The organism is Campylobacter sp. CFSAN093229 (genome assembly GCF_011068225.1).
Taxonomy (GTDB): Bacteria; Campylobacterota; Campylobacteria; order Campylobacterales; family Campylobacteraceae; genus Campylobacter_D; species Campylobacter_D jejuni.
The window spans coordinates 113,422-168,400 of the sequence record NZ_JAAMXB010000008.1 but is presented as its reverse complement, the minus strand read 5'-3'; the positions used below and the strand labels follow the sequence as shown (position 1 = coordinate 168,400).

Genomic DNA, 54,979 nt, shown 5'->3' with positions numbered 1-54,979 from the left:
TGTGGCAAGGTGCAGTTTTTGGATTTTTTGTTTATCTTTTTGCCCATGTTATTGTAATGCCTTTAATTGCAGAAGTTCCACCACTTTCTGAAATTCCTTTTGATGAACACCTGTCTGAAATTTTTGGCCATATTGTTTGGCTGTGGGGTATGGAAATAGTTCGTAGAGATATAAGAAATCGTATAACTAAAGAAATAGAAGAATGAAAGGTTTCCTTTCATTCCATATCCAAAACTGCACCTTTACTAGCATTGTTAACAAGTTTTTGATACATTCTAAGCCATCTTGAAGGCACTTCTTTTTGAGGCAATACAAATTCTTTTTTGCGTTTGGCGATTTCTTCTTCGCTTAAATTTGCATAGATAGTATAAGCATCTACATCAATTTCTATTTCATCTCCATCTTTTAAAAGTCCTATAAGACCACCTTCAGCTGCTTCAGGGGAAATATGACCCACGCTTAAACCCCTTGTAGCCCCACTAAAACGACCATCGGTGATTAAAGCTACATCAGCACCCAAACCCATACCCATTAAAAGTGAAGTAGGACTTAACATTTCTTGCATACCAGGACCACCTTTTGGACCTTCATAGCGTATCACACAAACATTTCCTTTTTGCACCTTGCCTTTGATAATGCCTTTTATAGCTTCATCTTGAGAGTTAAAACAAACAGCTTTGCCTTTAAATTTTCTTTCTCCGATTATTCCTGCGGTTTTTATAACACAACCTTGCTCAGCTAAATTTCCAAACAAAATAGCAAGCCCACCTACTTTTGAGTAAGCATTATCTACTTTACGAATGATATTTTCATCTTTGATTTTGGCATTTTTTAAGCGTTCTTTGAGACTTTCTCCTGTGATAGTCAGTGCATCAAGTTCTAAAATATGTCCTTGTCTGCTTGAAATTTCAGCCATAACTGCACTCACACCGCCTGCTTTGTGGATATCATCCATATAAACACTATTTAGCGATGGGGCTATTTTTGCTATGTGTGCAACTTTGCTTGAGATGAAATTTAAATCTTTAATGTCTAGTGCCACCCCTGCTTCACGCGAAATGGCAAGCATGTGTAAAACTGTATTGCTACTTCCACCCATTGCCATATCTACTACTATGGCATTACGCACGGCTTTTTGAGTGATGATATTGCGAATTTTAAAACGCTCATCTAAGGCAATTTCACAAATACGACGCGCTGCTTTTCTTAAAAGCTCTTCTCTTTCTTTGCTTAAGGCTAAGATGGTTCCATTACCTTCTAATGCTATACCCATAGCTTCGCATAAGGTATTCATAGAATTTGCTGTAAACATTCCCGAGCAAGATCCACCACTTGGACAGGCTGAACATTCTATGTCTTTAAATTCTTCTTCGCTAATTTTTTTGGCTTCATAAGCCCCTACAGCTTCAAAAACAGAGCTAAGGCTGATCTTTTCTCCTTTTTTAGTTACCCCTGAAGCCATAGGTCCACCACTTACAAAAATGGTTGGAACATTTACTCTTAAAGCTCCCATTAACATACCAGGAGTGATTTTATCGCAGTTTGGGATACAGATTAAAGCATCAAGTTGATGAGCATTCATTACTGTTTCAATGGAATTTGCGATGATTTCACGACTTGGTAAAGAATAAAGCATACCTTCATGCCCCATAGCTATACCATCATCTACGCCTATGGTGTTAAACTCAAGAGGTACGCAACCATTTTTGCGTATCTCATCTTTAATGATTTTAGCATAATCATTTAAAAAATAATGTCCTGGGATTATGTCTATATAGCTATTTGCTACACCTATAAAAGGTTTGTCAAAATCTTCATCTTTCAAACCACAAGCACGAAGTAAAGAACGATTAGGTGCTTTTAAATGTCCTTTTTTTATCGCATTGCTTCTCATTGTAACTCCTGATAATAATTTTTTAAAATTATATTTAGCAAAGCTTAATTTTTATGAAATTTATTTTGATATACATTTTCATAAATAATAAAAATTATTAATTGACAAAAATATTTTTTTATAATACAATACTTTTTGATAATCAAAAAAGGAGTCAAAATGAGACAATATGAAACCTATAAATGCCAAAAATGTGGTAATGAAGTAGAAGTTCAAAATGTAGGTGGCGGTAAGCTTAGTTGTTGTGGCGAAGAAATGAAATGTATCACTACAGATTTAACTGCGGTAAATTTGATGAAAGCTTTTGCGGGCGAATCTATGGCAAGAAACAAATACGATTTGTTTGCTGATGTAGCCGAAGAAGAAGGTTGGCATGCGGTTGCTAGACATTTTAGAGAAGCAGCTGAAAATGAAAAATGGCATGCAAGAGCAGAATTTAAAGCTTATCATGAAATCGTTGATGGCAAACCTTTAGAAGTAACTACTAAAAACCTAGTAAGTGCTGCAGAAGGTGAAAACTATGAACACACAACTATGTATCCAAATTTTGCAAAAATCGCTGAAGATGAAGGCAAAAAGGCTATAGCGAGATTATTTACAGCTATTGGTAAAGTAGAAATCGAACACGAAAGAGAATATCTAGCGCTTAAAAAAATGCTTGAAGAAGAAGAATTTTTTAATAGTGAAGTAGAAGAATTATGGGTTTGTGAAGTATGCGGACATATACATCGTGGCAAAAAAGCTCCAGCAGCTTGTCCTTTATGTAAAGCACCAAAAGAGTATTTTAAACGCGAATTTTTGGGTTAAGTTAAGAAATTCTTATCCTTTTTAAGATAATATTATAATTATTTTTTAATAAAAGGATAAGAAAATGAAAAAATTACTATTTTTATTTTTTGCTTTAACGGCTTTTCTCTTTGGTGCTGTAAATATCAACACTGCAACACTAAAAGAATTAAAAAGTTTAAATGGTATTGGCGAAGCTAAGGCTAAAGCGATTTTAGAATACCGCAAAGAAGCAAATTTTACAAGTATTGATGATCTTAAAAAAGTTAAAGGCATAGGTGATAAGCTTTTTGAAAAAATCAAAAATGATATCACAGTAGAATAAAAAGGCATTTTTGCCCTTCTTTTTAGAAAAATTTTGAAAACTTTATTTGACGCAAAAGAACTTTTAAACGAATTTGATATAAATTTAATCGGTATTGATGAAGCAGGACGCGGTGCTTTAGCAGGTCCTATGATGATGGCAGCTTGCAAACTGAACAAAAAACTTGATGGGTTGTGCGATTCTAAAAAACTAAGCGAAAAAAAACGCGAAGAACTTTATGAAATCATCATCAAAAATTCAAATTATCTCATACTTGCTTTTTCTTCAGAACAAATCGACGCACTAGGCTTAAGCACTTGTTTAAAAACAGGCTTAAAGCTTATAAAAAAGCATTTTAAAACAGAAAATAACTTCTTATATGATGGAAACACCAACCTAGGTATAAACGGGATAAAAACACAAATCAAAGCCGATGCTAGCATTTTGCAAGTAAGTGCAGCTAGCATACTTGCAAAAGTTAGTAAAGATAGGGTGATGAATTTCTTAGCTAAAGACTTTCCTTGTTATGAATTTGAAAAAAACAAAGCCTATGGCACAAAAGCTCATAAAGAACTTATAGCTAAATTTGGAATTTGCAAACTCCACCGAAAAAGTTTTAAACTTTTATGATTATTTTGCTAAATTTTGATGCAAACTCAAAGCACATTCTATACCATCTTTTATAGCCCAAACAACTAAAGATTGTCCTTTTCTAGCATCTCCACAAGCAAAGATTTTTTTATGAGTGGTTTGGAATTTTTCTGTGCTTATGTTGTTTTTCTCATCTAATTTCACTCCAAAATTTTTAGCGATAGCTTCTTCGCACCCGCTAAAACCCATAGCTAAAAGCACTAAATCCGCTTTATAAGTTTTTTTAGAATTTGAAATTTCGACATTTATAGCTTTGCCTTCTTTAAACTCGCGTTTTAAATCATTTGCTTCAACACCTTCTACATGAGTTTTTCCTAAAAATTTCTTTGTCATTTTTTGATATTCCCTAGGATCTTTGCCATATACAGCAATGGCTTCTTCTAAACCATAATCAGTAGTAAAAATGTCAGCTTTTAAAGGCCAAGGATTGTTTTGGCTTCTTTGCAAAGGTCTTTTTGGACTTCTTTCAAAACGCACTATAGATTTAGCCCCTTGTCTTGTCGCTACAGCGATACAATCCACACTTGTATCCCCACTTCCTATAACTAAGACATTTTTACCTTTGGCTGCATCTGCACCCTTGCCTGTTTTTAACAAAGTTTTGGTATTTTGCGTTAAAAAATCAAGGGCAAATTCAACCCCTTTTAGCTTTCTACCTTCTATATCAAGATCTATAGGCTTGCTTGCTCCTGTGCAAAGCACCAAAGCATCAAATTCTTTTAGAAGTTTTGAAACCTTATCTTTGTTGTCTATATTTTCATTCACTTTAAATTCAATCCCGCTTTTTTTAAGCAAATCCACCCGTCTTTGAACTATACTTTTATCAAGCTTCATATCAGGGATACCATACATCAAAAGTCCGCCTATTTTATCGCTTCTTTCAAAAACACTTACTTTATAACCTAGTGAATTTAAAGTGTTAGCACAAGCAAGCCCAGCAGGCCCACTTCCTATGATAGCGATTTTTTTGCCATTGTATTGCTTAGGTTTATTTACTCTTACTAAATTTTCTTTAAAAGCATTTTCTATGATGGATAATTCATTATTTTTGATACTCACACTTGTGCCATTTATCGCACACACACAAGAATCCTCACAAGGAGCAGGGCAAACACGACCGGTAAATTCAGGAAAAGGATTGGTAAGATCAAGTCTTTCATAAGCTTCTTCCCATAAAGAACGATAAATAAGATCGTTCCATTCAGGAATGAGATTGTTTAAAGGACAGCCTATATCTTTTCCTTCGCTCATCACGCCCATATGACAAAAGGCCACACCACAATCCATACATCGTCCGCCCTGAATTTCTTGTTCTTTCTTGTCTAAAAGCGTTGTAAATTCTTTGTAATTTAAAACCCTTTCCTTAGGAGCAATTTTTTTAAAATCCATTCTTTTAAAGTCTAAAAAACCTCTTGCATTTCCCATTTTTACTCCTTATTTTTGTGTGATTTTCAAAAATGCTGCTAAATTTGGATCTTTTTCATTTTTACAAAGATCAAGCATTTTTAACATCTTTTCATAATCTCTTGGCATGACTTTAAAAAAGTCTTTTTTATCGAATTTTTCTAAGATATCTTTAGCCTTTTTAGAATCTGTATAAGCGATATGTTTTTCTATCACAGCTTTTAATTCTTTTTCATCCTTAGCATTAAGATCTTTAATATCCACAAGCTCGGTATTTACATGAGCTTCATTGTGCCTTCCAAAGATATAAACAACGCCACCACTCATACCAGCAGCGAAATTCGCACCCACATCTCCAAGAACTACAACTTGCCCACCTGTCATATATTCACAACCATGCACGCCTGTTCCTAAAACCACAGCCAAAGCTCCTGAATTTCTTACACAGAATCTTTCCCCTGCTATACCATCTAAATACACTTCACCCTCAGTTGCTCCATATAAACAAGCATTTCCTGCGATGATATTTTCTTCAGGCGAAAAAGTAGCTTCATTTGAAATTTTTGCTATGATTTTGCCACCACTTAAACCCTTGCCTAAATAATCATTGCTATCGCCTATAATCTCAAGTTTAATGCCCTTTAACAAAAACGCTCCAAAGCTATTGCCTGCATTGCCTATAGCTTTGATATGGATACTATCTTCATCTAAAGCACCTTTTCCATAAGTTTTTAAAATTTCACTTGAAAGCATAGTCGCAAAAGTACGGCTTTGATTTCCTACTTCTAAAGAAAGTTTGATAGGTTCTTTTTTCTCCACAGCATTTTTACAAAGTGGTAGTAAAATTCTATAATCAATCGTTTTTTCAAGTTTATTGTCTTTATAATCTTTAAAATGCACAGCGGTTCTATTATAAGTAGGCAAGGATTTTAAAATTTTATCCAAATTTAGCTTTCCTGCTTTACCTTGCACACTTTTTTGGCGGAGTTTATCCACGCGACCTATCATATCATCTAGGCGTTCAAAACCAAGCCTTGCCATGTATTCTCTAAGCTCCTCGGCTATAAAATACATGAAATTAATCACATCATCTACTTTGCCTTTGAAACGATCTCTAAGTTCTGTATCTTGAGTGGCTATACCAAAAGGACAGGTATTTAGATGACAAACTCTCATCATCGTACAACCTAAAACAATCAAAGGCGCGGTTGCAAAACCAAATTCTTCAGCTCCTAAAAGTGCTGCTATGGCTAAATCACGCCCATTCATAAGCTTTCCATCAGTTTCTAATCTTACCCTATCTCTAAGCTTGTTTAAAATCAAAGTTTGATGTGTTTCAGCCAAACCTAACTCCCAAGGAATTCCTGCATGCGGTATAGAAGTTCTAGGGCTTGCACCCGTACCTCCATCATAACCTGAAACAAGGATTAAATTCGCTCCTGCCTTAGCCACACCTGCAGCAACCGTTCCTATGCCATTTTCGCTTACAAGTTTTACTGAAATTTTAGCGTCTTTGTTAGCATTTTTTAGGTCATAAATAAGTTGAGCTAAATCTTCTATAGAATAAATATCATGATGAGGAGGCGGGGAAATAAGCGTCACACCTGCAGTAGAATGTCTAGCCTTGGCTATCCAAGGATAGACTTTAAAGCCCATTAATTGTCCGCCTTCACCTGGTTTTGCGCCTTGAGCGACTTTGATTTGAATTTCTTTTGCATGACTTAAGTAGTTTAAATCCACGCCAAAACGCCCACTTGCTACTTGCTTAATGGCTGAGTTTTTATCCATACCCTCTTTGATTTCATAGCGTTCTTCATCCTCTCCACCTTCACCTGAATTTGATTTAGCACCTATTTTATTCATAGCCTGCGCTAAACACTCGTGTGCTTCTTTAGAAATAGAACCATAACTCATCGCCCCTGTTCTAAAGCGTTTAACTATACTTTCTACACTTTCAACCTTATCTATACTGATAGCTTCACTAAAATCAAATTCCATCAAAGAACGCAAATTAACTTGTTTTTCATCTACTAAAGCCGAGTATTTTTTAAAGCTTTTATAGTCTTTGTTGCGACAGGCTTGCTGAAGATTAAAAATCACAAGCGGATCGATTAAATGTTCTTCTTTAGCACTTCTAAAACCATGAATTCCTTTAGAATCTAAAGCCTTATGTGTATCGTTAAAAGCATATTTGTGTAAAGCAATGAGCTCTTTTTCAAAATCTTCTAAATCCATACCTTCAATGCGTGAAGTTGTAGAAGTGAAGTATTTATCAATCACCTTAGAGCTTAAGCCCAGACATTCAAAAAGTGCAGAGCCATTATAACTTTGCAAGGTAGAAACTCCCATTTTAGAAGCAATTTTGACTATGCCACTTGAACTTGCCTTGATGAAATTTTCTACCGCCTTTTCATAACTTAAATTTAAATCTTTATTGGCAATGAGTTTTTGTATGCTCTCATAAACCAAATAAGGATTAATAACAGTCGCACCATAGCCTAAAAGACATGCAAAATGATGAATTTCTCTAGGTTCACCACTTTCGATGATAAGACTTGTGTGTGTTCTTAAATTTTTTCTTACTAGATGATTATGCACTCCAGAAACAGCAAGCAAAGCGGGGATATAAGCGTTTTTTTCATCCACTCCTTTATCGCTTAAAATGATAATAGAAACACCTTTTTTAACCTCATCTTCTATCTTAACACAAAGTTCATCTAAAGCCTTTTCTAAAGTTTTTTTAGAATAATCATAAAGTATAGAAAATTCTTTAACTTGAAATTTATTTAAAGCCTTAACTTCAAAAAGTTCTTCATTGCTTATCACAGGCAAGGCTATTTTTACGCGTTTTGCATTGTTTTCATCAGGTTTTAATAAATTGCCTTCACTTCCTAGATAAATCCTTGTAGAAGTAACGATCTCTTCTCTTATGGCATCAAGAGGAGGATTAGTTACTTGTGCAAAAAGTTGTTTAAAATAATTATACAAAGGTTGATAAGTTTTAGAAAGTATAGCCAAAGGAGTATCTACACCCATAGCTGCTATAGCTTCTTTACCATTTTGAGCCATAGCAGCCACACTCATTTTAAGCTCATCATAACTCCAACCAAAAGCTTTTTGGAGTTTTAAAACCTCATCTTCTTTTAAAAACTGATGTTTATAAACTCCGCTTTTTTGTTTTTCAAGTTCAACTAAATTTTTAAGCCATTTTTTATAAGGCTTAGCATTAGCATAATGCTCTTTGATTTCATTATCAGCTATAACCCTACCTCTTGCTGTATCAACGAGTAAAAGTTTTCCAGGTTCTAAGCGTTTTTTAGCTTTGATATTTTTTTCATCAAGTTTTAAAGCCCCTGTTTCACTTGAAAGTATGAGCATATCATCTTTTGTAAGATAATACCTTGAAGGACGAAAACCATTTCTATCCAAACTCGCCCCCATAATCACTCCATCAGTAAAAACTATAGCAGCAGGTCCATCCCAAGGCTCCATCAATAAAGAATGATATTCATAAAAAGCACGCTTTTTGCTTTCCATATTTTCATTTTTATGCCAAGGTTCTGGCACCATCATCATAAAAGCTTCTTCTAAAGTGCGACCATTTAGAGCTAAAAATTCTAAAGTATTATCAAACATTGCAGAATCACTGCTAGGTTTAGCTATAATGGGAAAAATTTCATCTAAATTTTCAAAATACTCACTTTGCATCAAGCCTTCTCTAGCTCTTATGCTATCAACATTTCCGCGTATGGTATTAATCTCTCCATTATGCACCATATAGCGGTTTGGATGTGCTCTTTCCCAACTTGGAAAGGTATTAGTCGAAAAGCGAGAATGCACCAAAGCGATGGCTGATTTCATATTGACATCTTTAAAATCAAGATAAAAATCGCTCAATTGAGTTGAAAGAAGCATTCCTTTATAAACTATGGTGCGTGAAGAAAAACTTGAAAAATAAAATTTTGGCACATTAATAGCTCTTTTTTCTATAAGGCGACGCGTACTATAAACCACTCTTTCAAACTCAAGTCCTGCACTTATTTTACTTGGTTTTTTCACAAAGGCTTGTAAAAAATAAGGCATAGCTTTTAAAGCACTTGCACCTATATCGCTAGGATTAAAAGGCACTTCTCTAAAACCTAAAAATTCAAGTTTTTTATCCTTTAAACCTTGTAAAAATATCTCTTTTGCTTCTTCTTTTGCATCAGTATTGGGTGATAAAAACATCTGTGCTACGGCATAATCACCCTTTTTAGGAAGTTCAAAACCCAATTCTTGAGTTTTAAAAAAATCATGTGGAATTTGGATCAAAATCCCCGCCCCATCACCTGAATTTTCTTCAGCTCCTGCACTACCTCGGTGCTCAAGATTCATCAAAATTTCTAAAGCATCACAAATAACCTTATAAGAAGCAATACCGCGTATATTAGCAACTGCAGCGATACCACAGGCATCGTGTTCGTTCTTTGGGTGATATAAACCTATGCTTTGATTATTTTCTAGGATATTTTCTAAATCCATTTTGCTCTCCTTATAAGACTGATTTAAATTTTGTTAGCTTTATAAGGATTATAGCATATATTTTTTTAAAATCGATATAATTTTTATCTTAAAAATAAATAAATTAAAAAATATTTTAATAGATTTGCAAAAATTATAAAAACTTGGCGATAATACTACCTAAAATCAATAATGGGCCATTATAAAAAATAAAAGTTGGTATGCAAGTATCTTTAATGTGATCGTGTTGTTTATCAGCATTTAATCCTACAGTAGTTCCCATGGTTGTTTCACTGGCTGGACTTCCTGCATCTCCTAAAGCTCCTGCTACCCCTAAGATAAATATAATAAGTGCTGTACTAAAACCAAGTTCCAAACAAATAGGACAAAAAAGCGTAGCTATGATAGGTATAGTTCCAAAAGAAGTACCTATACCCATAGTGATGATAAGTCCTATTAAAAGCATGAAAAATACTGCTAAAAATTTACTTTGCTCCATCCAAGGAACGACTGAATTTACAAGATCTACTACTGATCCACTTTCTTTTAAAACTTCTCCATATCCTGCAGCAACAAGGATAACAAAAGCTATAAAACCCATCATTTTAAGCCCATCATCAAAAACTTCATTGACTTTTGAAAATTCAACTCCACCCAAAATAACCATTAAAACAAAACCCAAAAGCCCTGATAAAGGTAAATTCATAGTCAAAATTTGCAAAATTAAAGTTAAAACAAGCCCAACTAAAACGCCCCATTCCTTACGCGTCATTTCAAGATTTTCTAAATCCACTTTAGCAATTTCTACTTCTTGATACTCTCTTGGCTTACGATAAAACACAAAAAGCGCTAGAAAAAGTCCTGCTATCATACAAATAGCAGCAAAATACATAGTATTTGTAACATCATTTAAAGATACACTTACATTATTTGCATTTAAATTATCTTTTAAAAGATCTTGAAAAGTAAGCCCAAAACCTACTGGCAAAACCATATAAGGCGTAGTAAGGCCAAAAGTTAAAGCACAAGCAACCGCTCTACGATCAATTTTAAGTTTATTAAAAAGACTTAAAAGAGGTGGAATCAACAAAGGTATAAAAGCCACATGAATAGGAATTAAATTTTGAGAAAAACAAGAAATCAAAGCTATAGACAAAAGCAATAAATATTTTTTATGAGATATAAAATGACTTACTATCTTGATCAAATATGCAGTTAAATTTGTCTTTGAAATCGCTGCAGCAATGGCCCCTAAGAGTATATAGCTAAGAGCTGTTTTTAAATTTTCTTTCATTCCGCTTATAAGTATATTCATAGTATCTACGAGTTCAAGATGAGAAAATACACCTGCAACAAGAGCTGAGATCAAAAGACTCAAAAGCACATTAAAACGAAACAAACAAAGTAAAGTCATCAAAACAACACTGATAATGATAGGATTAGTAAGTAAAGTCAAAATCATTCCTTAAATAATTTTAAAAATTTAATTGTAGAAAAAACTTAGTTAAAATGTAATAAAACTCGAACATATAATGATTTTATTTTAATATGCAAAATTATAAAAATAATTAATTTTTTTAATCAAAAAGATTAATATAATCAATTATTTAAATTCCTAAAATTTATAATAAAATAAAAAAATCATAAAAATATAAGGATATTTCAATGAAACAAAACAATCAAAAAGAAGATCGCAGAGATTTCTTAAAAAATATAGGATTTGGTTTGCTTGGTATCAGCGTATTGTCAAATTTTTCTTTTGAGAATTTTTTAGGAAGTAAGGCTTTGGCAAAAGAATTGCCTGATTTTAAAATAGAAGGTAAAAAAGATCTTATCTACCATGGCGAAAAACCATTAACAGCAGAAACTGAAATTTATGCTCTTGATTCTGATTTTACCAAACCTGAAAATTTCTTTGTTAGAAATAATGGCTTACCACCAAGCCTAGAAACGATAAAGGAAAGACTTCATAAAGGTTGGACTTTAGAAATCGATGGAGAAAGCATTATCAATAAAAAATCTTATACCATAGAAGATTTAAAAAAGAAATTTAAAACCTATACTTATGCCTTAACAGTTGAATGCGGTGGAAATGGTAGATCCGAAGTTATACCTAGCACAAAAGGAACTCAATGGGGTTATGGTGCAGTAGCTTGCGGTAGATGGACAGGAGTGCGTTTAAAAGATATTTTAAAAGATTGTGGCATCAAAAATGATGCGGTTTATATCGGATATTATGGTATAGATACAAAATTAAATGGTGAAGAAACTTCACCTATTAGTAGAGGAGTTCCTATTTCTAAAGCTTTACAAGATGAAACTCTAATAGCTTGGGCTTATGAAGGCAAAGATATTCCTTTAGTCAATGGCTATCCACTTAGACTTGTTTGTGGTGGTTACCCTGCAAGTACAAGCGGTAAATGGCTTTATAAAATTTCAGTAAGAAATAAAATTCACGATGGTGAAAAAATGGAAGGTTCTTATAAAGTTCCTGTAAATCCGGTAAAACCAGGAGATTTTAACTATAAAGGCGAGATGAAAATCATAGAATCAATGCCTATAAGATCTGTAATTACTAATATCAAAAATGGTTCTGAAATAAAAGCAAATAAAAAATTTGAAGTTAGAGGTAAAGCTTGGGCTGGAGAACTTGAAGTTAGTGAAGTTTATGTAAGCAATGATTATGGCGTAACATGGACTAAAGCAAAGGTAGAAAAACCATTAAATAGATTAGCATGGCAAAAATGGAGTGCTCAAATATCAATACTAACAAAAGGATATTATGAAATTTGGGCAAGAGCTATCGATAGTCAAGGTAACAGTCAACCTATGGTTTTAGCACAGTGGAATCCAGGAGGATATATCAATAATGCATGCCATAGAGTTAATGTTTATGGAGTTTAAGTATGAAAAAAATTATATTGATCTTAGCATTGTTTTTGAGTGCAAGTTGGGCTCAAAATCTTGAAATTAACCCTGATACAGGATTGATTATCGATCCTGATTCACCTTTAGTGGAAGCAAATTGTTTAGCTTGTCATGGATCTAATCTCATTACCAATATGCATGCAAGTAGAAAAGCTTGGTTAGCAGCTATAAGATGGATGCAAGATAGTGAAGGACTTTGGGAAATAGAACCTGAAGATGAAGAAAAAATTTTAAATTATCTTGAAAAATATTATGGAGAAAAATACGATACAAGAAGAAGAATTCCTCTAGCTATATTCTTACAAAACAAAACTCATTGAAGAAATCATTTCTTCAATGATAAATTTTACACATCTAAATGCTTTACATCTTTAGCGTGTGCTTGGATATAATCGCGTCTTGGTTCAACCTCATCACCCATAAAGAGATTAAAGGTATCATTTGCACTTTGTGCATCTTCAATAGTGATTTTTAAAAGTCTTCTTACGCTTGGATCCATTGTAGTTTCCCAAAGTTGCTCAGGATTCATTTCCCCTAAACCTTTATAGCGTTGTATAGTAGCACCTTTTTTAGCATTGGTTTCAACATCTTCAAGAACTTCTAAAATATCTTTATCAAATTCCAAGCCTCTATCTTTAATCTTATCAAAAATATAACTTGCTTCTTCATATAGTGGATGAGTGAAAAGTTCTTCATTGATCACAAGTTCTTCTAAGCCATTTTGAGTTTGAACGAAAGCTCGAATTTCATTTTCATTGATATAATGATTTAAGATATTGTGTCCTTGTGTTTCTAAAAATTGTTTAATTACACTAAATAATTCTTCATTATTTCCTTTAACTAAATTTGAATTTTCTATCATATAGCGTATCACAGAAATCACATTAAAACGCTTTTCAAGATCTTTTAAAATCGCACGATAAGCTGCGACGATTTTTAAATAATCTTTTAAATCATTCATTCCTATACCTTCATAGTTTAAACCTTCTATTCCTGTTTCTATCAGGTATTCGCTCAAAGCTTTTTCATCTTTTAAATAAATTTGCTTTTTAGCTTTTTTATAAAGATATAAAGGTGGTTGTGCTAGATAAATATGTCCATTTGCCACAAGTTCATTCATAAAACGGAAGAAGAAAGTTAAAAGCAAGGTTTGTATATGAGATCCATCAACATCCGCATCTGTCATGATGATGATTTTATGATATCTAAGTTTTGAAAGATCAAAATCTTCACCTATACCACAGCCAAAAGCGGTAATCATATTTTGAATTTGCTCAGATTTTAAAATTTTATCTAATCTTGCTTTTTCAACATTTAAAATTTTACCACGCAAAGGCAGTATAGCTTGGAAAGATCTTTCCCTACCTTGTTTTGCAGAACCTCCTGCAGAATCCCCTTCCACAAGATAAATTTCACTTTCACTTGGATCTTTACTTTGACAATCAGCCAATTTCCCTGGTAAAGTTCCTACGCTTAAACTTTCTTTTTTACGCGTTAATTCTCTAGCTTTTTTCGCTGCTTCTCTTCCTCTAGCTGCCATTAAGGCTTTGTTCATTATAGCTTTAGCTTCGATAGGATTTTCTTCAAAATATTTAGTCAAATACTCAAAACTTGCTTTTGAAACTATAGGACGCACATAAGTTGAACCAAGTTTTCCTTTGGTCTGTCCTTCAAATTGTGGTTCAGGCACCTTTACACTTACAACAGCGATCAAACCTTCACGCACATCTTCACCCGTGATTTTATTATCCTTTTCTCTAGCACTTGCATTTGCTTCTATATAGTTACTTATCACACGAGTTAAACCCATTCTAAAACCAGCTTCGTGTGTTCCACCATCTGGGGTTTTGATATTATTTACAAAAGAGAGTAAATTTTCACTATAAGTATCATTGTAAAGCAAAGCTACTTCAACATTCACATCTTCTTCATCTACACTAAAAAAAATTGCTTTAGTTAAAGCTTCTTTTTTATTTAAGTCTGTAACAAACTGAGAAATTCCACCTTCAAAGTGAAAACTTTCATGTTTGCCTACGCGGTTATCTTTAAAATTTATAGTGATTTTTGGATTTAAGTATGCAAGTTCACGAAATCTTTTAGCCAAAATTTCATAATCAAATTCAGTCACTTCAAAAATTTGATCATCAGGCCAAAATTCTATAGTTGTTCCTGTTTTTTTACTTTTTCCTATCACACCAAATTCACTGATAACTTTACCTTCTGAAAATTCTTGACGATAAATTTCTCCATTTCTTTCAACTGTAGCTACAAGTTTTTTAGAGAGTGCATTTACAACCGAAACCCCAACACCGTGCAAACCACCTGAAACTTTGTAAGTATCTTTATCGAATTTTCCCCCTGCATGAAGGACAGTTAAAACAACAGTTAAAGTTGGCATATTTTCAGTTGGGTGCATATCAACAGGAATACCACGACCATTATCACTAACTATACAGCTTCCTTCAGTAGTGATTTCTACATCTATAGTATCACAATGTCCTGCCATAGCTTCATCGATAGAATTATCCACAACTTCATAAATCATATGATGAAGTCCGCCTATGTTTGTATCTCCTATATACATACCTGGGCGTTTTCTAACAGCTTCTAAGCCTTTTAGGACTTTAATATTACTCGCACCGTAATTTTCTTGCATATTTTTCCTTTATCTTTTACTTGTTTTATTACAAAATCATAGGCATAATAATCATTGATAGTCCTTGGGATTTGACTATAAATGCTGAATTAGGTTCATTTACACTTAAAGTGAATCTTTCTTCTTCTATAGAAGTTAAGAAATCAAGTAAATATTTGATTTTTATAGTAAGATTAAATTCTTCACTTACTCCTGTTTGAATTTCAAGCTCTGTTTTTGCTTCCATATTGTCTAAACTTATACCTTCAAAGATGATTTTATCTTTGTTAAAATGAAGTTTCATTTTTTCAGTTACAACGCTAATTTTTTTAAGACTATCTATAAAATCTTCAGTTGAAAAGCTGAGTTCTTGTTTGAAAGTTTTTGGTATAACTTTTTCATAATCTGGAAATTTATCATTGATAAGTTTTGTAAAGAATTCAAAATTTTCATTTTTAGCAATAAGCATATTTTGATCATAAAAAATTTCTATTTTTTCATAGAAAAGTTTTTGCATTTCCATAATAGCTTTTTTAGGGATACTAAAACTAAATTCTTGATTATTTGCTTTTTCTAAAGTATAGATTGCAAGGCGTTTTGTATCGGTTCCTACGAAGTTAATTTTATCTGTTTTTATATCTAAAAATGCACCATTTAAGGAGTATTTTGGGTTGTTTGTATCAATACTTGGTAATATTTTTTTAAGAGAACGGCTTAAATCACTTGAATCAATGTCAAACTGGTTTTTTCCTTCTGTATTTGGAAAATTTGGAAAATCTTCATGATTAAACATAGGAAGTTTGTATTTTGTGCTTTTTTGTCTTATAAATAAGAAATTATCAATGGTTTCTAAAACAACTTCTTCATTGTTTAAGCTTTTAATAACATCTGCAATACTTTTTGCGTTTGCAGTAGCAAAGCCACTTGATTCTACGCGGATTTTTTTTATCTTATAGTTGATACCTATTTCATAATCACTAGCTCTAATAAGAAGTTTATCTTCATCAGCATGAAAAAAAAGATGAGAAGTAATGGTGCTTGAATCTTTTTTTTCTACATAAGCATTACATAAAATCACTGCAGATTCTAAAGTATTTTTATTGATACTTAACTTCATTTTTTCTCCTTGGTTTATTTTAATTTTAAAATTCGTTGTAATAATAAGCTTGTTGAAATTGTGAAATTCTTCAAAGCAAAATAATCAAATTTGTATTTTATCATACTTTGCTTAATTTCTTTTTTTCACACTTTAGAATTTATTTTTCACATCCTTTCACTTAACTTTGACTTTTAACAAGAATTTTGTTTTTAAGTTCTTCGATTTTTGCTTTTAAAGAAGCATCATTTTCTATCATTTCTGTGATTTTTTTAACATTATGTGAAATAGCTGTATGATCTTTCATTTCAAAATAATTCGCAAGTTGTGGCATAGTCAAAGCCGTGAGTGTCCTAGCTAGGTAAATCACAATGCGTCTTGCTGTGACTATATTTTGAGTTTTTTTATTGGATTTCACATCGCTTGGTTTGATGTTAAATTCCTTACATACCAAAGATAAAATGTCATCTATAGTGATATTTTCTTTCTTTTCTTTGATATGATCTTTCATCACACTTTTGGCAAGTTCGAGTGTGATTTCTTGTCCTAGTATGGTTGCATAAGCATTTAAACTTATAATGATACCTTCTATTTCTCTTATATTATCCCCTAAAGAAGTGGCGATATAGTTTATGATATCATTAGAAAGATTGATATCATTAAATTCACATTTTTTTCTTATGATGGCTATTTTTGTATCTAGTTGAGGTGGAGTTATATCAGCTATAATCCCATGTGCAAAACGACTTTTTAAGCGTTCGGTTATACCTTTTAGCATGTTGGGTGGATTGTCTGAAGTCATGATGATTTGTCCATCGTTGTTTTTGATTTCATTAAATATAAAGAAAAATTCTTCTTGAATTTTATCGGTTTTTCCTAAAAACTGCACATCATCTATAAGCAAAACATCGCAGTTTCTATACTTTTCATGAAATTTATCTAAAGAGCCATTTTTTAAATTTGAAGTAAAATCATTGATAAAATTTTCACTTGTAGCGTAAATGACTTTTTTTCCCATTTCTAAGCTCGCATTTCCAACTGCTTGAAGTAAATGTGTTTTTCCAAGTCCTGTAGGCCCATAAACAAAGATAGGATTATAAAGTTTTCCAAGCTTGTCTTTATGTGTTATAGCTTTACATGCTCCATAAGCGTATTTGTTAGAATCCCCCACAACAAAACTTTCAAAAGTAAAAGAAGGATTTAAAATCGTGCTTTGTGCCTTTATATGAGCTATGTCGATTTTTGTGCTTTTGTTACTTTGTTTAGCACTTTGTGCTTGTATATTTATGATGGCTTTATTTCCGCTTTGCACTTCATAAAAATGTGCGATTTTTTTGCCGTATTTTGTTTGTATGAATTTAGCCATGAGTTCATTTGGAGCGTTAAAAACCAAAAGATCTGCTTTGCTTTGCTTTTCGTTGAATTTTAAATTTGATAGATAATTTTCGTATTCGTTTTCGCTTAATTCTTTTTTTAAATTTTCAAGTATTTGGCTTGGATTCATAATCTCTCTTTAAATTTTGCATAATGTATAAATTTTATCTTAAATTTCATAAAAAAAGGTTAAAATCCGCTTTTGTATTTTATTTTCAAAAGGTATGAATTTGAAAATTTTAGGTATAGATCCAGGTTCGAGAAATTGCGGTTATGCTATCATAGAAGCCAACAAAGGAAAAAACATTCTCATAGAAGCAGGACTTATAAAAATAAAGCCAAGTACTTTACAGTATCAAATCACAGAGCTTTGCGAGGGTTTGGACTTGATTTTTAAAAACCATTCTTTCGATGAGATAGCCATAGAAGATATCTTTTTTGCTTACAATCCAAAAACCGTTTTAAAACTCGCACAATTTCGTGGAGCTCTATCTTTAAAAATCCTTCAAATTCATGGAGACTTTGCAGAATACACTCCCTTACAAGTGAAAAAAGCCGTCACAGGAAAAGCCAAAGCAACCAAAGAACAAGTTGCTTTTATGGTAAAAAGACTTTTAGGACTTAGCAAAGATATCAAGCCTTTAGATATCACAGATGCTATAGCAGTGGCTTTAACCCATGCGGCAAATTTAAGAGTTAGGGTGTGATTTTGGTAATTTTCATTACATAAAAGTCCAAAGCTCCATAAACTCCCAAAATACTTTTAAATTTTTTTTATAAATTTTTAAAAAATTCATAAAAAATTTCAAAAGTTGGAACAGAACTTGCTTGTAAAACTTCACATAAACGCAAAAGTTTTTTAAAGCCAAAGCGTTAAATTTTTAAAGCAATATTTTATAAAGGATTTAAGATGATGAGATCACTTTGGTCTGGCGTAAGCGGACTACAAGCACATCAAGTTGCGATGGATGTTGAAGGTAATAATATTTCAAATGTTAATACCACTGGTTTTAAATACTCTCGTGCAGATTTTGGAACTATGTTTAGCCAAACAGTAAAAATCGCTACAACTCCAACTGATGGAAGAGGTGGACAAAACCCACTTCAAATTGGTCTTGGCGTTTCAGTAAGTTCTACTACAAGAATTCACTCTCAAGGTTCAGTTCAAACTACAGATAAAAACACTGACGTTGCTATCAATGGTGATGGTTTTTTCATGGTAAGTGATGATGGCGGTCTTACAAACTATCTTACAAGAAGTGGGGATTTTAAACTTGATGCTTATGGAAATTTCGTTAATAACTCTGGTTTTGTTGTTCAAGGATGGAATATCAACTGGGATGATCAAACCATAGATAGTTCAAGAACTCCACAAAACATTTTCATCGATCCAGGTATGCATATCCCTGCAGCAAAATCAACCGAAGTGGCTATAAAAGCAAACTTAAATAGTGGTTTAAATATAGGAACTTCAAGCACAAATTTATATGGACTTGACTCAGTTCATGGCTGGAATACTAAAACTAACAAAGCTGAAGATGAAAATGATACAGGAACTACTCAGTTTTATACTACTTCTAAAAACTCAGTAGAAGTAACTGAAAAAGGTGTGGATGCAGGAGCTTTGTTTAATGCAAAAGGAACAGGGCTAAATTTAAGAGATGGGCAAGGAATTTGGGTTTCATACGCAGATGCAACATATACTATTAATACCACAGGAACTGCCTTTGATGAAAATAATAAACAAACACAAAATAATGTAATTTTCTGGGGTAACAAAGATCATAAAGTAACTCTTGATATCACTATAAATGGGGTTAAAATTCAAAACTCAGACATACAAAGTCTTGATGATGCTATAGCTTATATCAACACTTTCACTGCACCAACTGATACTAGAGATGGAACGGGAGTAAAAGCGGTTAAAAAGTCTGATGGAACAGGTTTTGAACTTGTCAATGATAATGCTGATGGCACCACAGACAATATGAAAAATATTGATTTAACCGTAAATCAAGCCAATACAGCAGGGGAATTGCATAACTTAACTTATACTGCAGGTACAGATACATTTACTGCAAAATCACAAAAAAATAATGGAAATTCTAATTGGATTGCCGGTGATAAAGCAAATGGTACAACAAGTGAAAGAGTTCAAGTTATTACTGCACACAAGTATATTTATAGTTCAAATCCTGTAGATTTAGCTCCTATGTATAATCCTGATGGAGGTCCTGGTTTTGATACTACAGGAGGAGCTACTTTAACCGATCCTGCTTCTAAAAACTATAGAGATGCTCTTAATGGTGGACTTTTAAATACTACTGCAAGACAGTTTAGAACCACAGAAGATTTAAGAGAGCTTTTGCAAAGAGATGCTAGATATGGAGTGGATTATGATGGAAGTGGAGATTTTAGTGTGGCCAATGATGTAAATCAAGCTGTAAAAGTTGTGGTAAATGATACAGGGCATTTTGCTATCTCAAATGCTAAAGAAAATTCAAGTATACCAGCAGGTGGAACAGCTAATAATAGTAATGCTACAGCTGGTACACCAAAAAATATGAGTTTTAATATCACTGCTTATTCTAACAAAGAAGGCACAGTGAGCACAAACGATGCTTTTACAGCTATCTTTAAAGCTTGGGATGGTCCTTTGGTAACAGGTGGATCGATCAAAGAAAGTGAACAACTTAAGATGAGTTCTTTCTCAGCGGGGCTTGAAATTTATGATTCTTTAGGATCAAAACATACTTTAGAAGTGCAATTTGTAAAACAAAGTACCACTCAAGATGGGGGTAATGAATGGCAAATGATCATCCGTGTACCAGAACCTGCAGAGATCAACACTACAGGCGAAGGCCCTACGAATATCATCGTGGGTAGTGCAAGATTTAACAATGATGGATCTTTAGCAAGCTATACGCCAAAAACTATAAGCTTTTCACCAAACAATGGTGCTGCGCCAAATCAACAAATCAAACTTTCCTTTGGAACAAGCGGAAGCAATGACGGCCTTGTAAGCTCAAACTCTGCTTCAACTCTAACAGGACAAGCAACCGATGGTTATACTTCGGGTAACTTAAAACCTGATGCTATCCGCGTTGATGATAAAGGAAATATCTTAGGCGAATTTACCAATGGTAAAACCTTTGCAGTGGCAAAAATCGCTATGGCTTCAGTGGCTAATAACTCAGGTCTTGAGGAAATCGGCGGAAACCTTTTCAAAGTTACTGCAAATAGTGGTAATATCGTAGTAGGTGAAGCAGGAACAGGGGGTCGTGGTGAGATGAAAACCTCAGCTCTTGAAATGTCAAATGTGGATTTGAGCCGTTCTTTAACAGAACTTATCATTATCCAAAGGGGTTATCAAGCAAACTCAAAAACCATTTCAACCAGTGATCAAATGCTTCAAACCTTGATCCAGCTTAAACAATAATTTAAGCTTAGCATTCTATAAAATATTGTTTTTTGCTCCCTTAAAGGGAGCAAGCCTTGCTTTACAAGCCTATCTTGGTAGTCTTGTAATACTAGGCTTAGGCTTGAACTGCCTTCAATTTATTGCTAACTCACTCTTGCTAGGGGTGAGTTGCAATAAAATTGCATTTTCTTATCTGTATCATAATCGTTTTAAAAACTTATTTTGTTATAATTTTTGCTTGAATTTAAATTTAAGGAAAATCTATGCGTTATGGTGAAAAAGAAATCAAAGAATTTGATGTAGAAAATATGGAAATTTGGCCAAATGATGCGAAAAATGACTATATCATTAAAATCACTTTACCTGAATTTATGTGTACTTGTCCGCGTTCGGGCTATCCTGACTTTGCAACGATTTATCTTGAGTATATACCTGATAAATTTGTGGTTGAGCTTAAGGCGATAAAGCTTTATATCAATACTTTTATGCATAGAAATGTTTCACATGAAGCAAGTATCAATGAAATTTACAATACTTTAAAAGATAAACTAAAACCAAAATGGATTAAAGTTGTGGGGGATTTTAACCCGCGTGGAAATGTGCATACGGTAATAGAATGTCGTAGTGATATGGTAGTGCCAAAGTGAAATTTAACGATCTTGATTTGAACAACTGGAAAAGTTGTGATATAAATACAGATTCTTTATGGCTTATTGCTAGTCGTGATAAAAGTGGAAAGCATAGAAATATTTATCATGGTAATTTTATACCACAAATTCCTAATCAGCTCATCCGTCGTTATACAAAAAAAGATGATTTAATTATAGATCCTTTTTTAGGAAGTGGAACAACGCTTTATGAATGTGAAAAATTAAATAGAAAATGCATAGGATTTGATATTAATGAGAGCATTTTGGAATTTGTACTAGACAACTTTGGGATAAATTTTGATAATAAGCGCTATTTTTTAGGAAATTGTGATAATACTGATATAAAAAAAGTTGATGAGTTGTTAGAAAATGCTTTGAATAAACTTGAAAGTAAAAAATCTCAGTTTATTATTTTACATCCACCTTATATGGATATAGTTAAATTTAGTGAGAAAAAAGAGGATTTAAGTCAAATTTCAGATTTGAAAGAATTTAAAGATAAAATTTTACTTACTTGTCAAAATTTGTTAAAATACTTAGAAAAAAATCGTTATTTTGCTTTAGTGATAGCAGATTTATATAGAAATAGTGAAATTGTCCCTTTGGGTTTTGAGCTTATGAATTTAATAAAACAAAATTTTAAAGTTAAACTAAAGGGAATTGTTATTAAAAATATAGAAGGAAATCGTGGAAAACTAGGTATTAATGCTATATGGAGATATAGAGCATTAAGGAGTGATTATTATATTTTTAAGCATGAGTATATTTTTGTATTTAAAAAGGAGTTTTAATGACAGAAGATGAAAAAAATTGTTGAAATTAGCAAATTTAAATGAAAATGGTTGTTCCAAGTGGATAACTAGAGAACAAATTAATAAAGCAGATAAATGGATTTCCATCTACTAGAAAGACCAGTTATTTAAGTAAAACATATATAATAACAAAAGATACGAATATAACAAAAGGAAATTCTGTTGATAGGATAAAATTTGAAGGATTCAAAAATGAAAGTAACTAAAATGGAGTTATTTTTAGAAATTGCTTTGCCGAATGAAAACGGTTTTTCTCGTTGGGTAGATGTAAAAGAATTTGTTAATAAATACAAAAATTTACAACTTGGAAATGGTGGAAGTTGGTGTCGTACTAGTAGTGCTTTAGCAAAAAAATATAAGATAGAATTTGATAAGACCAAGAGTAATGGAAATTCTATTGATAGAATAAGACTCGCAGGTTTTAATACACAAACGCAATTTAATCAAAATATAAGTAAAGATATTAAAGATTTTTATAAAAATAAAAATTGTGTTATGCTTGGAATTAATGGAAAATCTGAAAATACGAAAATAGAAATCGACCATAAAGATGGAAGAAAACAAGATTTAAGAGTATCTAATATTAACTTGCAAAAATTAGAAGATTTTCAACCTTTATGTAAAGCCGCTAATGATATTAAAAGACAAATTTGTAAAAGATGTAAAGAAACAAATATAAGATGGGATGCTAGAAATATTTTAGGAAATCCTTATAATTTTTATAAAGGAGATGAAAATTATACCAAAGAATTAGGCTGTATCGGTTGTTATCAATATGATCCTGTCGCTTATAGAAAAGAAAGTATTAAAAGAATTTCCAAAGAAGTAGAAGAGTTTATATTAAATAAATTTAATATGAAATGAATTTAAGGATAAAATATGAATAATAAAGAAAAAATATTGGATATTGTAAAAGATAAAGAATGGCATTGTTCTATTTGTGATTTTGGAAAATTATCTTCTCAATCTGCTGCTATTATTAGAGATTTAAGAAAAGACGGATATGAGTTTGAAAGTGATCCAAATAATCCTAATAGGTTTTGTCAGATAAAATTTTGCAATAAATGTGATAAAAATACTATTCATAGAAAGTTGAAATAATATGACAACTCATGTTTTTATAGTAGATGTTAATACTTTTAAATATCATTTAGAATATGGGTTTGTTGGCACTGGAAATAAAGACTATTATGTGGACTTTAATAATAACTACAATACATCTTTGCATCCAACAAGTGAAAATTCCATTTTATGTTTAATTGCAGATTTTTCAAGAGTGCAAATTGGTGATTTAGTAATTTTTTATTTACAGCGAAATTGCGAGAATGGTATTTATGAAGGAAAATTTTATGGTTTTTTTAAGATTAGTTCATTGGTGTTTTTAGATAATAATGATGATAAACAATTTTTAAAAGATGAGTTGAAAAAATCTTTAACTTTTCGTTGTTTTATTGAACCTTGTGAAGTTTATGCAGAAGGTGTTACAGAATGGGAAGCTTTAGATGAAATTAAAGATATTATTTCACCAAATCAGATGCTATGGAGTTTAATTTATAGAAAATTAAAAGGTAATCGTGGAAATACTATGATTACTATGTATGAAAGTGATAGATTAATAAATTTAATAAGAAAAAAAAATAATTTTGTTAATTTATCTTATAATAGATATAGTTTTGATGTATATTTACAGAAAATAATAAATACTAATTTTAGTTTGAATTATAGTGGCAGAATGGAAAAAATTAATATATTGCCTAGATTATTTCAAAAATATTATGATGGTAAACAATTTGAAATGCATCTACAGGTTTATATTTTACAAGAATTTTATAAAACACATTTTTTTGGACTTTTATCAAATGAGCATATAGAATGGTTGGGTAATGAAGTAGGTTGTGGAGTTGGTATGCAAAGTATTGATATAATGGCTTCTAGCTCTATAAATACAAATGGACTTATACGCAAAAAAGTTATTCCCGTAGAATTAAAATCTTGTGAAGTTTATCCTGAAATAATACTGCAAATGCAAAGATATATTAATTGGCTAAATCAATATTATGTCCCTAATCATCAATCCTCTATATTACCGGTAATTATATGTAGAAAAACTAATAAAAATTCTACAAATTATAAAATTTTTTATGAAGAAGTGCAGAAATTTAGTATTAATAATACTTTACCTTTGATTTATATAGAGTTTTTTATATCTGAAAATCAAATTCAATTTGAAAGAATATTTTAATGAACTATATTGGCTCTAAAGTAAAACTTTTAGATTTTTTATTTGAGAGTATTAATGATATTTTAGCAAAAAGCGATATTAATTTAGAACAATGTACTTTTATAGATTTATTTGCTGGAACTTCAGCTGTTGGGAAAAAATTTAAAAATAAAGTTGAAAAAGTGATTTCTAATGATAAAGAATTTTATAGTTTTGTTTTAGCTAAGAATTATATAGAAAACACTGTAAAAATAAAGCGTAGCAAAGAATTAATTAAGGAATTAAATAATATTGCAAAAATTAATCCTATAAAAGGAAAAATATATAAACATTATTCTTTAGGTGGTGGCGAAAATAGGCAGTATTTTAGCGATTTTAATGCAATGAAAATTGATAGTATGCGTATTAAAATATCAGAGTGGAAATACGATAATTTTATTAACGAAAAAGAATGTTATTTTTTGTTAGCCTCTTTGTTGGAAAGTGCTGATAAAGTAGCCAATACAGCATCTGTTTATGGGGCTTTTTTAAAACATCTTAAACCATCAGCACAAAAAGAACTTATATTATTGCCTGCAGAATTTGAATGCACCCATACAAAACACTTGGTTTTTAATGAAAATGCAAATGATTTAATCAAAAAAATCAAAGGTGATATTCTTTATCTTGATCCGCCTTACAATTCTAGAGAATATGGAGCAAATTATCATGTGCTTAATTCCATTGCAATGTATGATGATTTTATCCCACAAGGAAAAACGGGCTTAAGAGCCTATGAAAAATCTGCTTGGTGTAAGAAAAATTTGGTTTTTGATGCTTTAGAAGATTTAATTAAAAATGCTGATTTTAAATTCATTTTTTTAAGTTATAACGATGAAGGTTTGCTTTCTTTAGAGCAAATTAGACAAATCTTTGAAAAATATGGAAAATATGATTTTAAAAGCCAAATTTATCAGCGTTTTAAAGCAGATTCTAAGCGTATTTGTCAACAAAATAAAACTATAGAATATTTACATATTTTAGAAAAATTTTAAGGAAATAAATGAGAAGAAATGTCGCTTTTTTAGGTGCAGGAGCCATAGCTTCTAAAGTCGCACCCATGCTAAAACAAGCCGGTTTTACTCCTTATGCGGTAGGATCTTTAAGTAATGCTAAGGAATTTGCTAGTGCTTATGGTTTTTCTAAATTTTATACAAATTATGAAGAGCTTGTAAAAGATGAAAATATCGATCTTGTTTATATCAATACCCCGCATTCTTTACATTACTCTCACATAAAACTTTGCCTTCAAAATGCTAAAAATGTGCTTTGTGAAAAGTCTTTTACACTAAATTCCAAAGAGGCTAAAGAGCTTATAGAATTAGCAAGAGCTAAAAATTTGCTTTTGGCTGAAGGCATTTGGACGCGTTATATGCCTTATATAAGTATGGTTAAAGAACTTATAGAACAAGGTTTTATAGGCGAGTTAGTAAGTATAGAAGCAAATCTAGCTTATAATGTTAAGGATATATACCGCATACAAAGCTTAGAGCTTGGGGTGGGGCTTTACTTGATGTGGGAGTTTATACTTTAAATTTTGCCCTTAGTTTTATACAAGATGAGATTAAAAATATAATGGCAACTTGTAAAAAAATGCCTAGCGGTGTAGATGAGAGTAATGGGGTGATTTTAGAGTTTAGTAAAGGAACTTTTGCTTTTTTAAATTCGAGTGTGGTTATGATAAATGATCGCAAAGGAACTATCAATGGGACAAAAGGTTATATAAGCGTGGGGATAATATCAACAACCCTACTCTTATAGAGCTTTACGATCAAGATAGAAAATGTATCAAAAGCTTAGCTGTGCCAAACAAATCAATGGTTTTGAGTATGAATTTAAAGCTTGTTTTGAGGCCTTAGAACAAGGTAAGATAGAATGCGATGCAATGAAGCATGATGAGATTTTAAAAGTGATGTCTTTGATGGATGAGTTGTGTAAGATTATGGGGGTAAAATTTATCGGTGAGTGATTAACCTCCACCGATAAAGTATTTTTCAACATCATCAAGTAATTTTTCACAAATTTGAGAATCTGTGCTTTTTTCTACTATAAGATTTATATAAGTTTTAGTATCTCTAAAGCTTCCTGCTGATTTTGAATTTTCGCGAGTGAGTTTTTGAGTATCTCTAGTGTATTCTATATTGATGTTAAATTTTAGTGCAGCACTTGCTTCACCTAAATTCGTTTTTACTACTACATTCATTTTAGAAGCTTTAGCGAGTGTAGCTTGGGTTTTATTTATGATTTCTTTAAAGCGTTGGCAAGATCGTATGAGTGTAGCAATAAATTTGTTATCAAGTCCCTCATAAGCTACTTTGAGTTTGTTTTTGATATCTTTTGTACTTTCCTTTTCAGGGGCGACAAAAACCATGTAAAAACCGTTTTTTATAGCTACATTGTCTGTTTTCACATCGCGTCCACTTGACATAACTTTAACATAAATGGCATTATCAAGATAAACACGATCTATCATAGGGCCATAAATTTCGTATTCTTTTTTTCGGACTATGACTTCACGGGCTAGCATATTTAATTTTACATTGGCTTCGTGAATAACAGGTTCCATTTCTTTTTTAATCTCTAAGAGTTCTTTTAACATCAACATCCTTTTTGTTACTTAAAATTACAATTATATCAATAATTTTCTTAATTTAAGAATTTTACAAACACATTTACTAAAAATATGATACATTAAGGATCGATTTTAAACAAAGGAGGAAAAGATGAAACAAATTTTTGAAATTTCAAATTCAATCCAACAAAAAAGTAAAGACAATACTTTTAATCTGCTACTGCAACTCTCGCTCTAAAACTCAATTTTATTTTTAATCATTTTTTACATTTTTAATTTTTTTATCATTGTTGTTAAGTTTTTGAATTTTTTAATTCATTTAGTCTGTTTGGTTTTAAAGGATTAAATCATGAAAGATAATAAAATCATAATCTTTGATACCACTTTGCGTGATGGAGAACAAGCTTTAGGCAGTTCTTTGGGTATCAATCAAAAATTACAAATCGCTTTAGCGCTTGAAAATTTAGGTGTAGATGTTATAGAAGCAGGTTTTCCGGTATCTTCACAAGGGGATTTTAAAGCGGTGCAAAAGATCGCTTCTAAGGTTAAAAACTCAACCGTTTGTGCACTTTCTAGGGCATTGGATAAAGATATAGATATGGCTTATGAAGCTTTAAAAGTGGCAAAGCATTTTAGAATTCATACTTTTATAGCCACTTCGACTTTGCATATACAAGATAAATTAAAAAAAGATTTTGATGAAATTTTGTCTATGGCAAAAAGAGCGATTATAAGAGCAAGATCTTATACTGATGATATAGAATTCTCATGCGAAGATGCAGGAAGAACTCCTATAGATAATCTTTGTTTTATGGTGGAAAATGCGATAAAAGCAGGCGCTAAAACTATAAATATCCCAGATACTGTGGGCTATACCTTGCCAAGTGAATTTGCTAATATCATCAAAATTTTATTTAACAAAGTGCCAAATATAGACAAAGCTATCATTTCTGTGCATTGTCACAATGACTTAGGTATGGCAACGGGCAATAGCTTAAGTGCTATTTTACAAGGTGCAAGACAGATAGAGTGTACTATAAATGGACTTGGCGAAAGGGCGGGTAATTGTGCTTTAGAAGAAGTGGTTATGGCGATAAAAACTAGAAAAGATTATTTAAAAGGTTTTTATACTGATATTAAATGTGAAAATATCTCTAAAACTTCAAAATTAGTTTCAGCTATCACTAATGAAAGCATACCTTCGCATAAAGCTATAGTGGGCAACAATGCGTTTTCTCATAGTTCAGGCATTCATCAAGATGGAGTGCTTAAAAATAGGCAAACTTACGAGATCATAAGCCCTAGTGTCATAGGAATTCATGACAATCGTATGTTAATGACAGCAAGAAGTGGAAGGGCTATGATAAAAACTTGCCTTGAAAATTTAGGCTATGATGAAAATACTTATAATTTAGATGATGTTTATGAGCGTTTTTTACGCCTTGCGGATAAAAAGGGTCAAGTGTATGATTATGATTTGGAAGCGTTGATGTTTTTAAGCTATGAGAATGAAGAAGAAAATGAATTTATACTTGAAAAATTAAGCGTGATTAGTGGCAATATCCCAACCGCTTGTGTTTGTATGCGTATCAAAGAAGAGCTAAAAACTGAAGCTTGCACAGGAAATGGTCCTGTTGAAGCAGTTTTTAACTGCATTGCTAGGATAACGAATTTAAAGCCTGTGTTAAAAGCTTATAGTATCAATGCAAAAAGTTCAGGAGTAGATGCTCAAGGACAAGTGGATGTGGATTTGGAATTTAAAGGGAGAAAATTCCATGGAAAAGGACTTTCAACAGATGTTATAGAAGCTTCAGCACAAGCTTTTGTGAGTGCTTACAATGCGATTTATCGCTCTTTAAAAGTAGAAGAAAGGAAAATGGCATGAAAACTTATAAAGTAGCTGTTTTAGCAGGAGATGGCATAGGGCCTTTGGTGATGAAAGAGGCTTTAAAAATTTTAACTTTTATCGCGCAAAAATACAATTTTAGTTTTGAATTTAATGAAGCTAAAATAGGTGGTGCAAGTATAGATGCTTATGGAGTGGCTTTAAGTGATGAAACTTTAAAGCTTTGTGAGCAAAGTGATGCGATTTTATTTGGTTCTGTGGGTGGGCCTAAGTGGGATAATTTGCCAATAGATCAAAGACCTGAAAGAGCCTCGCTTTTGCCTTTAAGAAAGCATTTTAATTTGTTTGCAAATTTACGTCCTTGTAAAATTTATGAAAGTTTAACTCATGCTTCACCTTTAAAAAATGAGATTATCCAAAAAGGAGTGGATATTTTATGTGTTAGAGAACTTACAGGTGGGATTTATTTTGGTAAGCAAGATTTAGGTAAAGAAAGTGCGTATGATACTGAAATTTACACTAAAAAAGAGATAGAAAGGATAGCTCATATCGCTTTTGAAAGTGCAAGAATAAGAAAGAAAAAAGTCCATTTAATCGACAAGGCGAATGTTTTAGCAAGTTCTATTTTGTGGCGAGAAGTGGTGGCAAATGTTGCAAAAGATTATCAAGATATAAACTTAGAGTACATGTATGTGGATAATGCTGCGATGCAGATTGTAAAAAATCCTAGCATTTTTGATGTTATGCTTTGTTCAAATCTTTTCGGTGATATTTTGAGTGATGAGTTAGCTGCCATTAATGGATCTTTGGGTTTGTTAAGTTCAGCAAGTTTAAATGATAAAGGTTTTGGACTTTATGAGCCAGCAGGTGGAAGTGCGCCTGATATAGCTCATTTAAATATAGCCAATCCCATAGCTCAAATTTTAAGTGCGGCTTTGATGTTAAAGTATAGTTTCAAAGAAGAACAAGCCGCACAGGATATAGAAAATGCTATATCTTTAGCATTAGCACAAGGAAAAATGACTAAGGATTTAAATGCTAAGTCGTATTTAAATACCGATGAAATGGGGGATTGTATTTTAGAAATTTTAAAGGAGAATAACAATGGCTAAAACTTTATATGAGAAAGTCTTTGATGCTCATGTGGTTTATGAAGGCAAAAACGAACTTCCTATACTTTATATCGATAGACATTTAATCCATGAAGTAACAAGCCCTCAAGCATTTTCAGGGCTTAAAATGGCTAAGCGTAGAATGGCAAGAGCGGATTTAACTTTGGCTACTATAGATCATGATGTTTCAACTAAAAGTGTGGATTTAAATGCTTGTTCTGATATGGCAAAAGAGCAAATTACAACTTTGATGCAAAATACTAAGGAATTTGGAGTAAGGCTTTTAGGACTTGCAGATAAAAATCAAGGCATAGTTCATATAGTAGGTCCTGAGCTTGGCTTTACTTTACCTGGGGTTACTTTAGTTTGTGGGGATTCTCATACGGCAACACATGGGGCTTTTGGAGCTTTAGCCTTTGGTATAGGCACGAGTGAAGTAGAGCATGTCATGGCAACGCAAACTTTAAAACAAGCCAAACTTAAAACTATGAAAATCGAATGTAAAGGGCAGTTTCAAAAAGGCGTTTATGCTAAGGATTTGATTTTGTATTTGATCGCACAATACGGCACGGCAAAAGGCACAGGCTATGCTATAGAATTTTGCGGAGAACTTATAAGAAATTTAAGTATGGAAGCTAGAATGACTCTTTGTAATATGGCTATAGAATTTGGAGCTAAAGTAGGTATGATAGCTCCTGATGAGATCACTTTTGAGTATATTAAGGGAAAGGAATTTGCACCTAAAGGAGAAGAATTTCAAAAGTATTGTGAGTATTGGAAGAGTTTAAGAAGTGATGAAGGAGTAAAATATGATGAGAGTATTACTCTAGATGTAAGCAAGATACAACCACAAATTAGCTATGGAACAAATCCTTCGCAAGTGATTGGTATAGATGAAAAAATTCCAAAAATAAGTGATTTTAAAAATCAAAGTGAGCAAAAATCTTTGCTTGATGCTTTATCTTATGTAAATTTAGAGCAAGATCAAGTTATAGAAGGGGTAAAAATCGACATTGTATTTATAGGATCTTGCACAAATGGGCGTTTAGAAGATCTTAAAATAGCCGCTGATATCTTAAAAGGGCGCAAAATTCATAAAAATGTTAAAGCTTTAATCGTGCCTGGTTCAATGCAAGTAAGAAAAGAAGCTGAAAATTTAGGACTTGATAAGATTTTTATCGAGGCAGGGTGTGAGTGGAGATATGCAGGGTGTTCTATGTGTCTTGGTATGAATGATGACAAGGCAAATTCAGGTCAAAGAGTTGCTTCAACTTCAAATCGTAACTTTGTAGGCAGACAAGGTAAAGGTTCTATCACTCATTTGATGAGTCCTGCAAGTGCAGCAGCTTGTGCCATAGAAGGTGTTATTTGTGATAATAGAAAGTATTTAGGAGTTTAATATGCAAAAATTTATTATACATAAAGGTATAGCTTGTCCTTTAGAATATGCCAATATAGACACAGATCAAATTATACCTAAGCAATTTTTACTTGCAGTGTCTAAGCAAGGTTTTGGCAAGCATTTGTTCCATGATTTGCGTTATTTAGATGATAAAGAAAGTGTTTTAAATATGGATTTTAATCTTAACAAAGAAGAATATCAAAATAGCTCTATTTTGGTAAGTTTTGAAAATTTTGGTAGTGGCTCTTCAAGAGAGCATGCGCCTTGGGCTTTGGTTGATTATGGTATTAGAGTTATTATCGCACCTTCTTTTGCGGATATTTTTAAAAACAATGCCTTAGGAAATGGTTTGCTTACCGTAGAACTTGCTAAAGATGAGGTTTTGGAAATAGTTGATGAGTTAAAAAAATCCCAAGATAAAAATATAGAAATTTCTTTGTTGGAAAAAAGAGTATTTTTTAAAGATAGGATTTTTTCTTTTGATTTAGATGATTTTCACAGAATTTGTCTTTTGGAAGGACTTGATAATATAGCTTTGACTTTAAAACATGGAGCACAAATCAAAGCCTATGAAAAAAACTCAAAAAGCTTTTTGGTTTAGAATTTTTTCATAAGCTAAAAAAGGATCTTGGTAATTAGGTATGTCAAAGTTTCCACAAAAATTAAAATCAAGCTTTTTAAAAAGCGAATTCATAGGAAAATTTTTACTATGAGTATCTGCTCTTAAACTTGCCTTGTGATTTTCCAAGGCAAAATTTTCGCAAAAATTTAAAAGTTTTTGTGCTACGCCTTTGCCTTTTGCATTTTGTTTGACGGCTAAACGGTGTAGATAAAAGGCTTTATCATCATAATTTTTGTTAAAAATAACTTGTTTGTAAAATTCAGGTTCAAATTTTTCATTGATACAGATAAAGCCTAAAATTTCATCATTTTCTTTAAACACATAAAGTTCTTGTGCTTGTATATCTTCTTGAAAAACTATTTCATTGGGATAATTCTCATCCCATTGGTGAAAATTCATAGCTTTCATAGCATTTAAAGCATCTTTTGTGATTTCAAGTATAGAATTTAAATCTTTATGGACGGCTTTTTGTATGATAGTGTTTTGCATGATAATCCTTTGTATAAGGAAGGGTGATGGTGGCTCCGATTGGACTTGAACCAACGGCCACTACCATGTCAAGGTAGTGCTCTACCAGCTGAGCTACGGAACCATATGGTGGAGCATAGCGGGTTCGAACCGCTGACCCCAACGCTGCCAGCGTTGTGCTCTCCCAGCTGAGCTAATGCCCCTTTATAAGTCTGAGATTTTATCGCAATATTACTTGTTTTTGGCTGAAAACTAAAATCAAATTTTTAATTTATGATGTAATATATGTATAAAAAGATTTATTTTTTATGAAAAATTAGAGAATTAATGAGAGTAATTTTACTATTTGATTAATTCTAAAATATCTCTTTTTTTGTTAAGTTCAAGTTGTCTAGAATAATAAAAATATTTGGTCAAAACCAAAATTCCTATATGGAATTCTTTTTTCTTATCTAAAAATTTCTTAATATATTGATGAGCATTATTAATAATTTCCAATGCATCTTTTGGGCGACTTTTAAAATATTCAATTACTGCTGACAAATTCTCATTATCAATCAAAGCAAAGTGATAATTTGGTTTTAAAGTTCCTTCCATAAACCAAGTTTCGCAAGTTATTTTTGGAGCTAAAACTAAAGAATTAGAATTCATAGCCCATTTTAAGTTGCTTGCTACATCGTTACCCTCTAAAGAAATTATAAATTTATATTTCATTTGTTCTTTTTTGTTTAAAAAGTTTTTTTTCCATTGGCTAGGTTGTTTTGAAGTATCTCCTATATCGCAAAAAGTTCTACCAAAATAAGAATCAAAAAATTCTTTTCTATGTTTTTGATATACTGCTCCTCTAAATATTGCCATATCCTTTTTATTTTCATAGTTTATGTTATCTTTTAAAAAGCAAAAGTGCCTATTTTTATCAAGTTTTAATAAAATATTATTTATATTATTTTCCAAAGATCTCGATTTGCAAATAGTTGCTTCTTTAAAAGTATGTCTTACATCGCCAAATTCTTTATTCCATAAAAATTCATCTTTAAAGTATTTACTGATTTCATAAGCATCAAAAGCATAAGAGGTGCTCTTAAAAGGAAATTTTCCTATTTTTTCCTTTGCTGTAGGTGTAAAAAATTCATCTATTTGATTATAATATTTAACTCGAGTTTGTATTTCTTCTAAGTCTTTAATATTGTATTTTAAAATATCATTAAAAATTTTATCTAAATTTATTTGAAAAAAATATCTTGGTATAAAAGATATTCCTATTCCTTTTAAATTCATTAAAAGTCTTGATTGTAGCATTATAAAAAACCTAATAAATAAAATTTTTAATATTTTATCAAAAATTTAAGAATTTATAAACAATAAAATAACTTTTGACAAAACAATAATATTTTAAATATTAAAAATAAGAATGGCAGACAGGAAGGGATTCGAACCCTCGAAAGCTTGCACTTTACACGCGTTCCAGGCGTGCTCCTTCAACCGCTCGGACACCTGTCTATGAAATAAAGCGTTCATTATATCTATAAAAGCTTTAAAAATAAAGAAATTTTTTAAATATTGAAAATAAAATTATTTTTTAAAAAAATCAGAAAATTTTTAGTAAAAAGTAGTATAATTATATTTTTATTTTTAGTCAGGGTAGCTCAGCTGGTTAGAGCGCTGGTCTCATAAGCCGGAGGTCGGGAGTTCAAGTCTCCCCCTTGACACCATTAAATGTAATAATTATTTTTTTTCTTTTGTTACTACAAAAACAATTCCACCAAAACCTATAATCACAACAGTTGTTATAAAAATGATTTCGAAAATATCTAACATTGTCATTGTTCTTTTGCCCTTTCTTTAAGCTGTCCACAAGCAGCTGAGATATCAAGCCCTTTACTTTCTCTTATAGTGCAAGTTACACCTTTACTACTGAGTAAATCTTGAAATTTAATCGCATTTTCTAAACTAGGGCGTTTATATAAACTTCCTTCATGTGGATTAAAAAGTATTAAATTCACTTTGGCTTTAATGCCATTTAAAAGCTTGACTAATTCTTTAGCGTGTTCAAGCTTATCATTGATACCATCAATTAAAAGATATTCAAACATTACCCTTTTTCTTTGATCTATAGGAAATTCACGCACCGCATCCATAATCGCAGCGATATTGTAAGCTTTATTGATAGGCATAAGTTCGGTTCGAAGCTCATCATTAACCGCGTGTAATGATATAGCAAGTAAAACACCTAAATTCATTTGACCTAATTCTTTGATTTGTTTTGCCAAACCGCTAGTGCTGATGGTTTGACGGCGAGGACTTATGGCAAGCCCCTCATTTTGCGCTAAAATTTTTACCGCTTTAGAAACATTTTTAAGATTATCCAAAGGCTCTCCCATACCCATATATACTATATTTACACGGCGTTCATAAGGGATATTGTTTTGTTTTTTGATCCATAAAATTTGTCCAACTATCTCCCCTGCACTTAAATTTCTTTTCAAGCCACCCTTGGCAGTAAGACAAAAACTACATCCACTTTTACAACCCACTTGAGAAGAAACACAGATAGTATATCTCGCATGAGAAATTCTTTTGCCTTCCGCGTCTATTTTTTCTTCTTTCATAGGCAAAAGCACACTTTCTACCCTTAAACCATCGATGAGTTCAAAAAGATATTTTATACTTCCATCTTTACTTTGCTCATTTTTAACACATTTTACAGGAGAGAAATGAAAATTTTGCGCAAGTTCTAAACGTAGATCTTTTGGTAAACTTGACATATCGGAAAAATTATTGGCGTATTTTTGATAAATCCATTGATAAATTTGTTTCACACGAAACATCGGTTTGATTTTTTCTCCTAATTCTTCAAGTAAAAAATCTAAAATATTAACAAGCTCTTTCAAAATTATTTTCCTTTTTGAATTTTTAAATATAATGATATTTTTTTAAGTATTCTTCTAATTTTTCTTTTGCTTTTTGATGATTTTTTATAAAATCTTCGTGAGCGTTTTCATTGCAAAAATTTGTTGCACACAAAATACACTCTGCATCAATATTTAAATTTTTAGCTACGCTCAAAACAGAAAAGGCTTCCATATTTTCTGCAAAAAAACCTAATTTCGAAAATTCTTTTGCTGCTTTTGAATTTTTACAAATATAATTTGAAGAATTGATCTTGATTGTTTCACGAGAAACATTTTCTTTTTCTAAACAAATTTCATATTTTACAGGAGTATAAAAAGCATGTGAAATTTTAGAAAATTCTACATTAAAAGCATGTGAACTTTTGTAAATTTCTAAAATTTTACCCTTATCATAAAGCCCACAAGTTCCTATAAATATGAGTTTTGATGGTTTTTCTTTTAAGCAAAGTTGACCCAAATGAAAAGCTGATTCAACCAAACCTATACCTATAGCTTTTGCAAAAGAAAAATTTTCATTTCCACCCGCACAAACAATCATTTTGATCCTTATGAAATTTTACAAAAAATAATTCTACCTAAAAAGACTTAATTAAGAATTTTTAGATAAAATTATTTCTTATGGTTAAAGCAAAAAAACAATACGGACAAAATTTTTTAATCGATAAAAGCGTATTAGCAAAAATCATCCAAGCCATACCCAAAGAGATAAACAATATCATTGAGATTGGGCCTGGCTTAGGTGATTTAACGCAAGAACTTTTAAAAATTTCTCAAGTAAAAGCTTATGAAATCGATAATGATCTCATACCTATTTTAAAAAAGAAATTTCAAAAAGAACTTGAATGTGGAAAATTTAACTTAATCCATCAAGACGCAAGTGAAGCTTTTAATCCTAGTCTTGATGAAAAACCATATTTTTTGGTTGCAAATTTGCCTTATTATGTTGCAAGTCACATTATATTAAAAGCTTTAGAAGATAAAAATTGTCTAGGGCTTATTGTAATGGTACAAAGAGAAATGGCTGAAAAATTCTGTGCTAAAAAAGGAAATAGTGAGTTTTCTTCCTTAGGTGTTTTAAGTGCAATGATTTGCGAAAGAAAAATGCTTTTTGATGTTGATCCACAATGTTTTAATCCGCCGCCAAAAGTTATGTCAGCGGTGATGAGTTTGATTAAAACTAAGGATTTTGATGAACTTTGCGAAATAGAAAATTTCAAAAATTTTCTAAAAGACTGTTTTAAAGCTCCTAGAAAACAACTCTTAGGAAATTTAAAAACATATAAAGCAAAAGTTTTAGAAGTTTTAAGCACTCTTGGCTTAAAAGAAAACATCAGACCACATGAAATTTGCGTTGATTCATACCTTAAAATTTATGACAAATTAAAGGATGAATATGGACGAAAACAAAGAGATAAATAAAAACGAACAAAATCCGAACTCAAATTCAAAAAACAATAAACGCTATAAATATAAAAATCGCAGAAAAAAATTAGCTGATTCTTTGCAAAATGAAAATGATACTCCAAAAATCGATCAAAATTCCAACAAGGAAAATTCTGAAAACTCAGAAAATAAAACTGAGAAAAAAAAGAAGAAAAATCGTAATCTTCCTTCAAAACTCACAGGCAACGAAGATTGGCAAATCGCTCTTGCAGAATGTATAGAAGCCAACCGTGTTTCACATGAAAACCGCTTGCACCCTTTAAAATATAATAATTCTAGCGAACATAAAATCCGCATCACTCCTTTAGGGGGCTTAGGAGAAATTGGTGGAAATATCAGTGTTTTTGAAACCAATAAAGATGCAATTATAGTAGATATAGGTATGAGTTTTCCTGATGGAACTATGCATGGGGTAGATATTATCATCCCTGATTTTGACTATGTAAGAAAAATTAAAGATAAAATTCGTGGTATAGTGATCACTCATGCACACGAAGATCATATCGGTGCGGTGCCTTATTTCTTTAAAGAATTTCAATTTCCTATCTACGCTACACCTTTAGCTTTAGGAATGATTTCAAACAAATTTGAAGAACATGGCTTAAAAGCAGAACGCAAATGGTTTCGTCCTGTAGAAAAACGCAAAGTTTATGAAATAGGCGAATTTGATATAGAGTGGATCCACATCACGCATTCTATCATTGATGCTTCAGCACTTGCGATCAAAACAAAAGCAGGAACGATTATCCATACGGGTGATTTTAAAATCGATCAAACTCCAATTGATGGCTATCCAACAGACTTAGGACGTTTAGCGTATTATGGAGAAGAAGGAGTTTTATGTCTTTTAAGTGATAGTACAAATTCTTATAAAGAAGGTTATACAAAAAGTGAAAGCTCTGTAGGGCCAACTTTTGATCAAATTTTTGCGCGTACTAAGGGTAGGGTGATCATGAGTACTTTTAGCTCTAATATCCACCGTGTTTATCAAGCTATCACTTATGGTTTAAAATACGGCAGAAAAGTTTGTGTTATCGGCCGTTCTATGGAAAGAAATCTTTATACCACTATGGAATTAGGCTATATCAAACTTGATAGAAAAATTTTCATCGATGCTGATGAGGTAAGCAAATACAAAGACAATGAAGTGCTTATCGTAACCACAGGAAGTCAAGGCGAAACCATGAGTGCGCTTTATAGAATGGCAACAGATGAGCATAAATTTATAAAAATCAAACCTACAGATCAAGTGATCATTTCAGCTAAAGCTATACCAGGAAATGAAGCAAGTGTTTCTGCTGTGCTTGATTATCTTTTAAAAGCAGGAGCTAAAGTAGCGTATCAAGAATTTAGCGAAATTCATGTAAGCGGACACGCTAGTATAGAAGAGCAAAAACTTATGCTAACTCTTACTAAACCTAAATTTTTCTTACCGGTTCATGGGGAATACAACCATATCACCAAACACAAAGAAACAGCAATGAAGTGCGGTATCCCTGAAAGAAATATTTATCTTATGAGTGATGGCGATCAAGTAGAACTTTGCCAAAAATATGTCAAACGCATAAAAACCGTAAAAACAGGTAAAGTTTTTGTAGATAATCAAATCAACAAACAAATCGCCGATGATGTAGTTATAGATCGCCAAAAACTTGCAGATAGTGGTATAGTAGTTATTATCGCACAAATTGACAAAGCTACAAAAACACTGATCAACAAGCCAAGAGTATTTAGCTATGGGCTAGTAGCTGACAAACACGATCATGCTTTTAGCAAAGATATGGCTGAAGTTTTAGGACAATTTTTCATCAATGTTAAAGATGAAGTACTCAATGATCCAAGATTTTTAGAAAATCAAATCCGCCAAGTTTTAAGAAAACACATCTTTAGAAAGATTAAAAAATACCCAACCATAGTTCCAACTATTTTTGTAATGTAAAAAAGGGCAAAAACGCCCTTTTTAAGGAAGATCAAATGAGAATTAATAAATTTATATCCCATAACACTCGTTATTCACGCCGTGAAGCTGATGAACTTATCAAACAAGGCTTAGTAAAAATAAACAACAAAATTGCCCTTTTAAGTAATGAGGTTAAATTTGATGATAAAGTTTTTGTTAAAGGTAAAAGAGTGCAAAAAAGAACGCAATTTAGCGTAATAATCTACCATAAACAAAAAGGTGAAATTGTTAGTAAAAAAGATGATCGTGGAAGAAAAACTATATATGATACCTTGCCAAGACAATTTAGTACCTGGCTTAGCGTAGGTAGGCTGGATTATGCAAGCGAGGGCTTACTTTTGCTTACAGATTCTCCTGTGATTGCCGATGCTTTAATGCATAGCGATTTAGAAAGAGAATACTACCTTAAAGTTAAAGGCACGGTGAGCAAACAAGTCATCGAAGCCATGCAAAATGGACTTGAGATTAAAAATGAAAAAAAAGGCGCACATGCAAAAACTAAAATTACCTCTATGAGTTTTGCTCCTTTTATAGACTTTGAAATTTTTGGATCAAGTGGAGGCTATACTAAGCTTAGAGTGGTTATAAATGAAGGTAAAAATAGAGAGCTTAGACGCTTTTTTGGACATTTTGATCTTGAAGTCATGGATCTTAAGCGTGTTGCTTTTGGGGCTTTAGATCTTGGTATGTTGAAGGCGGGAAAACATCGCTATTTGGAAAATGGCGAATATGAAAAATTGAGAGATTTTTTGAAATTTAATGAAATAAGATATTGACCATTATATACAAAAATTTAAAAAATAATGATAATTTTTAAATTCTAAAAATTATATTTTTATCCTTTTTAAAAGGAAAATAATAGAAAAATTTCATCAAATTCCTTGACTTTGAAAACAAGATTTTATATACTCTAATTTCAATTTTTATAAATTGGTTAGTTTTTAACTAACGAGTTCTTTTTAAAGGAAATATTATGGAAAGAATTAGGCTTAAGCTAAAAGCTTATGACCATCGAGTACTAGACAGAACAGTTGCAGCAATCGTAGAAGCTGTTAAAAGAACAGGTGCGGATATCAGAGGTCCGATACCAATGCCTACTAAAATCAAACGCTATACAGTTTTAAAATCTCCACACATTAACAAAGATTCTCGTGAGCAGTTTGAAATAAGAATTCACGCGCGTATGCTAGATATAGTAGCAGCGACTCCAGATACAGTTGATTCTTTAACTAAGCTTGATTTAGCGCCAGAAGTAAGCGTTGAAGTAAGAGCTATGGGTAAGTAAGGATAAGATATGGAATATATTGTAGAAAAAATTGGAATGAGCAGAACAATTACTAATCCAAGTATCGCTGTAACTTTACTAAGAGTTGTAAATGCAAAAGTATGTGAAGTTGAAGGCGGAAAGGCTTTAGTAGCATATCCAAAAGGTAAAGCAAGTAATAAATGTGTCGCAGGACAACAAAAAAAGTATAATCTTTCTGCAGAATACAATAGATTTGCGACTTTAGAAGTAGCAAATAGTGAAGCAGGAGATTTAGATGAAACTCCATTAAATGAAGCAAAAATTTTAAAAGTAAGCTTTAACACTAAAGGTAGAGGTTATAGCGGTGTTATGAAAAGACATAACTTCGCAGGGGGTCCAGCAAGTCATGGTTCGAGATTTCATAGACGCCACGGATCTATTGGTAATAGAGAATGGCCAGGTCGTGTTCAACCAGGTATGAAAATGGCAGGACATTATGGAAATACTAAAGTAACCGTTAAAAACGAAGTTGTATCTTATGATGCTGAAAACAAAATTTTAGTAGTTAAGGGTGCAGTACCAGGTTATAATGGTGCTATGGGTAAAATAAGGATTGCAAAATGAGTAAAGTAGTTGTTTTAAATGATAAATTAGAAAAAGCAGGTGAACTTGATTTACCTTCAAAATATGCGGAAGTAAATCCACACAATCTTTACTTATATGTAAAATCTTACCTTGCAAGTTTAAGAGCAAATACAGCTCATACTAAAGGTAGAAGTGATGTAAGTGGTGGTGGTAAAAAACCTTGGAGACAAAAAGGTCGTGGCGGTGCTAGAGCGGGTTCAACAAGAACTAACGTTTGGGTAGGCGGTGCGGTTGCTTTTGGTCCAACAAATGAAAGAAACTACTTCCAAAAAGTAAATAAAAAACAAAAAAGATTGGCGCTTGAAAGAGCTTTAGCAGATAAAGCAGCTAAAGGTGCGTTATTTACTGCTGATTCTTTGACTATTGAAAGTGGTAAAACAAAAGATGCAAACGCTGTGATTAAAAAACTTGGCGTCAAAGATGCTTTAATCGTTAAAGATTTACTAGATGAAAAAACACTTTTAGCTTACAGAAATTTAGCAAATTGCTATGTAGTTGATGTAACTGAAGTAAATGCTTATTTAGTATCTGTATTTAATGCTGTTATCATAGAAAAATCAGCGTTAGAATCTATTATAAAAGAGGGATAATTATGGCAGATATTACTGATATAAAGACTATACTTTACACAGAAAAAAGTTTGAATTTGCAAGAGCAAGGTGTCGTAGTTATTCAAACTTCACCAAAGATGACTAAAACAGGCTTAAAAGCGGTTTTAAAAGAGTATTTTGGTGTAACTCCAAAAAGCATCAATTCATTAAGAATGGATGGAAAAGTTAAGCGTTTTAGAGGTCGTTTAGGTCAAAGAAACGATTACAAAAAATTCTATGTTAAGCTGCCTGAAGGTGTTAGCTTAGAAAATACGGAGGCTTAAGATGGCAATTAAAACTTATAAACCATATACTCCAAGTAGAAGATATATCACAGGTTTAAGTTCTGAAGATATTACAGCTAAACCAAGTGTACGCTCACTACTTGTTAAACTTCCAGCACACGCGGGTCGTAACAGCTATGGAAGAATTACAAGTCGTCATAAAGAAGCGGGTGCTAAAAAACTTTACAGAATTATTGATTTTAAACGTCGTAAATTCGGTATAGAAGGCAAAGTAGAAGCGATCGAGTATGATCCATATAGAAATTGTAGAATTGCTTTGATTGCTTATAAAGATGGGGAAAAAAGATATATTCTTCAACCACGTGGATTAAGCGTTGGAGATATCGTTGCAGCTGCTGAAAGCGGACTTGATATTAAACCAGGTAATGCAATGAAACTTAAAAACATTCCTGTGGGTACTATTGTTCATAATGTTGAGTTAAAACCAGGTAAAGGCGGTCAAATGATCCGTTCTGCGGGTGCTTATGCACAACTTATGGGTAAAGAAGAAAAATATGTTATTTTAAGACTTGCAAGTGGCGAAATGAGACAAGTTTTAGCTGAATGTATGGCAAGTATCGGCGAAGTTGGAAATGAAGAATGGGCTAACGTAACTATCGGTAAAGCAGGTAGAAATCGCCATAGAGGTATCCGTCCACAAACTCGTGGTTCTGCTATGAACCCAGTAGATCACCCGCACGGTGGGGGTGAAGGTAAGAAAAATTCAGGCCGTCATCCAGTAACTCCATGGGGTAAACCAACTAAAGGTGCGAAAACTCGTCGTAAAAAAGCTAGCGATAAGCTAATAATTTCAAGAAGAAAAGGAAAGTAAGATGGCTAGATCACTAAAAAAAGGTCCTTTTGTTGATGATCATGTAATGAAAAAAGTCATCGCTGCTAAAAAGGCTAATGATAATAAACCAATTAAAACTTGGTCAAGAAGAAGCACAATTACTCCTGATATGATAGGACTTACATTTAATGTTCATAATGGTAAAAGTTTCATTCCGGTTTATATTACTGAAAATCACATCGGTTATAAACTCGGTGAATTTGCTCCAACACGCACATTTAAAGGGCATAAAGGCTCTGTGCAAAAGAAAATTGGTAAGTAAGGGATAAGATATGAGTAAAGCATTAATTAAATTCATAAGATTATCTCCAACTAAAGCAAGATTGATTGCTAGAGAAGTTCAGGGGATGAATGCAGAATTAGCTATGGCTAGTTTAAAATTTATGCCAAATAAAGGTGCAAAATACATCGCAAATGCAATTTCAAGTGCAGTAGCAAATGGTGGCTTTGAAGCAAACGAAGTGGTTGTAAAAAGTTGTCGTGTTGACGCAGCTGCGGTATTAAAAAGATTTAGACCAAGAGCTAGAGGAAGTGCAAGTCGTATTAGAAAACCAACTTCACATATTTTAGTAGAAGTGGCAAAAGCAGAAGTGAAAGCTGAAGAGAAAAAAACAGTAGCTAAAAAAGCTCCAGCAGCTAAAAAGACTACTACAACAAAAGCTCCAGCTAAAAAAACAACAAGCACTAAAAAAGCAACAGCGAAAAAGGAAAGCTAATGGGACAAAAAGTTAATCCAATTGGTCTAAGACTAGGAATCAATAGAAATTGGGAATCAAGATGGTTTCCGACTAAAGCAAATTTAGTAGAAAATATCGGTGAAGATTACAAAATCAGAGCTTTCTTAAAAAGAAAACTTTATTACGCAGGAATCAGTCAAATTTTAGTAGAAAGAACTGCTAAAAAACTTCGCGTTACTGTAGTTGCTGCAAGACCAGGTATCATCATCGGTAAAAAAGGTAGTGATGTTGATAATTTAAGAAAAGAATTGCAAGATTTGATCGGTAAAGATGTAAATATCAATATCAAAGAAGAAAGAAAAGCAGGAGCTTCAGCTCAACTTGCTGCTGAAAGTGTTGCAACTCAACTTGAAAAAAGAATTGCTTTTAGAAGAGCAATGAAAAAAGTAATTCAAGGTGCACAAAAAGCAGGTGCTAAAGGGATTAAAGTTTCAGTTTCTGGTCGTTTAGGCGGTGCTGAAATGGCAAGAACAGAATGGTATCTTGAAGGACGCGTTCCACTTCATACTTTAAGAGCAAAAATTGATTATGGTTTTGCAGAAGCTAGAACTACTTATGGAAACATAGGGGTTAAAGTATGGATCTTTAAAGGTGAAGTATTACACAAAGGTATGCAACCTGAAAAAACTGAAGAAAGTGCTCCAGCTAAAAAGCCAAGACGCACAAGAAGGGGTAAATAATCATGTTAATGCCAAAAAGAACTAAATATCGCAAAATGATGAAAGGGCGTAACAGAGGTTATGCTAATCGTGGAACAGAATTTACTTTTGGTGAATTTGCATTAAAAGCAACTGAAGCAGGACGCATTAACTCACGCCAAATTGAAGCAGCGCGTATCGCTTTAACTCGTTTTGTTAAAAGACAAGGAAAAACTTGGATTAGAGTTTTCCCAGATAAGCCTTTGACAAAAAAACCTTTAGAAACTCGTATGGGTAAAGGTAAAGGTGCTGTTGAAGAATGGGTAATGAATATCAAGCCAGGTCGTATCATTTATGAAATGGCAGGAGTAAGCGAAGAAATGGCAAGAGAAGCATTGACTTTAGCTATGCATAAACTTCCATTTAAAACTAAGTTTGTTACAAGAGAGAGCCAAAATGAAATATACTGAGATTAAAGATAAAACAGCAGCTGAGCTTGCAACAATGCTAAAAGAAAAAAAGGTGCTTTTATTCACTTTAAAACAAAAGCTAAAAACAATGCAACTTACTAATCCAAAAGAGATTAGCCAAGTAAAAAAAGACATTGCTAGAATAAATACAGCAATTAACGCTTTAAGATAAGGATAGAAAATGGCATTTAAAAGAGAAATTCAAGGCGTTGTTGTTAAAATCGCTGGTGAAAAAACCGCAAGTGTTTTGGTTGAAAGAAAAGTGGTTCATCCAAGATATAGAAAAATTGTTAAACGCTTTAAAAAATATCTAATTCATGATGAGAGAAATGAAGTTAAAGTGGGTGATACTGTTGTTGCAGTAGAATGCAGACCACTTTCAAAAAGAAAATCATTTCGCTTAAAATCTGTATTAGCTACAGGAGTTGAGTAATGATTCAAAGTTTTACAAGACTTGCAGTTGCTGATAATAGCGGTGCAAAAGAATTAATGTGTATCAAGGTTTTAGGGGGTAGCAAAAGAAGATACGCTACCGTAGGTGATGTAATCGTTGCATCTGTTAAAAAAGCTTTACCAAATGGAAAAGTTAAAAAAGGTCAAGTGGTAAAAGCGGTTATCGTTAGAACTAAAAAAGAAATTCATAGAGATAATGGTTCTTTGATTCGTTTTGATGAAAACGCTGCAGTTATTCTTGATAACAAAAGAGAGCCTATCGGAACTCGTATCTTTGGGCCAGTGGGCAGAGAAGTTAGATATGGTGGCTTTATGAAAATCGTTTCACTAGCACCGGAGGTATTATAATGGCGGTTAAATTAAAAATCAAAAAAGGTGATAGCGTTAAGGTTATCACAGGTGATGATAAAGGTAAAACAGGTAAAGTTTTAGCGGTATATCCAAAAACACTTAAAGTGGTAGTTGAAGGATGTAAAATCGCTAAAAAAGCTATTAAGCCGAGTGAGAAAAACCCAAATGGTGGTTTTATCAATAAAGAAATGCCAATGGATATTTCCAATGTGGCAAAAGTTCAGGAGTAAGCGATGATGAGATTAAAAGAAAAATACAATCAAAGCATTAGACCTGCATTGGCTAAAGAATTTGATATTAAAAATCCTATGCTTATCCCTGTGATCGAAAAAGTAGTTATCAGCGTAGGTGCTGGTGAGTTGGCTAAAGATCAAAAAGTATTGCAAAATGTTGCAGATACTATTTCTTTAATTGCAGGACAAAAGGCTGTGATTACTAAAGCTAAAAAATCAGTTGCAGGATTTAAAGTTCGCGAAGGTTTTCCTGTGGGTGTAATGGTAACTTTAAGAAAAGAAAATATGTATGCTTTTCTTGATAAATTAATTTCTATTGCCTTGCCAAGGGTGAAAGACTTTAGAGGTTTAAGTAGAGATGGGTTTGATGGACGCGGAAACTACAACTTCGGTCTTGATGAGCAGTTGATGTTCCCAGAAGTGGAGTATGATAAAATTTTAAGAACTCATGGTATGAACATTTCTATAGTTACAACAGCACAAAATGACAAACAGGCACAAAAGTTATTAGAACTTATCGGTGTGCCATTTACAAAAGGAAAGTAAGATGGCTAAAAAATCAATGATTGCAAAAGCGGCACGCAAGCCTAAATTTAAGGTTAGAGCTTATACAAGATGCCAAATTTGTGGGCGTCCGCATTCGGTTTATAGAGATTTTGGAATTTGCAGAGTTTGCTTAAGAAAAATGGGCAACGAAGGTTTGATTCCAGGTCTTAAGAAAGCAAGTTGGTAAGGATAAAATATGATAAATGATATTATTTCAGATTCACTCACTCGTATCAGAAATGCAGGAATGAGAAAGCTTGAAACAACCAAGCTTTTACATTCTAAAGTTGTAGAAGCTTTAGTTGGAATTTTTCAAGCTAAGGGCTATATTGAGAGTTTTAATGTTATTGAAGAAGATAAAAAGAAATTTATCAATGTAGTTTTAAAATACGATGAAAAAGGTAAGAGTGTTATCAATGAGCTTAAAAGAATTTCTAAGCCTGGTCGTCGTGTTTATAAAGGTAAAGATGAAATCAAGCGTTTTAAAAATGGTTATGGTACTATCGTAGTTAGCACAAGTCATGGTGTTTTAGCTAATGATGAAGCTTATAAAGCAGGTGTTGGCGGCGAAATTTTATGTACCATTTGGTAAAAAATCTGCTTTTTATGGCATTGGGTATCCATTCTTTATAAAAAAGTAGAAATATCCTAGACAAATAAAAAGGAAAAATATGTCTCGTATAGGTAAACAACCGATTGCTATTCCAGCAGGAGTAGAAGTAAAATTAGAAGGAAATTTGCTTAAATTTAAAAAAGGAAATTTGGCAAAAGAACTTGATACTAAAGCAAATGTAAATGTTGAGATTAAAGATAATAATATTCTTTTTTCTCCAAAAGGTGAAGACAGACAAAGTAGAGCTTATTGGGGAACTTACAGAGCTTTAGCTTACAATATCGTTGTAGGTTTAACTCAAGGTTTTTCAAAAACTCTTGAAATCAATGGAGTTGGTTATAAAGCAGCTTTAAAAGGTAAAGTTTTAGAACTAAGCCTTGGTTTTTCTCATCCTATTAATTATGATATTCCAGAAGGAATTGAAATTGTAGTGGATAAAAATACTATTGCAGTTAAAGGAAGCGATAAACAAGTTGTAGGTCAAGTTGCTGCTCAAATTCGTGAATTTAGACCACCAGAACCATATAAAGGAAAAGGCGTTAAGTATTCTGATGAACGCATTATCCGCAAAGCTGGTAAGACATCTAAGAAGTAAGGGTAGAATATGAGAGCAAATGTATTAAAAAGAAAACTAACTTTAAGAATCAAAAGAAAAAAAAGAATTAGAGCGAAAATTTCAGGTTGTGAAAATTTTCCAAGAATTTCTGTATTTAAATCGAACAGAACTCTATATATCCAAGCGATTGATGATGTAAAAGCTGTAACTTTAGCAGCAGTTGATGGACGCAAACTTGGCGTTAAAGCAAATAAAGAAGGTGCTAAAAAAATCGCTGCTGAATTTGCTAAAACTTTAAAAGCTAAAAAGATAGAACAAGCTGTTTTTGATAGAAATGGTTATGTATATCATGGTGTTATTGCAGCATTGGCTGAATCTTTAAGAGAAAATGGCATTAGGCTATAAGGGGTAAATCGATGGAAAAATATAATAGAGAAGAATTTGAAGAAGTAATCGTCGATATCGGCAGAGTTACTAAGGTTGTTAAAGGTGGTAGAAGATTTAGATTTACTGCTTTAGTTATCGTTGGAAACCGCAAAGGTTTAGTAGGTGTTGGTTATGGTAAGGCTAAGGAAGTTCCAGATGCTATCCGTAAAGCTGTTGACGATGCGTTTAAAAATATCGTTGAAGTTAAAACTAAAGGCTCAACTATTGCTCACGATGTAGAGGTAAAATATAACGCAAGTAGAATTTTACTTAAACCAGCTAGTGAAGGTACAGGAGTTATCGCAGGTGGTTCTACACGCCCTATCGTGGAACTTGCAGGTATTAAAGACATCTTAACCAAGTCTTTGGGTTCAAATAATTCAGCTAATGTGGTTCGTGCTACAATCAAAGCTTTAACAATGTTAAAAGGATAAGAAGATGAATTTAACAAAAGCAGCGGGTTCAACGCATAAAACTAAAAGAATTGGCCGTGGTCAAGGTTCTGGCATGGGTAAGACTGCTACTAAAGGGGGTAAAGGTCAAACTGCTAGAAAAGGTTATAATGAAAAAAGAGGTTTTGAAGGGGGTCAACAACCACTTCAAAGAAGACTACCAAAAGTAGGTTTTACTTCTAAAATTCAAAAACCTTATGTGATCAATGTTGAAAAAATCACAGCTGTAAAAGAGCTTAGTGAAATTACATTTGAGAGCATTAAAAGTGTTCACAAAATTTCAAAATCTGTGAATAAAATCAAATTAATTGGTGCAAGTGCAAAAGACTTAGTATCAAAAATCAAAGACGAGAATATTAGCGTCACCGGATCAAAATAATGAATAGAGCATTGACGAATAAGATTTTAATCACCTTAGCATTTTTGTTTGCTTATAGGGTTCTGGCTTATGTGCCAGTTCCTGGCGTCAATGCTGATGTGATTGCGGAATTTTTTAACAACAATCAAAACAATGCTTTGGGTTTATTTAATGTTTTTAGTGGTGGAGCGGCTGAACGCTTTTCTATCATTTCTTTAGGTATTATGCCTTATATTACTGCTTCTATTATTATGGAGCTTCTTGCAGCAACTTTTCCAAATATTGGTAAGATGAAAAAAGAGCGTGATAGTATGCAAAAATATATGCAAATTATCCGTTATGCGACTATTGTGATTACTTTGGTTCAAAGTATAGGCGTTGCTATAGGTTTGCAAAGCTTATATGGTCGTGGTGGTGCAGGGGCTATAATGGTGGAAGATTTAAATATGTTTATCGCACTTTGTGCTATTTCTATGCTTGCAGGAACTATGCTTTTAATGTGGCTTGGCGAACAAATCACACAAAGAGGTATAGGAAATGGTATTTCTTTAATCATTTTTGCAGGTATTGTTTCAGGTATTCCAAGAGCGATTTCAGGAACTGTAGGGCAAATCAATTCAGGCGAGATGAATTTCTTAACCGCTTTTGCAATTTTTGCTTTGATTTTAATCACCATAGGCGTGATTATTTATGTAGAACTTGGAGAAAGAAGAATTCCTATTTCTTATTCTCGTAAAGTTGTAATGCAAAATCAAAACAAACGCATTATGAATTATATTCCTATTAAACTCAATCTTAGTGGGGTTATTCCACCGATTTTTGCTAGTGCGATTTTAATGTTTCCAACAACGATTTTACAAACTAGTGCAAATCCTTATCTACAAGCTATTAATGACTTTTTAAATCCAAATGGTTATTTGTTTCATGTTTTAACTTTCTTGTTTGTAATTTTCTTTGCTTATTTTTATGCTTCTATCGTATTTAATGCTAAAGACATAGCAGAAAATTTGAAAAAACAAGGTGGTTTTATCCCTGGAATTCGTCCAGGTGAAGGAACTTCAAGTTATCTTAATGAAGTAGCTTCTCGTTTAACTTTATCAGGTTCTATTTATTTAGGGCTTGTTGCAACCTTACCTTGGGTTTTGGTGAAATTTATGGGTGTGCCTTTTCATTTTGGCGGTACTTCTGTACTTATTGTAGTTCAAGTAGCACTTGATACGATGAGAAAAATTGAAGCTCAAATTTATATGAGTAAATACCAAACTTTAAGTGCGGTAGGTTTGTAATTTAAAGTTATCCAAACAGGAAAAATTTCCTGTTTGGATAACTTATTTTTCATGAAACATTAAATTTTTATCAAAAGTAAAATCATTGTAATGAATATTAAAACTTCATTATTGAGTAAAACGACAGCATATTCTGGATTTCTAATTTCTAATAATATTTCATTGCTATTTAAATCAAATTTAACCTGATGGTTGATACCTTTAAGAGAAGAAAAGGAAATATCTTTCCATCTTCCACAAAGAGTGCTATGATAATGCCCAAAAAATAAGTGTTTTATATTTTTATATGAGTTAAATAGCTTATAAAGTTCTAAAGAGTGTTTTTCATCAAGTCCTATAAAATCCATAGCTCTAAGGCCAGTTTTAAAAGGAGCATGATGTAAGCAAATAAATATATTTTTGTTTTGGTTTCTCTCTAAGGCATTTTTTAGCCAAATTTGGCGTTTTTGACAATACTCACCTCCGTGACTTTTAAGTTTTATAGTGTCTAGTACTAAAAAAACATTATTGTCATTACATTGTATTTCATATTGTATAAAACCATTTTCATCTTGCTTTAAATTATCAAAAATCTCTAATGCATTAGCTCTGTCATCATGATTGCCTAAGACCAAATAATAAGGCATGTTAAGTTTGGTTAAATCTTGTTTTAAAAGAGTGTAAGATTCTAAACTCCCCTTGTGAGTTAAATCTCCTGTTATAAATACAAAATCAGCATCGCTATGATTTTTATTGATATCTTCTATAGCTAAACGCATCATAGCTGATGGTTCTCTTGAGTAAATGGCTTCTTTTTTATCACCATAGTGTATATCAGTTAAATGGATGAATTTCATAAAAACTCCTTATAGCATTTTTTAATTGAGCATGATTATTGACTAAGATATTAGCTTTTTCGAGCATGATTTTATCTTGCCAACCCCATAGCACTCCTATAGAATAAACATCAGCTTCTAGTGCAGCTTCTATATCGCTAATACAATCACCTATCATGATAGAGTGATTTTGTTTAAATTTTTTGAGCGTCTGTGCTTTTGGTATTGAGCTTGTACAATGAAGATTGGTAAAATATTTCAAAATTTGTTCTTTTTCAAGGAGAATTCGAACTAAATTTTCATTACTAGCGCTTAATATGAAAAGTTTAAAATCTAAACTCAAATCCTTTAATAATTCTTTTGTTTTATCAAAAAAGACTAAAGTATGGATGTGTTCTAAAAAATACTCATCCGCTATTTTTTCAAATTCTAAAGGATTAAAACCTAGAATTCTCCCAATTTCTTTGCACTAAATTGACAAGCTTGCTCCCAAAGTTTTAAACTATCAACCAAAACACCATCAAAATCAAAAAATATCATCTTATACCCTTTTAAGGTAATAAAGCATTGATTTCTTCTTGGGCTTGTTTTGCAATCTCTTCATAATTTGTACTTGTTCCCATAAGAAGTTTTTCAGCATAATTCCATAAAGTATTTGTAGCTTTTAGAGCATTATCTCCTGGAAATGAAGGCCAATTTCCCATGAGTTCTATTTGAGAAGGAGCAATGGTATAATTTGGATTTTTATTATAAAAATCTTTTAATTTTGCATTGGCCAATAAATTGCTAGTCATATAACCTGTATATTGAGGTACATAAGCGTTGGCTTCCCCTGTTACAAAATGAATATATTTTAAAGCTGCCTCTTTATTTTTATCATTAGTTAGCATAACTACGGATCCACCTACGGGTAATTCTCCTCCTGATTGAACACCTGGAAATTTAGAAAGTTTTAGAGGAAAGTTAATGCTTTTTTCTGTTTGAGTTAGAGCTGCTGAGGTTTGTATAAGTATGCCTAAATTTCCCGCATAAAATGAGCTTATAGCTTCAGAGCGTTTTATAGCTGGCATTTTTGCTAAAGTGTGAAAATCACTTAAAAGTTTAAAAGTTTCTTGCCATGCTTTATTGTTAAAATCTACCTTGCCTTTTTCATTAATGAGTTTTCCGCCTCTTTCAAGACTTAAAGCCAATATAAGCCAAGTATCTGTTTCTCCAAAATACACCCCGCTTTTTCCATTTAATGAGTTGATTTTTTGAGATAAATCAAAAAGTTCATCCCATGTTTTAGGAAGTTCTTTATTCCATCCTGCTTGTTTGACTAAATCCATATTATAATATACAACAGGTAAAGAGCTTGCAAAAGGAATAGCATATATTTTGTTTTCTAAAGTGGTTGCTTTAAAAGCATTATCATTAAAGCCTAATTCTTTTTTATTGATAAGATTTTGTGTTAAATCTTTAGGAATATTTTTATTTACCAATGTAGGTAAATAGCTATAGCTGTTAAAGCTTACATCAGGGAGTTTGTTGATCATTTTTTCTCTTAAAAGTCTAGCGCTTTGTTCTTCATAGTTTTGTGCGGGTGCTAAAAATCTTATTTCTATGTCTGGATTTTGTTTTTCAAAATCTTCTTTAAGTTTTTCGTGCAAATCTTTAAACCAAGGATAAGCGTAAGAAACAACAAGTTCTGTTTTTGCTTGGGCTAAATTTAAAGCTCCAAAAAGAGCTAAGGTGAAAAATATTTTTTTCATTTTAAATCCTTAAAATTGTTAAAACTTATTAGAATAATGTAATTCTAATAAGTTTTAACAAGCTATTTTATGCCTGTATTGGCAACACCTTGTATAAATCTTTTTTGTGCAAGTAAAAAACCTATTATAAGAGGGGCTACTACTATTGTTGAGGCGGCCATTAAGGTTCCATAATCCGTACCTGCTTCATTGTTTTTAAAAGAAATTACTCCAAGGGTTGGAGTGAAATATTGTGGGGAACTTACAGCAATTAAAGGCCAAAAATAATCATTCCAATGAGCAACTATGGAAAAAATTCCAAAAGAAATCAAAGCAGGGGTGGTTAGTGGTAATATAATTTTGCAAAGTATGCTAAATTCATTTAAACCATCCATTCTTGCTGCATAAATTATATCATTGGGAATACAATTGATAAATTGCCTAATTAAAAAAATCCCAAAGACTGAAATGCTAAAAGGCAAAATAAGAGCTAGATATGAATCTAAAACTCCAAAATAATACATTAAAATATACCAAGGAACGCAAATAGCTTGAGTTGGAATAAGCAAAGAGCACACTATAATAACAAGCAAAAACTTTTGTCCTTTAAATTTGTATTTGGATAGAGCATAAGCACAAGGATAAGCGATTATAATTTGTATTAATAAAATGGCAAAACATACAAAAAATCCATTAAAAAGGAAGTGCAACAAGTCATTTTCCTTAAAAGCTTTTGTGTAGTTTTCAATTAGGGTAAAATTTTGTGGAAAAAAATGAAAAGCATTGGAAAAAATTTCATTTTCAGGTTTAAAACTAGTTATAACCATCCATACAAAAGGAAAAATAAAAAATAATGACAATATACCCAAAATAAGATGGCGCAAAATTCTAAACATAAATCAATCCTTTTTATCCAAAAATTTAATTTTAAGAAGAGTTAAAATCAAAATAAATAATAAAAATATTACAGAAATAGCTGAGGCATAATTTGTTCTAAAAAACATAAAAGCTTCTTGATAAATAGTAAATAATAAAACCTCGCTAGAATGATTTGGCCCTCCATTTGTTAGAACCTGAACGGTATCAAAAACTTGAAAAGCTTTTATAGAACTTATAATTAAAACAAAAAATAAAATAGGTAAAAGCAAGGGTAGGGTGATTTTAAATAAAATTTGAGTTTTGTTTAATCCATCGAGTTTTGCTGCTTCATATACCGAACTAGGTATGCTCATTAATCCAGCTGTAAATAAGATCATATTATAGCCCAGTTGTTGCCATACTCCAATCCCAGCAAGAGTATATAAAACCGTGTCTTTATTTGAAAGCCAATTGATTGCATTAACCCCAAATAAAGCAAGAATTTTATTAAAAATTCCTATGTCCGGATGTAAAATATATTCCCAAACCATGCTCATGGCTATCAAGGTTGCCATAACAGGTAGAAAAAAGACAGCTCTATAAAATGATTTTGCACTATTTTTAGATTCTATAAGCAAGGCTAAAGCCAAACCTCCCAAAACGCTTAAAGGTAGAACAATAAGGGCGTAAATTAAAGTATTTTTTACTGAAGTGAAAAAAAACAGGATCTTTTAGCAAGGCTTTATAATTAATCAATCCTACAAAATGAAAATCGCCGTTTCCAAGCTGATAGTCACTAAAACTTAAAATAATTACCCATATAATAGGTAAAATCAAAAATAAAAGCATTAATAAAACAGCAGGAGAAACAAAACAAAAAGTCGCAAGTGAATTTTTCATGCTGCAAAACTCAAATTATAAAGTTTAATATCCATTCTTTTACCTTCTTCATCAAAGATAAAGGCTTTTGAATAATCAAAGTTAATTCCTACAACAGAGTCTAGTTGAAGCTTTTTACCTTCTTGTGTATTTAAACTTAAAATAAAATTATTATCATTTTTTAAGAGTTTGGTATAAATTAAATATTCATTTCCCATATTTTCAATATTATAAATTTTGGCCTTAATTTGTGAATGTGGATCTATAAAACAATTTTCTGCTCTTATGGCTAGACTTTTATGTTTAGATAAGTTTTTATTGATTAAAGCAAAACCATAGCTTTTTAATTCAACGCATAAGGTATTGATTGTAGGTGTTCCTATAAATTGAGCAACTTTTAAATGGTTGGGGTTGTTATACATTTCATCAGGGCTTGCAACTTGCAAAAGCTCACCATCAACCAAAAAAGCTATTCTATCGCTCATAGTCATAGCTTCGCTTTGTCGTGCGTGACATATATAAAGGTTTTATTTAATTCTCTATGCATAGCACTTAATTCAGCTCTTGTGTGAATGCGTAATTTAGCATCCAAATTTGATAAAGGTTCATCCATTAAAAATATATTAGGTTCTCTTATAATAGCCCTACCTAGAGCGACTCTTTGACATTGTCCTCCAGAAGTTGTTTGGGTTTTTTATCTAAAAGGTGTGTAATTTTAAGTTTTGTTGCTACTTGTTCAATTTTTTCTTCCAAATGAGTTTTAAACTCTTTATAGGACTTAATATAAAAAGAAGCCAGAGGAAGTTTATGGATAAATTTAGCTCTTGCTTTAATAGGCATAGCAAGATTTTCTCTCACGCTTAAGTGAGGATATAAGGCATAGCTTTGAAAAACCATAGCAAAATTTC

General features: G+C 32.1%; 67 protein-coding genes and 4 tRNA genes (2 of these 71 running past the window's edge). 46 read left to right on the top strand and 25 right to left on the bottom strand.

Features of this window, described 5'->3' with window-relative positions; genetic code table 11:
* Positions 1-206, top strand: partial view of a YagU family protein gene (locus FBE93_RS05440; RefSeq protein WP_002932217.1) — the end only. The gene continues 319 nt to the left of window position 1, outside the view; 206 of the gene's 525 nt are visible here — the last part of the coding sequence; its start codon lies off the left edge, out of view; the stop codon is at positions 204-206.
* An 11-nt stretch (positions 207-217) separates the two neighbouring features.
* On the opposite strand, the gene ilvD is transcribed toward FBE93_RS05440, so the two are convergent.
* Positions 218-1,894: a dihydroxy-acid dehydratase gene (gene ilvD, locus FBE93_RS05435; RefSeq protein WP_165434247.1), complete on the bottom strand. Its 1,677-nt coding sequence runs from the start codon at positions 1,892-1,894 to the stop codon at positions 218-220.
* A 159-nt stretch (positions 1,895-2,053) separates the two neighbouring features.
* Here ilvD and FBE93_RS05430 point away from each other — a divergent pair, with 159 nt between their 5' ends.
* The 3 genes from FBE93_RS05430 (at position 2,054) to FBE93_RS05420 (ending at position 3,614) form a co-directional block, all read left to right on the top strand.
* Positions 2,054-2,701, top strand: coding sequence for a ferritin family protein (locus FBE93_RS05430; RefSeq protein ID WP_002855562.1), 648 nt, complete (start codon positions 2,054-2,056; stop codon positions 2,699-2,701).
* Between the two features lie 64 nt (positions 2,702-2,765).
* Positions 2,766-3,005 (top strand): ComEA family DNA-binding protein, encoded by a 240-nt coding sequence (locus FBE93_RS05425; RefSeq protein WP_002855574.1) that lies wholly within the window; start codon positions 2,766-2,768, stop codon positions 3,003-3,005.
* A 33-nt stretch (positions 3,006-3,038) separates the two neighbouring features.
* Positions 3,039-3,614, top strand: a complete 576-nt coding sequence (locus FBE93_RS05420; protein ID WP_165434246.1) for a ribonuclease HII — start codon at positions 3,039-3,041, stop codon at positions 3,612-3,614.
* Here FBE93_RS05420 and FBE93_RS05415 read toward each other — a convergent pair whose 3' ends face one another.
* The 3 genes from FBE93_RS05415 to FBE93_RS05405 all read right to left on the bottom strand — a co-directional run bounded on the left by FBE93_RS05415 (position 3,615) and on the right by FBE93_RS05405 (position 11,001).
* A complete protein-coding gene (locus tag FBE93_RS05415) occupies positions 3,615-5,060 on the bottom strand; it encodes a glutamate synthase subunit beta (protein WP_002932209.1) in 1,446 nt (481 codons plus the stop codon). It lies immediately after the preceding gene.
* A gap of 9 nt (positions 5,061-5,069) precedes the next feature.
* Entirely contained in the window at positions 5,070-9,560 is a 4,491-nt protein-coding gene (gltB, locus tag FBE93_RS05410) for a glutamate synthase large subunit (protein ID WP_165434245.1), read from the bottom strand.
* Positions 9,561-9,693: 133 nt separating this feature from the next.
* Positions 9,694-11,001, bottom strand: a complete 1,308-nt coding sequence (locus FBE93_RS05405) for a Na+/H+ antiporter family protein (RefSeq protein ID WP_165434244.1) — start codon at positions 10,999-11,001, stop codon at positions 9,694-9,696.
* A gap of 203 nt (positions 11,002-11,204) precedes the next feature.
* On the opposite strand from FBE93_RS05405, the gene FBE93_RS05400 reads away from it, so the two are divergent.
* The gene (locus FBE93_RS05400; RefSeq protein WP_002932204.1) at positions 11,205-12,443 is read left to right on the top strand and encodes a sulfite oxidase; all 1,239 of its coding nucleotides are present in this window, start codon (positions 11,205-11,207) and stop codon (positions 12,441-12,443) included.
* A 2-nt stretch (positions 12,444-12,445) separates the two neighbouring features.
* Positions 12,446-12,787: a monoheme cytochrome C gene (locus tag FBE93_RS05395; protein ID WP_002857673.1), complete on the top strand. Its 342-nt coding sequence runs from the start codon at positions 12,446-12,448 to the stop codon at positions 12,785-12,787.
* A gap of 26 nt (positions 12,788-12,813) precedes the next feature.
* Here FBE93_RS05395 and gyrB read toward each other — a convergent pair whose 3' ends face one another.
* The 3 genes from gyrB to dnaA form a co-directional block, all read right to left on the bottom strand.
* Positions 12,814-15,123 (bottom strand): DNA topoisomerase (ATP-hydrolyzing) subunit B, encoded by a 2,310-nt coding sequence (gene gyrB, locus FBE93_RS05390; protein ID WP_002866804.1) that lies wholly within the window; start codon positions 15,121-15,123, stop codon positions 12,814-12,816.
* 28 nt (positions 15,124-15,151) lie between these two features.
* Complete coding sequence (gene dnaN, locus FBE93_RS05385) at positions 15,152-16,219, bottom strand: DNA polymerase III subunit beta (RefSeq protein WP_002932203.1); 1,068 nt, start codon at positions 16,217-16,219, stop codon at positions 15,152-15,154.
* A gap of 160 nt (positions 16,220-16,379) precedes the next feature.
* Positions 16,380-17,702 carry a chromosomal replication initiator protein DnaA gene (dnaA, locus tag FBE93_RS05380; protein ID WP_002932201.1) on the bottom strand — a complete coding sequence of 441 codons (1,323 nt, stop codon included), beginning with the start codon at positions 17,700-17,702 and terminating at the stop codon, positions 16,380-16,382.
* Between the two features lie 94 nt (positions 17,703-17,796).
* Between dnaA and ruvC the strand changes: the two genes are divergently transcribed.
* The 11 genes from ruvC (at position 17,797) to FBE93_RS05320 (ending at position 26,684) form a co-directional block, all read left to right on the top strand.
* Entirely contained in the window at positions 17,797-18,279 is a 483-nt protein-coding gene (gene ruvC, locus FBE93_RS05375; RefSeq protein ID WP_072225818.1) for a crossover junction endodeoxyribonuclease RuvC, read from the top strand.
* 203 nt (positions 18,280-18,482) lie between these two features.
* Complete coding sequence (flgE, locus tag FBE93_RS05370) at positions 18,483-21,011, top strand: flagellar hook protein FlgE (RefSeq protein ID WP_165434243.1); 2,529 nt, start codon at positions 18,483-18,485, stop codon at positions 21,009-21,011.
* Between the two features lie 245 nt (positions 21,012-21,256).
* Positions 21,257-21,640 (top strand): preQ(1) synthase, encoded by a 384-nt coding sequence (queF, locus tag FBE93_RS05365; protein WP_002932197.1) that lies wholly within the window; start codon positions 21,257-21,259, stop codon positions 21,638-21,640.
* Positions 21,637-22,434, top strand: a complete 798-nt coding sequence (locus FBE93_RS05360) for a DNA methyltransferase (protein WP_002857659.1) — start codon at positions 21,637-21,639, stop codon at positions 22,432-22,434. Before queF ends, FBE93_RS05360 begins: the two co-directional genes overlap by 4 nt.
* A gap of 213 nt (positions 22,435-22,647) precedes the next feature.
* Positions 22,648-23,319, top strand: coding sequence for a restriction endonuclease (locus FBE93_RS05350; RefSeq protein ID WP_165434242.1), 672 nt, complete (start codon positions 22,648-22,650; stop codon positions 23,317-23,319).
* Between the two features lie 15 nt (positions 23,320-23,334).
* Positions 23,335-23,556: a hypothetical protein gene (locus FBE93_RS05345; RefSeq protein ID WP_002882658.1), complete on the top strand. Its 222-nt coding sequence runs from the start codon at positions 23,335-23,337 to the stop codon at positions 23,554-23,556.
* A gap of 1 nt (position 23,557) precedes the next feature.
* A complete protein-coding gene (locus tag FBE93_RS05340) occupies positions 23,558-24,697 on the top strand; it encodes a PDDEXK nuclease domain-containing protein (RefSeq protein WP_002932188.1) in 1,140 nt (379 codons plus the stop codon).
* Positions 24,697-25,710, top strand: coding sequence for a DNA adenine methylase (locus tag FBE93_RS05335; RefSeq protein WP_002857838.1), 1,014 nt, complete (start codon positions 24,697-24,699; stop codon positions 25,708-25,710). The genes FBE93_RS05340 and FBE93_RS05335 overlap by 1 nt, the downstream gene beginning before the upstream one ends.
* 8 nt (positions 25,711-25,718) lie before the next feature.
* Entirely contained in the window at positions 25,719-26,249 is a 531-nt protein-coding gene (locus tag FBE93_RS05330) for a Gfo/Idh/MocA family oxidoreductase (protein ID WP_050560276.1), read from the top strand.
* Complete coding sequence (locus FBE93_RS05325; RefSeq protein WP_165434241.1) at positions 26,231-26,476, top strand: hypothetical protein; 246 nt, start codon at positions 26,231-26,233, stop codon at positions 26,474-26,476. The genes FBE93_RS05330 and FBE93_RS05325 overlap by 19 nt, the downstream gene beginning before the upstream one ends.
* A 22-nt stretch (positions 26,477-26,498) precedes the next feature.
* On the top strand, positions 26,499-26,684 hold the full coding sequence (locus FBE93_RS05320) for a hypothetical protein (RefSeq protein ID WP_050560274.1): 186 nt from the start codon (positions 26,499-26,501) through the stop codon (positions 26,682-26,684).
* Here FBE93_RS05320 and FBE93_RS05315 read toward each other — a convergent pair whose 3' ends face one another.
* A complete protein-coding gene (locus tag FBE93_RS05315) occupies positions 26,685-27,314 on the bottom strand; it encodes a hypothetical protein (protein WP_002932176.1) in 630 nt (209 codons plus the stop codon).
* A 322-nt stretch (positions 27,315-27,636) separates the two neighbouring features.
* On the opposite strand from FBE93_RS05315, the gene leuA reads away from it, so the two are divergent.
* The 4 genes from leuA to leuD are packed head-to-tail and all read left to right on the top strand — an operon-like array spanning position 27,637 to position 32,248.
* Positions 27,637-29,172 (top strand): 2-isopropylmalate synthase, encoded by a 1,536-nt coding sequence (gene leuA / locus FBE93_RS05310; protein WP_165434240.1) that lies wholly within the window; start codon positions 27,637-27,639, stop codon positions 29,170-29,172.
* Positions 29,169-30,245, top strand: a complete 1,077-nt coding sequence (gene leuB / locus FBE93_RS05305; protein WP_002860139.1) for a 3-isopropylmalate dehydrogenase — start codon at positions 29,169-29,171, stop codon at positions 30,243-30,245. Before leuA ends, leuB begins: the two co-directional genes overlap by 4 nt.
* Positions 30,232-31,644, top strand: a complete 1,413-nt coding sequence (gene leuC, locus FBE93_RS05300) for a 3-isopropylmalate dehydratase large subunit (protein WP_072225819.1) — start codon at positions 30,232-30,234, stop codon at positions 31,642-31,644. Before leuB ends, leuC begins: the two co-directional genes overlap by 14 nt.
* Before the next feature lies 1 nt (position 31,645).
* Positions 31,646-32,248 (top strand): 3-isopropylmalate dehydratase small subunit, encoded by a 603-nt coding sequence (gene leuD / locus FBE93_RS05295; RefSeq protein WP_002932165.1) that lies wholly within the window; start codon positions 31,646-31,648, stop codon positions 32,246-32,248.
* Here leuD and FBE93_RS05290 read toward each other — a convergent pair.
* The 5 genes from FBE93_RS05290 to FBE93_RS05270 form a co-directional block, all read right to left on the bottom strand.
* The gene (locus FBE93_RS05290; protein ID WP_002870451.1) at positions 32,228-32,758 is read right to left on the bottom strand and encodes a GNAT family N-acetyltransferase; all 531 of its coding nucleotides are present in this window, start codon (positions 32,756-32,758) and stop codon (positions 32,228-32,230) included. The genes leuD and FBE93_RS05290 overlap by 21 nt on opposite strands.
* A 27-nt stretch (positions 32,759-32,785) precedes the next feature.
* Positions 32,786-32,861, bottom strand: a tRNA-Val gene (locus tag FBE93_RS05285).
* A gap of 3 nt (positions 32,862-32,864) precedes the next feature.
* Positions 32,865-32,940: transfer RNA gene (locus tag FBE93_RS05280), tRNA-Ala, on the bottom strand.
* A gap of 139 nt (positions 32,941-33,079) precedes the next feature.
* On the bottom strand, positions 33,080-34,036 hold the full coding sequence (locus tag FBE93_RS05275) for a glycosyl transferase family 90 (RefSeq protein WP_002932162.1): 957 nt from the start codon (positions 34,034-34,036) through the stop codon (positions 33,080-33,082).
* 113 nt (positions 34,037-34,149) lie between these two features.
* Positions 34,150-34,237, bottom strand: a tRNA-Ser gene (locus FBE93_RS05270).
* Positions 34,238-34,372: 135 nt separating this feature from the next.
* Between FBE93_RS05270 and FBE93_RS05265 the strand changes: the two genes are divergently transcribed.
* A tRNA-Met gene (locus FBE93_RS05265) sits at positions 34,373-34,449 on the top strand.
* Between the two features lie 13 nt (positions 34,450-34,462).
* Here FBE93_RS05265 and FBE93_RS05260 read toward each other — a convergent pair.
* From FBE93_RS05260 to FBE93_RS05250, 3 genes are read right to left on the bottom strand one after another with little or no spacing between them, the layout of a single operon-like run.
* Entirely contained in the window at positions 34,463-34,561 is a 99-nt protein-coding gene (locus tag FBE93_RS05260) for a hypothetical protein (RefSeq protein WP_002860136.1), read from the bottom strand.
* Positions 34,558-35,628 carry a 23S rRNA (adenine(2503)-C(2))-methyltransferase RlmN gene (rlmN, locus tag FBE93_RS05255; protein ID WP_165434239.1) on the bottom strand — a complete coding sequence of 357 codons (1,071 nt, stop codon included), beginning with the start codon at positions 35,626-35,628 and terminating at the stop codon, positions 34,558-34,560. The genes FBE93_RS05260 and rlmN overlap by 4 nt, the downstream gene beginning before the upstream one ends.
* Positions 35,629-35,650: 22 nt before the next feature.
* Positions 35,651-36,187, bottom strand: a complete 537-nt coding sequence (locus FBE93_RS05250; RefSeq protein WP_002932158.1) for a hypothetical protein — start codon at positions 36,185-36,187, stop codon at positions 35,651-35,653.
* A gap of 80 nt (positions 36,188-36,267) precedes the next feature.
* Here FBE93_RS05250 and rsmA point away from each other — a divergent pair, with 80 nt between their 5' ends.
* From rsmA to secY, 24 genes are all read left to right on the top strand, one after another.
* Positions 36,268-37,068 carry a 16S rRNA (adenine(1518)-N(6)/adenine(1519)-N(6))-dimethyltransferase RsmA gene (gene rsmA, locus FBE93_RS05245; RefSeq protein WP_165434238.1) on the top strand — a complete coding sequence of 267 codons (801 nt, stop codon included), beginning with the start codon at positions 36,268-36,270 and terminating at the stop codon, positions 37,066-37,068.
* On the top strand, positions 37,037-39,031 hold the full coding sequence (locus FBE93_RS05240) for a ribonuclease J (RefSeq protein WP_072225820.1): 1,995 nt from the start codon (positions 37,037-37,039) through the stop codon (positions 39,029-39,031). Before rsmA ends, FBE93_RS05240 begins: the two co-directional genes overlap by 32 nt.
* A gap of 35 nt (positions 39,032-39,066) precedes the next feature.
* Positions 39,067-39,828 carry a pseudouridine synthase gene (locus FBE93_RS05235; protein WP_002932155.1) on the top strand — a complete coding sequence of 254 codons (762 nt, stop codon included), beginning with the start codon at positions 39,067-39,069 and terminating at the stop codon, positions 39,826-39,828.
* 197 nt (positions 39,829-40,025) lie between these two features.
* Positions 40,026-40,337 (top strand): 30S ribosomal protein S10, encoded by a 312-nt coding sequence (gene rpsJ / locus FBE93_RS05230; RefSeq protein ID WP_002779353.1) that lies wholly within the window; start codon positions 40,026-40,028, stop codon positions 40,335-40,337.
* A gap of 9 nt (positions 40,338-40,346) precedes the next feature.
* The gene (rplC, locus tag FBE93_RS05225; protein WP_002932154.1) at positions 40,347-40,922 is read left to right on the top strand and encodes a 50S ribosomal protein L3; all 576 of its coding nucleotides are present in this window, start codon (positions 40,347-40,349) and stop codon (positions 40,920-40,922) included.
* Positions 40,919-41,533, top strand: coding sequence for a 50S ribosomal protein L4 (gene rplD, locus FBE93_RS05220; RefSeq protein WP_002932152.1), 615 nt, complete (start codon positions 40,919-40,921; stop codon positions 41,531-41,533). Before rplC ends, rplD begins: the two co-directional genes overlap by 4 nt.
* Before the next feature lie 2 nt (positions 41,534-41,535).
* Complete coding sequence (locus FBE93_RS05215; protein ID WP_002856384.1) at positions 41,536-41,817, top strand: 50S ribosomal protein L23; 282 nt, start codon at positions 41,536-41,538, stop codon at positions 41,815-41,817.
* Between the two features lies 1 nt (position 41,818).
* Positions 41,819-42,649, top strand: a complete 831-nt coding sequence (gene rplB, locus FBE93_RS05210; protein ID WP_002825501.1) for a 50S ribosomal protein L2 — start codon at positions 41,819-41,821, stop codon at positions 42,647-42,649.
* A gap of 1 nt (position 42,650) precedes the next feature.
* Positions 42,651-42,932 carry a 30S ribosomal protein S19 gene (rpsS, locus tag FBE93_RS05205; RefSeq protein ID WP_002851509.1) on the top strand — a complete coding sequence of 94 codons (282 nt, stop codon included), beginning with the start codon at positions 42,651-42,653 and terminating at the stop codon, positions 42,930-42,932.
* A 10-nt stretch (positions 42,933-42,942) separates the two neighbouring features.
* Positions 42,943-43,386: a 50S ribosomal protein L22 gene (rplV, locus tag FBE93_RS05200; protein ID WP_002855723.1), complete on the top strand. Its 444-nt coding sequence runs from the start codon at positions 42,943-42,945 to the stop codon at positions 43,384-43,386.
* Positions 43,386-44,087, top strand: a complete 702-nt coding sequence (gene rpsC / locus FBE93_RS05195) for a 30S ribosomal protein S3 (protein ID WP_002851138.1) — start codon at positions 43,386-43,388, stop codon at positions 44,085-44,087. The genes rplV and rpsC overlap by 1 nt, the downstream gene beginning before the upstream one ends.
* Before the next feature lie 2 nt (positions 44,088-44,089).
* Positions 44,090-44,515, top strand: a complete 426-nt coding sequence (rplP, locus tag FBE93_RS05190) for a 50S ribosomal protein L16 (protein WP_002779441.1) — start codon at positions 44,090-44,092, stop codon at positions 44,513-44,515.
* Positions 44,502-44,687: a 50S ribosomal protein L29 gene (rpmC, locus tag FBE93_RS05185; RefSeq protein WP_002851566.1), complete on the top strand. Its 186-nt coding sequence runs from the start codon at positions 44,502-44,504 to the stop codon at positions 44,685-44,687. The genes rplP and rpmC overlap by 14 nt, the downstream gene beginning before the upstream one ends.
* 9 nt (positions 44,688-44,696) lie before the next feature.
* Positions 44,697-44,948 (top strand): 30S ribosomal protein S17, encoded by a 252-nt coding sequence (gene rpsQ, locus FBE93_RS05180; RefSeq protein WP_002851549.1) that lies wholly within the window; start codon positions 44,697-44,699, stop codon positions 44,946-44,948.
* Entirely contained in the window at positions 44,948-45,316 is a 369-nt protein-coding gene (gene rplN / locus FBE93_RS05175; RefSeq protein ID WP_002779438.1) for a 50S ribosomal protein L14, read from the top strand. Before rpsQ ends, rplN begins: the two co-directional genes overlap by 1 nt.
* Positions 45,316-45,549, top strand: coding sequence for a 50S ribosomal protein L24 (gene rplX / locus FBE93_RS05170; RefSeq protein WP_002779437.1), 234 nt, complete (start codon positions 45,316-45,318; stop codon positions 45,547-45,549). Before rplN ends, rplX begins: the two co-directional genes overlap by 1 nt.
* 3 nt (positions 45,550-45,552) lie before the next feature.
* The gene (rplE, locus tag FBE93_RS05165) at positions 45,553-46,098 is read left to right on the top strand and encodes a 50S ribosomal protein L5 (protein WP_165434237.1); all 546 of its coding nucleotides are present in this window, start codon (positions 45,553-45,555) and stop codon (positions 46,096-46,098) included.
* 1 nt (position 46,099) lies between these two features.
* On the top strand, positions 46,100-46,285 hold the full coding sequence (locus FBE93_RS05160; protein WP_002851478.1) for a type Z 30S ribosomal protein S14: 186 nt from the start codon (positions 46,100-46,102) through the stop codon (positions 46,283-46,285).
* A 9-nt stretch (positions 46,286-46,294) separates the two neighbouring features.
* The gene (gene rpsH / locus FBE93_RS05155) at positions 46,295-46,690 is read left to right on the top strand and encodes a 30S ribosomal protein S8 (protein WP_002851353.1); all 396 of its coding nucleotides are present in this window, start codon (positions 46,295-46,297) and stop codon (positions 46,688-46,690) included.
* 79 nt (positions 46,691-46,769) lie between these two features.
* Positions 46,770-47,306, top strand: a complete 537-nt coding sequence (gene rplF, locus FBE93_RS05150) for a 50S ribosomal protein L6 (protein WP_002851302.1) — start codon at positions 46,770-46,772, stop codon at positions 47,304-47,306.
* A 9-nt stretch (positions 47,307-47,315) separates the two neighbouring features.
* Positions 47,316-47,672, top strand: coding sequence for a 50S ribosomal protein L18 (gene rplR, locus FBE93_RS05145; protein ID WP_002785535.1), 357 nt, complete (start codon positions 47,316-47,318; stop codon positions 47,670-47,672).
* An 11-nt stretch (positions 47,673-47,683) separates the two neighbouring features.
* Complete coding sequence (gene rpsE / locus FBE93_RS05140; RefSeq protein ID WP_002779428.1) at positions 47,684-48,127, top strand: 30S ribosomal protein S5; 444 nt, start codon at positions 47,684-47,686, stop codon at positions 48,125-48,127.
* 4 nt (positions 48,128-48,131) lie between these two features.
* Positions 48,132-48,524, top strand: coding sequence for a 50S ribosomal protein L15 (rplO, locus tag FBE93_RS05135; RefSeq protein WP_002851292.1), 393 nt, complete (start codon positions 48,132-48,134; stop codon positions 48,522-48,524).
* Positions 48,524-49,789 (top strand): preprotein translocase subunit SecY, encoded by a 1,266-nt coding sequence (secY, locus tag FBE93_RS05130; protein WP_165434236.1) that lies wholly within the window; start codon positions 48,524-48,526, stop codon positions 49,787-49,789. The genes rplO and secY overlap by 1 nt, the downstream gene beginning before the upstream one ends.
* A gap of 59 nt (positions 49,790-49,848) precedes the next feature.
* Here the strand turns inward: secY and FBE93_RS05125 are convergent, their stop codons facing one another.
* The 9 genes from FBE93_RS05125 to FBE93_RS08335 form a co-directional block, all read right to left on the bottom strand.
* Positions 49,849-50,625, bottom strand: a complete 777-nt coding sequence (locus tag FBE93_RS05125) for a phosphodiesterase (protein WP_002932135.1) — start codon at positions 50,623-50,625, stop codon at positions 49,849-49,851.
* On the bottom strand, positions 50,603-51,022 hold the full coding sequence (locus FBE93_RS08555; protein WP_260629385.1) for an HAD hydrolase-like protein: 420 nt from the start codon (positions 51,020-51,022) through the stop codon (positions 50,603-50,605). Before FBE93_RS08555 ends, FBE93_RS05125 begins: the two co-directional genes overlap by 23 nt.
* 133 nt (positions 51,023-51,155) lie before the next feature.
* On the bottom strand, positions 51,156-52,355 hold the full coding sequence (locus tag FBE93_RS05115; RefSeq protein ID WP_194963470.1) for an extracellular solute-binding protein: 1,200 nt from the start codon (positions 52,353-52,355) through the stop codon (positions 51,156-51,158).
* Positions 52,356-52,417: 62 nt separating this feature from the next.
* Positions 52,418-53,230 (bottom strand): carbohydrate ABC transporter permease, encoded by an 813-nt coding sequence (locus FBE93_RS05110; RefSeq protein WP_165434235.1) that lies wholly within the window; start codon positions 53,228-53,230, stop codon positions 52,418-52,420.
* Positions 53,231-53,233: 3 nt separating this feature from the next.
* On the bottom strand, positions 53,234-53,851 hold the full coding sequence (locus FBE93_RS05105; RefSeq protein WP_242631496.1) for a sugar ABC transporter permease: 618 nt from the start codon (positions 53,849-53,851) through the stop codon (positions 53,234-53,236).
* Entirely contained in the window at positions 53,814-54,092 is a 279-nt protein-coding gene (locus FBE93_RS08465) for a hypothetical protein (protein ID WP_242631495.1), read from the bottom strand. The genes FBE93_RS05105 and FBE93_RS08465 overlap by 38 nt, the downstream gene beginning before the upstream one ends.
* A complete protein-coding gene (locus tag FBE93_RS08345; protein ID WP_002932108.1) occupies positions 54,089-54,562 on the bottom strand; it encodes an ABC transporter ATP-binding protein in 474 nt (157 codons plus the stop codon). The genes FBE93_RS08465 and FBE93_RS08345 overlap by 4 nt, the downstream gene beginning before the upstream one ends.
* Complete coding sequence (locus tag FBE93_RS08550; RefSeq protein WP_002932105.1) at positions 54,559-54,684, bottom strand: hypothetical protein; 126 nt, start codon at positions 54,682-54,684, stop codon at positions 54,559-54,561. The genes FBE93_RS08345 and FBE93_RS08550 overlap by 4 nt, the downstream gene beginning before the upstream one ends.
* Before the next feature lie 35 nt (positions 54,685-54,719).
* A protein-coding gene (locus tag FBE93_RS08335; RefSeq protein WP_207307198.1) for an ABC transporter ATP-binding protein crosses the window boundary here: on the bottom strand, positions 54,720-54,979 show its 3' portion. It continues 220 nt past the right edge of the window; 260 of the gene's 480 nt are visible here — the last part of the coding sequence; the start codon falls outside the window, past its right edge — the gene reads right to left on this strand; its stop codon occupies positions 54,720-54,722.

Excerpts from the sequence above, each read along its gene's own strand:
- ilvD (WP_165434247.1), bottom strand. The coding sequence starts at position 1,894 with ATGAGAAGCAATGCGATAAAAAAAGGACATTTAAAAGCACCTAATCGT.
- FBE93_RS05430 (WP_002855562.1), top strand. The coding sequence starts at position 2,054 with ATGAGACAATATGAAACCTATAAATGCCAAAAATGTGGTAATGAAGTA.
- FBE93_RS05425 (WP_002855574.1), top strand. The coding sequence starts at position 2,766 with ATGAAAAAATTACTATTTTTATTTTTTGCTTTAACGGCTTTTCTCTTT.
- FBE93_RS05415 (WP_002932209.1), bottom strand. The coding sequence starts at position 5,060 with ATGGGAAATGCAAGAGGTTTTTTAGACTTTAAAAGAATGGATTTTAAA.
- gltB (WP_165434245.1), bottom strand. The coding sequence starts at position 9,560 with ATGGATTTAGAAAATATCCTAGAAAATAATCAAAGCATAGGTTTATAT.
- FBE93_RS05405 (WP_165434244.1), bottom strand. The coding sequence starts at position 11,001 with ATGATTTTGACTTTACTTACTAATCCTATCATTATCAGTGTTGTTTTG.
- FBE93_RS05400 (WP_002932204.1), top strand. The coding sequence starts at position 11,205 with ATGAAACAAAACAATCAAAAAGAAGATCGCAGAGATTTCTTAAAAAAT.
- FBE93_RS05395 (WP_002857673.1), top strand. The coding sequence starts at position 12,446 with ATGAAAAAAATTATATTGATCTTAGCATTGTTTTTGAGTGCAAGTTGG.
- gyrB (WP_002866804.1), bottom strand. The coding sequence starts at position 15,123 with ATGCAAGAAAATTACGGTGCGAGTAATATTAAAGTCCTAAAAGGCTTA.
- dnaN (WP_002932203.1), bottom strand. The coding sequence starts at position 16,219 with ATGAAGTTAAGTATCAATAAAAATACTTTAGAATCTGCAGTGATTTTA.
- dnaA (WP_002932201.1), bottom strand. The coding sequence starts at position 17,702 with ATGAATCCAAGCCAAATACTTGAAAATTTAAAAAAAGAATTAAGCGAA.
- ruvC (WP_072225818.1), top strand. The coding sequence starts at position 17,797 with ATGAATTTGAAAATTTTAGGTATAGATCCAGGTTCGAGAAATTGCGGT.
- flgE (WP_165434243.1), top strand. The coding sequence starts at position 18,483 with ATGATGAGATCACTTTGGTCTGGCGTAAGCGGACTACAAGCACATCAA.
- queF (WP_002932197.1), top strand. The coding sequence starts at position 21,257 with ATGCGTTATGGTGAAAAAGAAATCAAAGAATTTGATGTAGAAAATATG.
- FBE93_RS05350 (WP_165434242.1), top strand. The coding sequence starts at position 22,648 with ATGAAAGTAACTAAAATGGAGTTATTTTTAGAAATTGCTTTGCCGAAT.
- FBE93_RS05345 (WP_002882658.1), top strand. The coding sequence starts at position 23,335 with ATGAATAATAAAGAAAAAATATTGGATATTGTAAAAGATAAAGAATGG.
- FBE93_RS05340 (WP_002932188.1), top strand. The coding sequence starts at position 23,558 with ATGACAACTCATGTTTTTATAGTAGATGTTAATACTTTTAAATATCAT.
- FBE93_RS05335 (WP_002857838.1), top strand. The coding sequence starts at position 24,697 with ATGAACTATATTGGCTCTAAAGTAAAACTTTTAGATTTTTTATTTGAG.
- FBE93_RS05330 (WP_050560276.1), top strand. The coding sequence starts at position 25,719 with ATGAGAAGAAATGTCGCTTTTTTAGGTGCAGGAGCCATAGCTTCTAAA.
- FBE93_RS05320 (WP_050560274.1), top strand. The coding sequence starts at position 26,499 with ATGTATCAAAAGCTTAGCTGTGCCAAACAAATCAATGGTTTTGAGTAT.
- FBE93_RS05315 (WP_002932176.1), bottom strand. The coding sequence starts at position 27,314 with ATGTTAAAAGAACTCTTAGAGATTAAAAAAGAAATGGAACCTGTTATT.
- leuA (WP_165434240.1), top strand. The coding sequence starts at position 27,637 with ATGAAAGATAATAAAATCATAATCTTTGATACCACTTTGCGTGATGGA.
- leuB (WP_002860139.1), top strand. The coding sequence starts at position 29,169 with ATGAAAACTTATAAAGTAGCTGTTTTAGCAGGAGATGGCATAGGGCCT.
- leuD (WP_002932165.1), top strand. The coding sequence starts at position 31,646 with ATGCAAAAATTTATTATACATAAAGGTATAGCTTGTCCTTTAGAATAT.
- FBE93_RS05290 (WP_002870451.1), bottom strand. The coding sequence starts at position 32,758 with ATGCAAAACACTATCATACAAAAAGCCGTCCATAAAGATTTAAATTCT.
- FBE93_RS05275 (WP_002932162.1), bottom strand. The coding sequence starts at position 34,036 with ATGCTACAATCAAGACTTTTAATGAATTTAAAAGGAATAGGAATATCT.
- FBE93_RS05260 (WP_002860136.1), bottom strand. The coding sequence starts at position 34,561 with ATGACAATGTTAGATATTTTCGAAATCATTTTTATAACAACTGTTGTG.
- FBE93_RS05250 (WP_002932158.1), bottom strand. The coding sequence starts at position 36,187 with ATGATTGTTTGTGCGGGTGGAAATGAAAATTTTTCTTTTGCAAAAGCT.
- rsmA (WP_165434238.1), top strand. The coding sequence starts at position 36,268 with ATGGTTAAAGCAAAAAAACAATACGGACAAAATTTTTTAATCGATAAA.
- FBE93_RS05240 (WP_072225820.1), top strand. The coding sequence starts at position 37,037 with ATGAATATGGACGAAAACAAAGAGATAAATAAAAACGAACAAAATCCG.
- FBE93_RS05235 (WP_002932155.1), top strand. The coding sequence starts at position 39,067 with ATGAGAATTAATAAATTTATATCCCATAACACTCGTTATTCACGCCGT.
- rpsJ (WP_002779353.1), top strand. The coding sequence starts at position 40,026 with ATGGAAAGAATTAGGCTTAAGCTAAAAGCTTATGACCATCGAGTACTA.
- rplC (WP_002932154.1), top strand. The coding sequence starts at position 40,347 with ATGGAATATATTGTAGAAAAAATTGGAATGAGCAGAACAATTACTAAT.
- rplD (WP_002932152.1), top strand. The coding sequence starts at position 40,919 with ATGAGTAAAGTAGTTGTTTTAAATGATAAATTAGAAAAAGCAGGTGAA.
- FBE93_RS05215 (WP_002856384.1), top strand. The coding sequence starts at position 41,536 with ATGGCAGATATTACTGATATAAAGACTATACTTTACACAGAAAAAAGT.
- rplB (WP_002825501.1), top strand. The coding sequence starts at position 41,819 with ATGGCAATTAAAACTTATAAACCATATACTCCAAGTAGAAGATATATC.
- rpsS (WP_002851509.1), top strand. The coding sequence starts at position 42,651 with ATGGCTAGATCACTAAAAAAAGGTCCTTTTGTTGATGATCATGTAATG.
- rplV (WP_002855723.1), top strand. The coding sequence starts at position 42,943 with ATGAGTAAAGCATTAATTAAATTCATAAGATTATCTCCAACTAAAGCA.
- rpsC (WP_002851138.1), top strand. The coding sequence starts at position 43,386 with ATGGGACAAAAAGTTAATCCAATTGGTCTAAGACTAGGAATCAATAGA.
- rplP (WP_002779441.1), top strand. The coding sequence starts at position 44,090 with ATGTTAATGCCAAAAAGAACTAAATATCGCAAAATGATGAAAGGGCGT.
- rpmC (WP_002851566.1), top strand. The coding sequence starts at position 44,502 with ATGAAATATACTGAGATTAAAGATAAAACAGCAGCTGAGCTTGCAACA.
- rpsQ (WP_002851549.1), top strand. The coding sequence starts at position 44,697 with ATGGCATTTAAAAGAGAAATTCAAGGCGTTGTTGTTAAAATCGCTGGT.
- rplN (WP_002779438.1), top strand. The coding sequence starts at position 44,948 with ATGATTCAAAGTTTTACAAGACTTGCAGTTGCTGATAATAGCGGTGCA.
- rplX (WP_002779437.1), top strand. The coding sequence starts at position 45,316 with ATGGCGGTTAAATTAAAAATCAAAAAAGGTGATAGCGTTAAGGTTATC.
- rplE (WP_165434237.1), top strand. The coding sequence starts at position 45,553 with ATGATGAGATTAAAAGAAAAATACAATCAAAGCATTAGACCTGCATTG.
- FBE93_RS05160 (WP_002851478.1), top strand. The coding sequence starts at position 46,100 with ATGGCTAAAAAATCAATGATTGCAAAAGCGGCACGCAAGCCTAAATTT.
- rpsH (WP_002851353.1), top strand. The coding sequence starts at position 46,295 with ATGATAAATGATATTATTTCAGATTCACTCACTCGTATCAGAAATGCA.
- rplF (WP_002851302.1), top strand. The coding sequence starts at position 46,770 with ATGTCTCGTATAGGTAAACAACCGATTGCTATTCCAGCAGGAGTAGAA.
- rplR (WP_002785535.1), top strand. The coding sequence starts at position 47,316 with ATGAGAGCAAATGTATTAAAAAGAAAACTAACTTTAAGAATCAAAAGA.
- rpsE (WP_002779428.1), top strand. The coding sequence starts at position 47,684 with ATGGAAAAATATAATAGAGAAGAATTTGAAGAAGTAATCGTCGATATC.
- rplO (WP_002851292.1), top strand. The coding sequence starts at position 48,132 with ATGAATTTAACAAAAGCAGCGGGTTCAACGCATAAAACTAAAAGAATT.
- secY (WP_165434236.1), top strand. The coding sequence starts at position 48,524 with ATGAATAGAGCATTGACGAATAAGATTTTAATCACCTTAGCATTTTTG.
- FBE93_RS05125 (WP_002932135.1), bottom strand. The coding sequence starts at position 50,625 with ATGAAATTCATCCATTTAACTGATATACACTATGGTGATAAAAAAGAA.
- FBE93_RS05115 (WP_194963470.1), bottom strand. The coding sequence starts at position 52,355 with ATGAAAAAAATATTTTTCACCTTAGCTCTTTTTGGAGCTTTAAATTTA.
- FBE93_RS05110 (WP_165434235.1), bottom strand. The coding sequence starts at position 53,230 with ATGTTTAGAATTTTGCGCCATCTTATTTTGGGTATATTGTCATTATTT.
- FBE93_RS08465 (WP_242631495.1), bottom strand. The coding sequence starts at position 54,092 with ATGAAAAATTCACTTGCGACTTTTTGTTTTGTTTCTCCTGCTGTTTTA.
- FBE93_RS08345 (WP_002932108.1), bottom strand. The coding sequence starts at position 54,562 with ATGACTATGAGCGATAGAATAGCTTTTTTGGTTGATGGTGAGCTTTTG.
- FBE93_RS08550 (WP_002932105.1), bottom strand. The coding sequence starts at position 54,684 with ATGGATGAACCTTTATCAAATTTGGATGCTAAATTACGCATTCACACA.